Raw genomic sequence first — 40390 nt, forward strand, 5'->3', positions numbered from 1 at the left:
CCGGGCCACCGGCGCGCCCGTTCTGACCCGCGACTCCGCCGCGTACACGCTCGCCTTCCCCGACCTGCCCGGGGTCGAGATCGACGCCCGGCTGAGCGTCGAGGGCCGGGCCACCACCTTCCGGGTCACCGCGGTCCGCGACACCGAGACCTTCCGGGTCGGCACCCTCGACATCCCCGGCCACGACCTGGTCTCCGTCGGCTCCGCCGACCCCGGCGCCGAGACCGCGTTCACCCGGCTCGACCCCGACTCCACCCGCACCGCCGACGTCTTCGCGAAGGTCACCGACGCCACCCCGGCCGAGCCGGGCGCCGTCGGCGCCACGTACGCGATCGTCAACACCGGCCGGCTCGCCGCCGCCGTCGAGTCCAACTCCTCCTACGACAAGCCCTCCGGCCCCTCCGCCCGCGACGGCGCCCGCCTCTGGCACCAGGCCCGCAGGACCGGCACCGAGACCCGCGTCGGCGTCTGGTCCGGTCAGTGGACCTACCGGGGCGCCGGGGCCCCCGCGCCCGAGAGCGGCGACGCCCTGCCCTGGGCGAAGGTCGTCGTCACCCCCGACGCCAACGGCGACGGGCGCACCGACTGGCAGGACGGCGCCGTCGCCTTCCGCACCATCGGCGTCAGGGCCGCGGGCAGCGAGCGGACCCCCGACCGGGTGGTCGCCCACATCCCGTTCAACTTCGCCTCCCAGGCCACCCACCCCTTCCTGCGCACCCTCGACGACGTCAAGCGGATCTCGCTGTCCACCGACGGCCTCGGCCAGTTCGCCCTGCTCAAGGGATACGGCTCCGAGGGCCACGACTCCGCCCACCCCGACTACGGCGGCAACTACAACAAGCGCGCCGGCGGCCTCGCCGACCTCAACACGCTGCTGCGGGAGGGCCGGAAGTGGGGCGCGGGCTTCGGCGTCCACATCAACGCCACCGAGTCGTACCCCGAGGCGAAGAACTTCAGCGAGACCCTCGTCGACAAGACCAAACCCGGCTGGAACTGGCTCAACCAGAGCTACTACATCGACCAGCGCCGGGACGTGAACAGCGGCGACCTCGCCCGCCGCCTCCAGCAGCTGAGGGACGAGACCGACCCCAACCTGTCGGCCCTCTACATAGACGTCTACTACACCCACGGCTGGATCGCCGACAAGACGATGCGGGCCGTACGGGCGCAGGGCTGGAACGTCGCCACCGAGTGGTCCGAGAAGTTCGAGCGGGACTCCCTCTGGTCCCACTGGGCCAACGACCTCGACTACGGCGGCGCCACCAACAAGGGCCTCAACTCCCAGATCATCCGCTTCATCCGCAACGGCGAGAAGGACGTCTGGAACAACCACCCGGTCCTCGGCCAGACCGCCCTCGTCGACTTCGAGGGCTGGACCGGCGAGACCGACTACACCGCCTTCACCGCCAACATCTGGCAGCGCAACCTGCCCGCCAAGTACCTCCAGCACCAGCGGATCACCCGCTGGGACGGCGACGACATCACCTTCACCGGCGGCGTCCGCGGCACCCTGGAGAACGGCCGCCGCACCTTCTACGACCACGGCCGCAAGGTCCTCGACGGCGACGCCTACCTGCTGCCCTGGTCCGGCGGGAGCAAGCTCTACCACTACAACAAGGCCGGCGGGACCACGCGTTGGGCCGTCCCCGGCACCGGCTCGTACACCGTCTACAAGCTCACCGACAACGGGCGCGTGAAGACCGGCACCGTCCGGCCCGTCGACGGACACGTCACCCTGGACGCCGCCGCCGGACAGCCCTACGTGCTCTACCCCGACCGGGCCCCCGAGCAGCGCGCCCCCCGCTGGGGCCAGGGCACCCCCGTCAAGGACCCCGGCTTCAACGACGCCGGGCTGCGCTCCTGGACGAAGACCGGCACCGTCGCCCGGGACACCGACGCCCAGGGCCGCTCCAGCGCCCGGCTCGCCGGCGCCGGCCCCGCCTCCGTCCGCCAGCGGATCGGCGGCCTGACCCCCGGCACCCGCTACACCGCCTCCGCCCTGATCGAGGTCGAGGCCGGGAAGACCCGCCCGACCACCCTCTCCATCGGCGGCCGGTCCGTGACCGTGGAGCGCTCGGTCCTGGAGGACCGGGTCGCCGCCTCCGACTGGAACGGCACCCGCCTCCAGCGCGCCAAGGTCACCTTCACCGCCGGGGCGCGCGACGAGCTGAGGATCGAGGCGGCGCCGGACAGCACGGCCACGGTCCGCGTCGACGACGTCCGGATCGTCGCCAACGCCCCCGCGACCAGGCCCGGAACCCTCGTGTACGAGGACTTCGAGGCCGTCGACCAGGGCTGGGGCCCCTTCCTCAAGGGCGACGCGGGCGGCACCACCGACCCGCGCACCCACATCGCCCAGCTGCACGCCCCGTACACGCAGGCGGGCTGGAACGGAAAGCTCATCGACGACGTGCTCGGCGGCGCCGAGTCGCTCAAGTCGCACGACGAGAACAGCGGCCTGGTCTACCGCACCGCCCCCTGGACCGTCCCGATGCGCGACGGGCACAGCTACCGGGTGGAGTTCGCCTACCAGTCCAGCCACGCCGGCGCCTACGAGTGGGTCACCGGCTACGACCGGACGAGCGGCCCCGGCGCCCCCGTCGAGACCCGCCGCACGCCGATCGGGCAGCAGCGGACGCCCGGGCACTTCGCCGAGACCGTCACCGCGGGCTGCGGCGACACCTGGACCGGCCTGCGCAAGCGCGCCGACGCCCCCGACGGCGCCGACTTCGTGCTCGACGGCTTCACCGTGACCGATCTCGGCCCGGCCGCCGAGCGCCCCGCCTGCGGCACCCTCGGCGTCACCGCGCCCGAGACGCTGGAGCCGGGCCGCCCGAACACCGTCACCGTCGCCTTCGGCAACGACGAGCCCGCCGAGGTCTCCGGCGCCCGGGCCACGCTCACCCTCCCCGAGGGCTGGACCGCCGAGCCCGCCGGGTCCGTCGCGCTCGCCCCGGTCGCCCCGGGCGCGAAGGCCACCGCCACCTGGCAGGTCACCCCGCCGGTGGACGCCCCCTACCGGCCGTACGAGCTCGCGGCGGGCGTCACGTACGAGACCGGCGGCGGGCCCCGGCGGCTGACCGCCGCCACCACCGTCCGCACCCTGCCCCCGCCGCCCACCGCCGACAGCTGGGCCAGCGACCTCGACTGGACCTCGGCGAGCAACGGCTGGGGCCCGGTCGAGCGGGACCTCTCCAACGGCGAGACCGGCACCGGCGACGGCAGCCCGCTGCGCGTCGGGGGAGTGACCTACGCCAAGGGCCTGGGCAGCCACGCCCCGGCCACCGTCCGCTACTACCTGGGCGGCCGGTGCACCTCCCTCACCGCCGAGGTCGGGGTGGACGATGTCCAGACCAGCCGCGGCTCGGTCCGCTTCTCGGTGCTCGCCGACGGGACGGAGAAGGCGGCGTCCCCGGTCCTCAAGGCGGCCGACCCCGCCTGGGCGCTCACCGCCGACGTCACCGGGGCCGCGTACGTCGATCTGGTCGTCGGGGACGGCGGCGACGGCAACGGCAACGACCACGCCGACTGGGGGAGCGCACGGTTCCACTGCGGCGGGTGAACCCGCACGGGCCTGACAGGCCAAGGTAGAAAGCGTTTGCTGTGCTCATTGATTGCGTCGGGCGACGGATGTTACACCGGGCGCCAACCGGTCCCCACCCCTTCCCCCGGGAGGCTCCCGTGTCCGTCCCCGCCGTCCCCTCCGTCCCCTCGGTCTCATCCGTCCCCGCCGTCCCCTCGGCGAGCGGCTGGTCCCGCCGCGCCTTCCTCGGCGCCACCTCCGGCGCCGCGGCCGCCCTCGCCCTCGCGCCGTACGCCCAGGCCGCCGCGGCCGCCCCGGCCGACGGCGCGTTCGAGACCCTGCGGCTCCGCTGGCTCGACCTCCAGCTCGGCTCCGGCTACGACGCCGGGGCCGAGCCCTACGCCTCCCGGCTCGCCGAGACCGGCACCCTCGCCCGCGGCTTCCGCGCCACCATGGCGCCCGCCGCGAACTCCCTGTGGCCCGACGCCCCCTTCGACCCGCCGGCCGGCATCACCCAGGGCTACGGACGCCTGTGGACGATGACCCAGGCGTACGTCCAGGACGGCACCGGCTCCACCGGCGACCCCGCCCTCCTCGCCGACGTCCTGCGCGGCCTCGACCACCTCTCCGAGCGCGTCTACCACTCCGGCACCACCCGCTACGGCAACTGGTGGGAGTGGCAGATAGGCGCCCCGCGCCTGCTCATGGACATCGTCGCCGCCCTCCACCCGCTGCTCGGCGCCGACCGGATCGCCGCCGCCTGCGCCGCCGTCGACCACTTCGTCCCGGACTCCGCCCTCGGCGCGTACACCGGCACCTCCACCGGCGCCAACCGGGTCGACCTGTGCCGCTCGGTCGCCCTGCGCGGCGTGCTCGGCGCCGATCCCGCCAAGCTGGCCCTCGCCCGCGACGCCCTCTCGCCCGTCTTCCCGTACGTGACGAAGGGCGACGGCCTCTACGCCGACGGCTCCTTCGTCCAGCACACCTGGGTCGCCTACTCGGGCACCTACGGCCAGGTCATGCTCGACGGCCTCGGCCGGCTCTTCACCCTGCTCGCCGGCTCCGCCTGGGACGTCACCGACCCCGGCCGGCAGATCGTCCTCGACAGCGTCGAACGGGCCTACGCCCCCCTCATCCACGACGGCCTGATGATGGACAGCGTCAACGGGCGGGCCGTCAGCCGCGGCTACCTGAAGAGCGACGAGCGGCGGATCATGCGCTCCGACCACTTCCACGGCCAGGGCCTCATCGCCGCCATCGCCCTGCTCGCCGGCGGCGCGAGCCCCGCCGAGCGGACCCGGTGGCACGCCCGCGTGAAGGGCTGGATCGAGCGCGACACCGTCTCCCCGGTGCTGGCCGCCCGCCAGTTCGGCGTCGCGGACCTCGCCCGGCTGCACGCGATCGCCGCCGGCCCCGTACCGGCCGCGCCCGAACCCACCGGGCACCGCCTCTTCGCCGCCATGGACCGGGCCGTGCATCGCCGCCCCGGCTGGGCCGCCTGCATCGCCATGGCCTCCGAGCGCATCGCGTACTACGAGTGCGGCAACGGCGAGCACCCGCGCGGCTGGCACACCGGCGCCGGCATGCTCTCCTGGTGGACCCGGGGCCAGGGCGACCAGTACACCGACTGGTTCTGGCCCACCGTCGACCCCTACCGGATGCCCGGCACCACCGTCTCCACCCGGCGCCTCGCCGACCGCGCCGGCGGTGAGTGGGGCGCCGCCCGGCCGGCCGTGAAGTGGGTCGGCGGCGCCACCGACGGGGAGTTCGCCGCCGTGGGCCAGCACCTCAAGGGCCTCGGCTCCACCCTGGAGGCCCGCAAGTCCTGGTTCTGCGCCGCCGACACCGTCATCTGCCTGGGTGCCGGGATCACCGCGCGCGACGGCGTCCCCGTCGAGACCGTCGTCGACAACCGCCTGCTCGGCGAGGCCGGCACCGAGGCCCTCAGCACCGGCGACGGCTGGGCCCACCTCGAAGGCCACGGCGGCTGGGTCTTCCCGGGCGGTACGGGGGAGCTGCGCACCCTGCGCGAGGACCGCACCGGCGCCTGGAGCGACATCAACACCACCAGCTCACCCGAACGCCGCACCCGCCGCTACCAGACCCTCTGGCTGGACCACGGCACCGATCCGGTGGGCGCCTCGTACGCCTACCTCCTGATGCCGGGGGCCTCCCGGCGCACCCTCGCCGCCCGCGCCGCGGACCCCGGCTGGCTGTGGATCCTCGCCAACGACGCCGCCCTCCAGGCGGTCGCCGTGCCCTCCCTCGGGCTGACGGCGGCCTCCTTCTGGCAGGCCGGTACGGTGGACCGGCTCACCGTGTCCGCACCCGCGAGCCTGCTGCTCCGGCGGTGCCGTGCCACGGTGACGCTGCGGGTGAGCGAGCCGGTGCGCTCGGGCCGGCCCTTCGAGCTGGTCTGGGACCGGCCGGTGCGCGCGGTGCTCGCCCACGACGACACGGTCGAGGTGCTCGGCACCGGGGCGGGGCTGCGGCTGCGGATCACCCCCGGTACCGCGGGGGCCACCCACCGTTGCGATGTGCTTGTGTAGAAACCCTACAATCACCTGGGGTGTCTGGCTGTTGACTCGGCCTGGTGGGGCCAAGGTTCTGTCAAGCCCCACCAGGAATCGACACGGGAGACTGTACGGAGTCGACGGCGGGGTTTCCTTGGATGAGTTCGTAGGGTCGGTACATGACCGTTGTGGACCAGATCCCGAGCGAGCCCGCCGACGCCCGTGGCCGTGTGGCCGAGCTGCACGAGCTGCGCGAGCAGGCTCGGCGTGGCCCGAGTGACCGAGCGACCGAGGCCCAGCGCGCCAAGGGCAAGCTGACCGCTCGTGAGCGCATCGAGCTGCTGCTCGACGCCGGTTCCTTCCAGGAGGTCGAGCAACTCCGCCGGCACCGCGCCAGCGGCTTCGGCCTGGAGGCCAAGAAGCCGTACACCGACGGTGTCATCACCGGCTGGGGCACGGTCGACGGCCGCACGGTCTTCGTCTACGCGCACGACTTCCGGATCTTCGGCGGCGCCCTCGGCGAGGCCCACGCCACCAAGATCCACAAGATCATGGACATGGCCATCGCGGCCGGTGCCCCGCTGGTCTCCCTGAACGACGGCGCCGGCGCCCGCATCCAGGAGGGCGTCTCCGCCCTCGCCGGCTACGGCGGCATCTTCCAGCGCAACACCCGCGCCTCGGGCGTCATCCCGCAGATCTCGGTGATGCTCGGCCCGTGCGCCGGCGGCGCGGCCTACAGCCCCGCCCTCACCGACTTCGTCTTCATGGTCCGCGAGACCTCGCAGATGTTCATCACCGGCCCGGACGTCGTCAAGGCGGTCACCGGCGAGGAGATCACCCAGAACGGCCTCGGCGGCGCCGACGTGCACGCCGAGATCTCCGGCGTCGCGCACTTCGCGTACGACGACGAGGAGACCTGCATCGCCGAGGTGCGCTACCTCCTGTCGATGCTCCCGCAGAACAACCGCGAGAACCCGCCGACCGTCGCCTCCGAGGACCCGGCCGACCGCCGCTCGGACGTGCTGCTCGACCTCGTGCCCGCCGACGGCAACCGCCCGTACGACATGCACAAGGTCATCGAGGAGCTCGTCGACGACGGCGACTACCTGGAGGTCCACGAGCGCTGGGCCCGCAACATCATCTGCGCCCTCGCCCGGCTGGACGGCCAGGTCGTCGGCATCGTCGCCAACCAGCCCCAGTCGCTGGCCGGCGTGCTCGACATCGAGGCATCCGAGAAGGCCGCCCGCTTTGTGCAGATGTGCGACGCCTTCAACATCCCGATCATCACTCTTCTGGACGTACCCGGCTTCCTGCCGGGCGTCGATCAGGAGCACGGTGGAATCATCCGCCACGGCGCGAAGCTGCTCTACGCGTACTGCAACGCGACCGTGCCCCGGATCTCGCTGATCCTGCGCAAGGCGTACGGCGGCGCGTACATCGTCATGGACTCCCAGTCCATCGGCGCCGACCTGACGTACGCCTGGCCCACCAACGAAATCGCGGTGATGGGTGCCGAAGGCGCCGCCAACGTGATCTTCCGCAAGCAGATCGCGGAGGCCGCGGACCCCGAGGCCATGCGCGCGCGCATGGTCAAGGAGTACAAGGCCGAGCTCATGCACCCGTACTACGCCGCGGAGCGCGGTCTGGTCGACGACGTCATCGACCCGTCCGAGACCCGCGAGGTACTCGCCAAGTCCCTCGCGATGCTCCGCACCAAGCACGCCGACCTGCCGTCCCGCAAGCACGGCAACCCGCCTCAGTAAGAGGAGCCCACCCAAGTGACCACGCCTGCCACAGCCAACCTTCTCCGCGTCGAGAAGGGTCACGCCGAGCCCGAGGAGCTGGCCGCGATCACCGCGGTCCTGCTCGCCCGCGCCGCCGCCCAGCCCGACGAGCACACGGCGACCGCCCACGGCCGCTCCACGGCCGGCTGGCGCCGCCTGGAGCGCGAGAACGGCTTCCGCGCCCCGCACAGCTGGCGCTGACGACCGCGACCGAAGGGCCCCGCACCGAACCGGTACGGGGCCCTTCGGCGTACCCGGCGGGACTCCGCGTACCCCTCGCCGTGCCCGGACACGGCGAAGGCCCCGTACACCGCGAACGGCGTACGGGGCCTCCGTACCTTCTCGGCCCGTCGGGACGGTTACCGCAGGCGCGCCATGAGGGCGTGCTCGACCAGGGTGATGAGCGCGCTCTTGGCGTCCGCGCGGTGGCGGGCGTCGGTGGTGATGATGGGGGTGTCGGGGCCGATCTGGAGGGCTTCGCGGACTTCTTCGGGGTTGTACGGCTGGTGTCCGTCGAAGCCGTTGAGGGCGATGACGAAGGGGAGGCCGGAGTTCTCGAAGTAGTCGACGGCGGGGAAGCAGTCGGCGAGTCGTCGGGTGTCGACGAGGACGACGGCGCCGATGGCGCCGCGGACGAGGTCGTCCCACATGAACCAGAAGCGGTCCTGGCCGGGCGTACCGAACAGGTACAGGATCAGGTCCTGGTCCAGGGTGATGCGGCCGAAGTCCATGGCGACAGTCGTCGTCGTCTTGTCGCCGGTGTGGGTGAGGTCGTCGATGCCCGCGGAAGCGGACGTCATGACGGCCTCGGTTCGCAGCGGGTTGATCTCCGAGACCGCGCCGACGAACGTGGTCTTGCCCACGCCGAAGCCACCCGCCACCACGATCTTCGCGCTGGTGGTTGAACGGGCCGCGCCGCCGTTAGAGCTTGCGAAGTCCACTGAGCACCCTTTCGAGCAGTGTCACGTCTGGCTGACCGCCGGCGGCCTCGTCGCCGCCCGGCTGGTGGATGGCGACAAGTCCGGCCTCCGCCAGGTCGGCGACGAGAATCCGGGCAACGCCGAGGGGGATGGAGAGAAGGGCCGAGATCTCCGCGACCGACTTGATCTCGAAGCACAGCCGGCAGATCCGCTGGTGCTCGGGCAACTGCCCCTGCAGCCGGGACGGATCGGCCGTCGTACTGACCAGCGCCTCGATGGCGAGCTGGTAGCGCGGCCGGGTCCGGCCGCCGGTCATCGCATACGGACGTACGAGCGGGTTGTGCCCGCCCGAGATGCCCTGACCGCCCGACCGGTGGCCCGGCGCGTGGGACGCGCTCGGGCTGCCGGCGGCGGAGGGCTGAGGCTGAGGCTGCTGCTGGTAGGGCTGAGGTACACCCTGTCTGCTCGGCGTGGAGGGAAAGTTGAACCGGTTCTGCGACGGGTCGCCCAGCGGCGCCCGGTGGGCATCGAAACCGTTGTAGGGGCTATTGCCCGGGGGTGTTCCCACGTCTCCTCCTCCTACTGCCTCGCGGCCCCATGTCCCTTGGAACCGCGCCACCGCACCCTACGGTGCGGTGACGAGAAACGCACTGTCTGTCTGTTAGTTGAGAAGACTTCCCTGAAGCTCCGCCCGGAGGTCGGGAGTCAGGACGCTTCCCGCACGATCGACCAGCAGTGCCATCTCGTAGCCCACCAGACCGATGTCGGCCTCGGGGTGGGCCAGCACGGCCAGCGAGGATCCGTCCGAGACCGACATGATGAAGAGGAAGCCGCGCTCCATCTCCACCACGGTCTGGTTGACCGCGCCGCCCTCGAAGATGCGGGACGCGCCCGCGGTCAGCGAGGTGAGGCCGGAGGCCACGGCCGCCAGCTGGTCGGCACGGTCCCGGGGGAACCCCTCGGACATCGCGAGCAGGAGTCCGTCGGCGGAGACCACCACCGTGTGGGACACCCCGGGGGTGTTGTCCACGAAGTTGGTGATCAACCAGTTCAGATTCTGCGCCGCCTGGCTCATCGGGCTCACACTAACGCTCCTGGTTGTAGGTACTACCCGGGCCGAGGCCCGATCCGTTCGTGTCCGTCCCCGCGTTGCGTCCCTGCTGGACACCGCGGCGCAGGTTGCTCAACCTGCCCCGCACGTCCTCGGGTGCGCGGGAGACCTGGGGGCCGCCCTGCGGGGTGTGCTCCGCCGATCCCTCGACCAGGTTGGCCTTGGGGACCCGCCGCGGAAGACCGGAGGGGGTGACCCCGCCCGCCTTGGGATCGCGGAGCTTCTCGGCCCGGGACCAGCGCTCGTCATTGGCGGAGCGCCAGTCCTCGGTGCCTTCTGTCTGTTCGGCGACCGGCTGCGCGGGCTGGGCCGGCGGCGCGGGCTGCTGAGCGGGCGGCGGGGTCTGCGACGCCTGCGGGGCGACGCTGCCACGGCGCGGCAGACCGGCGTCGGTCAGTGCGTGGCCGGCGTCCGGGGTGGGACTCTGCGTGGGACCCGGACGGTCGAAGCCTACGCGCTCGGGGGCCTGTTCGGGAGCGGCCTGGGCAGATTCCGATTCGGTCCCGAACTCCTGCGCGTAACCGTTCTGGTACGCCGTCTGCTGGGGCCACTCACCCTGCTGGGCCTGGGGTTCGTAGCTGTTCTCGTACGCCGGGTGGCCACTGGCCTGACCGTCGTACGAGGCTTCCGCATACGCCTGGTCCCGGTAGCCGTCGACCGGCTGCGCGTAGCCCTGCTGGGCCTGCTGCCCCTCGTAACCCTGCGGGGCGTAGCCGAAGCCGTTCTGCCCCTGCGGGTACTCGGCGGGGTAGCCGGCGTTCGGGTACTCGGCGTTCGGGTACTCCGTGGCGTACGGCTGCGCGTGCTCCGGCGCCTGCTCCTGCGGCGCGAAGCCCTGCTGCGCGGCGGCGGCGTCGGCCTCGTCCCGGTACAGCGGGTGGTCCCCGCCCTGCACCTGGGCCTCCAGGGTCGCGCGGCGCTCGTCGCGCTGCAGCGAGCGGTTCACCGGGTCGAGCTGCTGCTCCTCGGCCGGCTCCTCGTAGCGGGAGTCGTCGAAGCCGAGCTCGGCTGCGGTCCGCATCGGCTGGAGCTGCGGCTGCTGCGGCGCCTCGAAGGCCGACTGCTGCTGCGGGGGGATCATCTGCGAGACGGTGAAGTCGTCCTGCAGCGGCTGCTCGCCGCCACCGCCGTGCGTGATCGCGTCCGGCAGCATGACCAGCGAGGTCGTGCCGGCCTGCTCGCCCGAGGGGCGGAGCTGGACGCGGATGCCGTGCCGGTCGGCGAGGCGGCCGACCACGAAGAGGCCCATGCGCTGCGAGACGGCGGCGTCCACCGTCGGCGGGTTGGCCAGCTTGTGGTTGATGTCCGCGAAGTCCTCGGCGGTGAGGCCGATGCCCTTGTCGTGGATCTCGACCATCACGCGGCCGTCGGGCAGCCGGGTGGCGGTGACGCGGACCTTGGTCTGCGGGGAGGAGAACGTGGTGGCGTTCTCCAGGAGCTCGGCGAGCAGGTGCACGAGGTCGGTCACGGCCTGGCCGTGGATCTCGGCGTCCGGCACGCCGGCCAGCTCGATGCGCTCGTACTGCTCCACCTCGGAGGAGGCGGCGCGCATGACGTCGACCAGCGGGACCGGCTGGTCCCAGCGGCGGCCGGGCTCCTCGCCGGCGAGGACCAGGAGGTTCTCGCCGTTGCGGCGCATGCGGGTGGCCAGGTGGTCCAGCTTGAAGAGGTTCTCCAGCTGGTCCGGGTCGGCCTCGTTGTTCTCCAGGTCGGTGATGAGGGTCAGCTGGCCCTCGATGAGCGACTGGTTGCGGCGCGACAGGTTGGTGAAGATCGCGTTGACGTTGCCCCGGAGCATGGCCTGCTCGGCGGCGAGCCGGACGGCCTCGCGGTGCACCTGGTCGAAGGCGCGGGCGACCTCGCCGATCTCGTCCTGGGAGTCGATCGGGATGGGCTGCACGCGGGTGTCGACCCGGCCGGGCTCGGTACGGGACAGCTGGTCGACCAGCATCGGCAGGCGCTGCTCGGCGATGCCGAAGGCGGCGGTGCGCAGCTCGCGCATCGAGCGGCTCATCTGGCGGGCCATCATGCCGGCCAGGATGAAGGCGGCGAGCAGGGCGATCACGACGATGCCGCCGTTGACGTACGCGTCGGTCTGGGCGCCGTCGGAGATGTCGGCGGCCTCCGTCACGGCCTTGTCGACGAGCTCCTTCTCGACCTCGGTGTAGCCGTCGAACTTGCCGGTCGAGACGGCCAGCCAGGTCTCGGGCGTGATGCCCTGGGACTTCAGGCCGGCGAGCGCCTCGGGGTCCTTGGCGGAGCCGATCAGCTGGGCGACGCCGGTGTAGACGGAGTCGTCCTTGCCCTTCGGCAGCTCGACGCCGGCGCCGGCCATCTTCTTGGCGCCCTCGGCGGCCTTGCCGGCCATGACCTTCTTCAGCCGCTCGACGTCGGCCTCGGTACCACCGGACTGGAACTCGCCCAGGGCGATCTGCTCCAGATAGTTGTACGAGTTGAACGCAACCGACTGCTGCGCGAAGACGTCGTCCTTCTTGCTGGGACGCACGAGGAGCTGGGTGCCGATCGACCGCTGGAGCGACTCGGCGGCCTTCGCGAGCTGGATCGCGTAGACCGTACGGCCGTAGCTGGTGATGTTGCCGGTGCCCAGACCGAGCTCGTTGGAGAACTCCATCAGGTAGTGCTGGATGCCGGTGTAGCCGAGCTGGGTGTTCACCGGGTCCTGGGAGCGCGTGTAGGCGATCTCGCGCAGCGCCTCCAGCTTGGGCTCGGAGTCCCGGAACAGCTTGAGGCGCCGCTCCAGGCCCTGCCCGCTGGGCAGGTTCGTGACGGCCTCGTCGAACTTCACCTTGGCGGCGTCGGTGGCGGCGTAGATCTGGGAGACCTCGTCGTTCCGGCGGTCCTCGGCGGTCTTGGCCCTGAGCAGGGGAGCGGCGGTGAGGTCACGCTCGTTGAGCAGCGCCTGGCCGTACTCCGAGGCGGCGCGCACGATGAGCGCCGTCTTCTCGGCGTCCTGCGCCTCCTGCCAGGTGTCGATGGACGCCTTCACCTGGAAGCCGCCCATGACCAGACCGACGAGGACGGGTATGAGCAGGATCGCGTTCAGCCTGGTGGGTACCCGCCAGTTGCGCGGGGACAGCTTGCTCGTGCTGCCCTTGCGGCTCGGGGCCGGGGGCGTCACGGGCTCGTCCGCGGGCGACATCGCCGCGCGCGACGGCGGCGTGAAGTTGCCCCGCGTCTGCTGCTCCGCGGAGCTTTCCTTGCTTCGCCTCACTCGACCAACAACCTCTCGGCGTCGGCACCTACGTTGTGCCGGTGTTTCGTTCAGGGCCGTACTACTCGGGAGTTCATGAATTGCAGCACGTGAAGGGGGTCCCTTCCAAACAGTGCGAAGCAGCCGGTTTTTGGGCTTCACGCCAGAGATAAAACGGGCATAAAGAGCGAGCCCCGCCAAATGGCGGGGCTCATGTGAGCGCAGCGGCACCGATCGGATGCGTCGGGTGTCCGAGGCGCCCCAATTCTCTGTCGAAATGTTATGAACCCGGGGGCGGCCGTGTCGAAGGACACAGACCGCCCCCAAAACCTCTACGACAACTTCCGTATATCGACTTCTACTTGAGATGTACTACTTCAGCCGGGCCATCAGGGCGTGCTCGACCAGGGTGATGAGCGCGCTCTTGGCGTCCGCGCGGTGGCGGGCGTCGGTGGTGATGATGGGGGTGTCGGGGCCGATCTGGAGGGCTTCGCGGACTTCTTCGGGGTTGTACGGCTGGTGTCCGTCGAAGCCGTTGAGGGCGATGACGAAGGGGAGGCCGGAGTTCTCGAAGTAGTCGACGGCGGGGAAGCAGTCGGCGAGTCGTCGGGTGTCGACGAGGACGACGGCGCCGATGGCGCCGCGGACGAGGTCGTCCCACATGAACCAGAAGCGGTCCTGGCCGGGCGTACCGAACAGGTACAGGATCAGGTCCTGGTCCAGGGTGATGCGGCCGAAGTCCATCGCCACCGTCGTGGTGGTCTTGCCCCCGGTGTGGGTGAGGTCGTCGATGCCCGCGGAAGCGGACGTCATGACGGCCTCGGTCCGCAGCGGGTTGATCTCCGAGACCGCGCCGACGAACGTGGTCTTGCCCACGCCGAAGCCACCCGCCACCACGATCTTCGCGCTGGTGGTGGAACGGCTCTGCGATGCAGCGCCGCCGTTAGAGCTTGCGAAGTCCACTGAGCACCCTTTCCAGGAGCGTCACGTCCGGCGTGCCGCCGGCCTCTCCGTTGCCCGGCTGGTGGATGGCCACCATGCCCGCTTCCGCCAGGTCGGCGACGAGGATGCGGGCCACACCGAGCGGCATCGACAGCAGCGCCGAGACCTCGGCCACCGACTTCACCTCGCGGCACAGGTGGCAGATCCGCTGGTGCTCGGGGAGCAGGGTGGCCAGGTGCGCCGGGTCGGCCGTGGTGCTGACCAGGGCCTCGATGGCGAGCTGGTAGCGCGGCCGGGTCCGGCCGCCGGTCATCGCGTAAGGGCGGACCAGCGGCTGGTCGCCTTCAGCTCCGTACCCCTCGTCGAGCGAGGCGCCATACGGATCGTGAGAGGCGGGGGGCGGGGTCATGAATCCTCCGGGCGTGACAGCAGAGGGATCTGCCGTCTGATGGGGCCGGTGGGGGGCCGGGTGGGGCGGCCGGACGATGAACGGTCCGGGGGCGGCGCGGAGGGGCGCACCGCCCTGCGGTCGGTCGGGTACGGAGTACGAGGTCGGCGCCCGCTCAGTGGAGCAGGCTGCCCTGGAGTTCGGCACGCAGGTCCGGGGTGAGGACCGTGCCGGCCCGGTCCACGAGGAGCGCCATCTCGTAGCCCACGAGGCCGATGTCGCACTCGGGGTGCGCGAGCACGGCCAGCGAGGAGCCGTCGGAGACGGACATGAGGAAGAGGAAGCCGCGCTCCATCTCCACGACCGTCTGGGCGACGGGACCCCCCTCGAAGATCCGGGACGCCCCCGCGGTCAGCGAGGTCAGTCCGGACGCGACCGCCGCCAGCTGGTCGGCGCGGTCACGGGGGAAGCCTTCGGACATGGCAAGGAGCAGACCGTCGGCGGAGACCACCACCGTGTGGGACACCCCTGGGGTGTTGTCCACGAAGTTGGTGATCAACCAGTTCAGATTCTGCGCCGCCTGGCTCATCGCGCTCAACTAACGCTCCTGCTGGTGGGTCGGACCGACGTGGTGGGAACCCGTGGTCGAGTTGCCGGCCTGTCGGCCCTGCTGGATACCGCGGCGCAGATTCGTGAGCCGGCCGCGGACGTCGTCGGGTGCACGGGAGACCTGGGGGCCGGCCGACTGGGCCTGCTCCTGGGCGGTCCCGGGCACGAGGTTGGCTCGCGGCACCCGCCGCGGCAGCCCGGAGTCGGTGACGCCGCCGGCCGCGGGCTTGCGCACCCGCTCGGCCTGGCGCACCAGTTCGTCGTTGGGCGAGGTGCGCCAGGCGCCGCCGCGCTGCTGCGCCGCGTCCGGACCCTGCTGCTGCGGGGCCGCGGCGACGGGCTGCTGGGGGACGGCCGGGGCCGGGGCCTGCTGCCGGGGCTGCGCGGGCGCCTGGCCCGGTGCCTGACCCTGCGGCTGGCCCGGGACCTGGCCCGGGGCCTGGCCCTGCTCCTGGCGGAACCAGTTGGTCTCCAGCGTGTCGTACAGCGGGGTACGCCCGTCACCGGTGCTCGGCGCCGGCGGCAGGGCCTCCGGCTGGCGCGGCTGCTGGAGCTGCGGCTGCTGGGGCCGGCCCTGCTGCTGGTCCTGCGGCTGCCGGCGCGGGGCCGGGGCCTGCGGGGCCTGCTGTTGGGGCTGACCCTGCTGGGCCTGCTGACCCTGCTGCGGGGCCTGCGCCTGCGGCACGAACGGCTGGTGGCCGTACTGCTGCTGCTGGGGCTGCGGGGCCTGCGGCTGCGGGGCGCCGAAGTCGGGGCGCGGGAACTGGCCCGTGGAGCCGGGGCCCTGCGGGGCACCGAAGTCCGGCCGCGGGAACTGCGCGGTGGACGCCGGGTCCTGGACACCGCCCTGGTAGCCCTGCGGCACCTGGGGCTGCGGGGCCTGCGGCTGCGGGGCGCCGAAGTCGGGGCGCGGGAACTGGCCCGTGGAACCGGGGCCCTGCGGGGCGCCGGGCTGCGCGTAGCGGCCCGGGTCCGGCTCCTCGTGACCGCGCGGCGCGTCGAGCGGCGTCATGTCCTGCTGCGGCCTGCGGACCGGCTGCGCCGGCTCGTTGCCCCAGCTGGTGACCTGCGGGCGCTGCTGCTGCGGGCTGCCGCCCGGCAGCTCGGCGCGCGGGAAGCCGTTCGGACCCGGCTGGGGCTCCTGCGGGGCCTGCTGCTGCGGAGCCTGGCCGGCCGGCTGGCCGCCCCAGACGTCCGTACGGGACGGGATCGCGCTCTGCGCGCCGCCGACGAAACCGCCGGGGGCACCGAGGCCCGGACGCTGCTGCGGCTCGGGCCGCTGCGGCTCCTGGGGGACCTGCGGCAGCTGCGCCGTCTGCGGGCCCTGGGCCTGCGCGGGCAGCGGGCTGCGCTCCTGGAACAGGTTCGGGCCCTGCGGACCGCCCTGGCCCTGCGGACCGTTGGGGCGCTGGGCGCCGTCCCGGCCGGGCAGCGCGGTGCGGGGTCCGGGACCGGCGTTGAGCCGGCCGCCGGGAGCACCCGGGGCACCGCCCGGACGGCCGCCGGGAGCACCGGGGCCACCGGGCGCGCCGGGACCGCCGGTCAGCAGACCACCGGGGGCGGACTGGCCCTGCGGCATGGCGCCCTGGCCGCCGGCGCCGGGCTTCGGCGCGGGCTTCTTGCCGCCGTGGGCGACGTCGACCGGGAGCATGACGAGCGCGGTGGTGCCGCCCGAGTCGGACGGGCGCAGCTGGATGCGGATGCCGTGTCGCAGGGACAGGCGGCCGACCACGAACAGACCCATGCGGCGGGAGACCGAGACGTCCACGGTGGGCGGCGAGGCGAGCCGCTCGTTGATCGCGGCGAGGTCCTCGGGGGAGAGGCCGATGCCGGTGTCGTGGATCTCGACGAGCACCCGGCCGTCGGGCAGGGCGTGACCGGTGACCTTGACCTTGGTCTGCGGGGAGGAGAACGAGGTGGCGTTCTCCAGCAGCTCGGCGAGGAGGTGCACGAGGTCGTTGACGACCCGGCCGGCGACCTCGGTCGCCGGGACCGAGGCCAGCTCGATGCGCTCGTACTGCTCCACCTCGGACGCGGCGGCGCGCAGGACGTCGACCAGCGGGACCGGGCGGGTCCAGCGACGGCCCGGCTCCTCACCGGCGAGGACGAGGAGGTTCTCGCCGTTCCGGCGCATACGGGTCGCGAGGTGGTCCAGCTTGAAGAGCGAGGACAGCTGGTCCGGGTCGGCCTCGCGGGACTCCAGCTCGGAGATGAGCGAGAGCTGACGCTGGATGAGGCCCTGGGAACGGCGCGAGAGGTTGGTGAACATCGCGTTGACGTTGCCCCGGAGGAGGGCCTGCTCGGCGGCGAGGCGGACGGCCTCGCGGTGCACGTCGTCGAAGGCCGCGGCCACCTGGCCGATCTCGTCCCGGGAGTGCACACCGACGGACTCGACGGAGGTGTCGACGTCCTGCGGGTCCGAGTCCGAGAGCTGCTTGACCAGCTCGGGCAGGCGTTCCTGGGCGACCTTGGTCGCGGTGTCCTGGAGCCGGCGCAGCGAGCGGATCATGGACCGGGCCACGACGAAGGCGCCGACGAGGGAGACGCCGAGGACGAGGAGGATCAGCGCACCGTTGATGATGGCGTCGCGCTGCGACTCCTGGCGCAGCTCACGGGCCTTGCTCTCCATCTCGCCCAGCAGCGTGGCCTCGATGGTGTTCATGGCGTTGATCTTCGTGCCGTACTCGTCGGTGAAGTTCAGGTGACCGCGCTTGACGCGGTCGGACATCCCGCGGTCCGACTGGAGCACCCGCTCGGTGTACTTGTCGGCCGCCTCGATGGAGGGGTTGCCGCTGGTCAGCGAGCCGGTCAGCTCGTCCGCGTTGCCGCCGGTCGACTCGTAGATCGACTGGAAGGTCTTGAGCTCGACGCCCTCACTGTTGAGGGCGGCTTCGCCGTAGAGGCGGTCGCCGAGCTGGAGGCTGCCGGACTTGCTGTCGCTGGAGGGCAGCGCGGCGGCGATGATCGCCTGCTGGATGGAGGCGTACTCCTTGGCGGACGAGAACGCGGCGAGCGCGCGGGTCCGCTTGATCATCTCCGGGTTGCTGGTCGCCTGCGCCATGTCCTGGGACAGGCTGAGCAGCGAGCGGATGAGGCGGCTGTAGGCCTCGACCGTCACCGAGTGGGCGATGTTCTTCTCGTACGCGGAGGTGCGGATCGCACCGAGCTGGCTGACCTGCGAGGCGATCTGGCTGACGTTCTGCCGGATGCTGCGCAGCGACTCGTCGTCCTCGGTGGCCGGGATGTCGTTGGTCGCGTCGAGGAACGCCTTGTACGCGCGGTCGGTCGCCTTGCGCGGGTTGGAGATCTGGTAGTCGCTGACCGACTTGCCGTTGGCCAGCGGACCCGCCGACAGGTCGCGCTCGGCCTGCAGGGCCTGCGCGAAGTCGGTGGCCTCCTTGGTCAGCTTGGTGAGCAGCTGCATGTGGTCGAGCTGCTGCATGTCCTCGAGGGACCCGCTGATACGGATGCCGCCGAGGCTGGTCGCCGCGACCACGGGGAGGGTCAGCAGGGCCACCAGACGGGTGGAGATGCGCCAGTTGCGCAGGGCTATTCGCGGCCCGACCTCGTACTCCGTGCCGGCCTTGGGCAGCACGTTCTGCTCGGCGGACGCGTCGGCGGCACCGCGCGCGGCGGCGTCGTTCTCGCCCTGTCCCGGGTTCGGGGCGTGCGGGGCCGAGGAGCCGTGCTGGGCTCCGGCACGCGGCTCCTGCTCCGCCGGAGCTTCCCCTCGGCCCTGCCGGGCCTGGGAAGAGCCCGTGCCATCCCTCTTGAAACGTCCCTGCACTAGCGTCGCAACCTCTGGACCAGGCGTCCCTCCGCGTGAACGGAGAGGACGGTGTCGGCTTCGTGGGGCGCGTGCGCGCCCCAGTGGTGGTCGTCGGTGACCGGCGCAGATCCCCCTTCTCCGCCACTCGGCCGGCGCTGCGTTGCGCCCTCCTGCGCGCCGGCTTGAAAACCCGCGGCGGTGCGGGAATTCCAGCACAGTGCCGGATCTCCAACAAGGGCTGTCGGGCGTGGCGCGAAGGGGATGACCACGTGTGAACGACGTGTCACCCCACGTAGAAGATGATCAGGGAGGAATCGGGCGAATCGCTGCGAAGGGGTGAGGTGCGCGGGGTGTCCCAGTCGCCATGATCAGGAGCGGAATGGATCATTCAATGGCGTAATGTCCGTTTCGGTGACGACGTGTGGCGGTGCGTAATGCACCTTTTGCTCCCGTAGTGGTGAGCAAACTCACACGTAGTTCGTTGGATCGGCCAGGCATTCGCAGGGAATTGCATGTTTAGCCTGACGCTTTACAAAATGGGTGCTCCACCCCGCCACTCCCCAGACAAGGGTCCGACACCGCGATGAACACGACGCCCGTACTCCACACCACGGCCAACCCCCGCCGCGCCACCCTCGCCCACCTCGAGGACGCCGCCCAGCTCGGCCGCGGCGCCCAGCCCGAGTACGCCGTCCAGCTCCCGGGCCAGACGGCCAACCCGCGCCGCACCATCCTCATGACCGCCCCCGAGCCGTACCGCCCGGAGCGCTAGTCCCCGGCCCGCCCGGCGGGAAACCCGCAGGGTGCGGCCCCTCGCCGCGTTAGCCTGGAGCGTCAGACTCCAGCCAGTAGCAAGTGAGGGGCGACAGCACTCGTGCGCATCGCCAGATTCTCCATCGACGGCAACGTCGCCTTCGGCGCGGTCGAGGGCGAAGGGACCGTCGAGTCCGGCGGCCTGGTCCTCGACATCATCAAGGGCATCCCGTACACCGACTTCGAGCTGAGCGGCACCAAGGTCCCGCTCAGCAAGGTGCGGCTGCTGCCGCCCGTGCTCCCCAACAAGGTCGTGGCCATCGGCCGCAACTACGCGGAGCACGCCAAGGAGCTCGGCCACGAGGTCCCCGAGGTTCCGGTGACCTTCTTCAAGCCCACCACCTCGGTCATCGGCCCCGGTGACGCCATCGAGTACCCCTCCTTCTCGGACGAGCTGCACCACGAGGCCGAACTGGCCGTGGTCATCGGTCGCATGTGCCGCGAGGTCCCCCGCGAGCGCGTCAAGGACGTCATCTTCGGCTACACCTGCGCCAATGACGTCACCGCCCGCGACGTCCAGAAGCGCGAGGCCCAGTGGGCCCGCGCCAAGGGCTTCGACACCTCCTGCCCGCTGGGCCCCTGGGTGGAGACCGGCCTGACCCCGGCCGACGCCGGCGACCTGACCGTCCAGGCCACCGTCAACGGCGAACAGCGCCAGCTCGGCCGCACGAGCGACATGATCCGCTCCATCGAGGACCTGGTCGTCCACATCACCGAGGCCATGACGCTGCTCCCGGGCGACGTCATCCTCACCGGCACCCCCGCCGGGGTCGGCCCCCTCAACGTCGGCGACGAGGTCGCCGTCACCATCGAAGGCATCGGCACTCTCACCAACAAGGTGATCAAGCGTGGCTAACGCGATCCGCGTCCGTTTCTGTCCCTCCCCGACCGGCAACCCCCACGTGGGCCTGGTCCGCACCGCCCTCTTCAACTGGGCCTTCGCCCGGCACAACCAGGGCACCTTCGTCTTCCGCATCGAGGACACCGACGCCGCGCGCGACTCCGAGGAGTCGTACCAGCAGCTGCTCGACTCGATGCGCTGGCTCGGCTTCACCTGGGACGAGGGCCCGGAGATCGGCGGCCCGCACGCCCCGTACCGCCAGTCCCAGCGCATGGACGTCTACCGCGACGTCGCCGAGCGCCTGCTCGCCAACGGCAACGCGTACCCCTGCTACTGCACGGCCGAGGAGCTCGACGAGCGCCGCGAGGCCGCCCGCGCGGCCGGCCGCCCCTCCGGCTACGACGGTCACTGCCGCGACCTGACCGCCGAGCGGAAGCAGGCGTACGAGGCCGAGGGCCGCAGCCACATCGTCCGCTTCCGGATGCCCGACGAGGCGACCACGTTCACGGACCTGGTCCGCGGCGAGATCACCGTCCAGGCGGAGAACGTCACCGACTACGGCATCGTGCGCGCCAACGGCGCCCCGCTGTACACGCTGGTCAACCCGGTCGACGACGCCCTGATGGAGATCACCCACGTCCTGCGCGGCGAGGACCTGCTCTCCTCCACCCCCCGCCAGATCGCGCTCTACAAGGCGCTGATCGAGCTGGGCGTCGCCAAGGAGATCCCCGCCTTCGGCCACCTCCCGTACGTCATGGGCGAGGGCAACAAGAAGCTCTCCAAGCGCGACCCGCAGGCCTCCCTCAACCTCTACCGGGAGCGCGGCTTCCTTCCCGAGGGCCTGCTGAACTACCTGTCGCTGCTCGGCTGGTCGTTCTCGGCCGACCAGGACGTCTTCTCGATCGAGGACATGGTCGAGAAGTTCGACATCGCGGACGTCAACGCGAACCCGGCCCGCTTCGACCTGAAGAAGGCCGAGTCGATCAACGCGGACCACATCCGCCTGCTCGACGTGAAGGCCTTCGCCGAGGCCTGCGAGCCCTGGCTGGCGGCCCCGCACGCCAACTGGGCCCCCGAGGACTTCGACCGCGCCGCCTGGGAGGCCATCGCGCCCTACGCCCAGACCCGTGTGACCGTCCTGTCGGACATCACGGCCAACGTCGACTTCCTCTTCCTCAAGGAGCCGGTCCTCGACGAGGCCAGCTGGGCCAAGGCCATGAAGGAGGGCTCCGACGCCCTCCTCGTGACCGCCCGCGAGAAGCTGGAGGCGGCCGACTGGAACGACCCCGAGTCGCTCAAGAACGCCGTCCTGACCGCCGGCGAGGCCCACGGCCTCAAGCTGGGCAAGGCGCAGGCCCCGGTCCGCGTCGCCGTCACCGGCCGCACGATCGGCCTGCCGCTCTTCGAGTCGCTGCAGATCCTGGGCAAGGACAAGACCCTCGCCCGCGTCGACGCCGCCCTCGCCAAGCTGGCCGGCTGACACCCTTCGCACGCCCACGGGGGCGGCGCCCGGAACCCTCCGGCCGCCGCCCCCGCGGCGTCGTCGCACCCGGGGAGCCGAACCCCGCCGTCCGGCGGCCTTCCGGCGGTACGGTCGTCCCATGGGCATCCGCGCGATCCTCTGGGACATCGACGACACCCTCTTCGACTACGCCCGCGCCGACCACGACGGCATGAGCGCGCACCTCGCGGCCGAGGGCCTGGCCGACGGATACGACTCCGTCGGCCAGGCCCTCGGGCGTTGGAAGGAGCTCACCACGCTCCACTGGCGCCGCTTCGAGGCCGGCGGGGTGGACTTCCTCGACCAGCGCCGCGACCGGGTCCGGGACTTCCTCGCGCTGCCGGACCTGGGCTCCGCCGACGCCGACGCCTGGTTCGAGCGGTACCTGGCCCACTACGAGGCCGCCTGGGGGCTGTTCCCGGACGCCCGGCCCGTCCTCGACCTGCTCGCGGGGGAGTACCGGCAGGCGGTCCTGTCGAACTCCAGCATCCACAACCAGGAACGCAAGCTGCGCCTGCTCGGCGTGCGCGACCGCTTCGAGGCCGTGCTGTGCGCCGCGGAGCTCGGCGTCGCCAAGCCGGCCGCCGAGGCCTTCCACGCCGCCTGCACGGCCCTGGGCCTGCCGCCGGACCAGGTCGCGTACGTCGGGGACCAGCCCGACATCGACGCCCGGGGCGCGGCCGAGGCGGGGCTCCGGGGCATCTGGCTGGACCGCGCGGACACCGGCGGAAGACCCGAGCTGACCCGCATCACCGACCTCCACCAGCTGTCCCGTGTCCTGCGTGGGGATACGCGTTTTGGAGCACCGTCCACCTTCGGGTAATGTTCTTCCTGCGCCGAGGGAAACGGGCCGAAAGGCCGGAAAGTCCCGGAAGCGCAAGCCGAGCAAGAACCCTCCTCGGAGGGATCGCGCCCCGGTGGCCTATGGTGTAATTGGCAGCACGACGGTTTCTGGTTCCGTTAGTCTTGGTTCGAGTCCAGGTAGGCCAGCTCGCAGAGCTTCATCTGCACGTACGCGGATCTCATCCGCAAAGCCCCCGTTGTGTAGCGGCCTAGCACGCCGCCCTCTCAAGGCGGTAGCGCCGGTTCGAATCCGGTCGGGGGTACAGATCCTTCCCGCGGGATCACTTGGGTAGCTCCCGGTGAACTCGATGCAGGATCGCTAGGGCCCCCGTTGTGTAGCGGCCTAGCACGCCGCCCTCTCAAGGCGGTAGCGCCGGTTCGAATCCGGTCGGGGGTACGGTGTAACCACCATGGCCTATGGTGTAATTGGCAACACTACGGTTTCTGGTACCGTCATTCTTGGTTCGAGTCCAGGTAGGCCAGCTCGCAGAGCTCATCTGCACCCGCGGATCTGATCCGCAAAGGCCCCCGTTGTGTAGCGGCCTAGCACGCCGCCCTCTCAAGGCGGTAGCGCCGGTTCGAATCCGGTCGGGGGTACAGAACGAAGAAGCCCTTCCCTTCGGGGGAGGGCTTCTTCGTCGTTCCCGGACCACGGACACAACTCCGGCCCACCGCTGCGGCGTTGGAGCGGTGGGCCGGTGACGAACAGGTGAAGAGGGGAGAGGGACGGCGGGAGGGGTCAGCCGTTGCGGCGGAGGGCCTCGGAGAGGCGCGCGGCCGCGTCGATGACCGCCTGGGCGTGCATCCGGCCCGGGTGCCGGGTCAGGCGCTCGATCGGACCCGAGACCGACACGGCGGCCACCACGCGGTTCGAGGGGCCGCGTACGGGCGCGGAGACCGACGCGACGCCGGGCTCCCGCTCGCCGATCGACTGGGCCCAGCCGCGACGCCGCACGCCCGACAGGGCCGTCGCCGTGAAGCGGGCGCCCTGCAGGCCGCGGTGGAGCCGCTCGGGCTCCTCCCAGGCCATCAGGATCTGCGCGGACGAGCCGGCCTTCATGGTCAGCGTCGAGCCGACCGGGACGGTGTCCCGAAGTCCGGACAGCCGCTCGGCCGCCGCCACACAGATGCGCATGTCGCCCTGGCGCCGGTAGAGCTGGGCGCTCTCGCCGGTGACGTCGCGCAGATGCGTGAGCACCGGCCCGGCCGTCGCGAGGAGACGGTCCTCACCGGCCGCGGCGGCGAGCTCCGAGAGCCGCGGGCCGAGGATGAACCGGCCCTGCATGTCGCGGGCCACCATCCGGTGGTGTTCCAAAGCCACGGCGAGTCGGTGTGCCGTGGGTCGTGCGAGTCCCGTCGCCGCGACCAGACCTGCGAGGGTGGCCGGACCGGACTCCAGGGCGCTCAGGACAAGGGCTGCCTTGTCGAGAACGCCTACGCCGCTAGAGTTGTCCATGCAACGATATTCGCGTCTCACTCTGTGAAACGCAAGTTCAATTTTCCGAGGAACTTGTCACTCTGGTGGGGCGGCCGCACAACGGCCCGCGAAACGGGTCTCTAGTGGTGCCGGCGCACGCCGTCGGCCGGAGGGAAAGCGATGGGTAGGACACTCGCGGAGAAGGTCTGGGACGACCATGTCGTCCGGCGCGCCGAAGGCGAGCCCGACCTCCTCTTCATCGATCTGCACCTGCTGCACGAGGTGACCAGCCCGCAGGCGTTCGACGGGCTCCGGCAGAACGGCCGGCAGGTGCGGCGCCTCGACCTCACCATCGCGACCGAGGACCACAACACCCCCACCCTCGACATCGACAAGCCGATCGCCGACCCGGTCTCCCGCGCCCAGCTGGAGACCCTGCGGAAGAACTGCGCCGAGTTCGGCGTCCGGCTGCACCCGCTGGGCGACGTCGAGCAGGGCGTCGTCCACGTCGTGGGACCGCAGCTGGGCCTGACCCAGCCGGGCACCACCGTGGTCTGCGGCGACTCGCACACCTCCACGCACGGCGCCTTCGGCGCGCTGGCCTTCGGCATCGGCACCAGCCAGGTCGAGCACGTGCTGGCCACCCAGACGCTCCCGCTGGCCCGCCCCAAGACCATGGCCATCACGGTCGACGGCGACCTGCCCGAGGACGTCACCGCCAAGGACCTGATCCTGGCGATCATCGCGAAGATCGGCACCGGCGGCGGCCAGGGCTACATCCTGGAGTACCGCGGCTCCGCCATCGAGAAGCTCTCGATGGAAGCCCGGATGACCATCTGCAACATGTCCATCGAGGCTGGCGCCCGCGCGGGCATGATGGCCCCCGACGAGACCACCTTCGCCTACCTCCAGGGGCGTGCCCACGCCCCCGAGGGCGAGGACTGGGACGCCGCGGTCGCGTACTGGAAGACGCTGAGGTCGGACGAGGACGCGGTCTTCGACGCCGAGGTCGTCATCGACGCCGCCGCGCTGGCGCCCTTCGTGACCTGGGGCACCAACCCGGGCCAGGGCGCGCCGCTTTCGGCGAACGTCCCCGACCCCGCTTCGTACGAAGACGCCTCGGAGCGCCTGGCCGCCGAAAAGGCCCTGGAGTACATGGGGTTGACCGCCGGGCAGCCGCTGCGCGACATCAAGGTCGACACCGTCTTCGTAGGCTCCTGCACCAACGGGCGCATCGAGGACCTGCGCAACGCGGCCTCCCTGCTGGAGGGCCGCAAGGTCGCCGACGGCGTCCGCATGCTGGTCGTCCCCGGCTCGGTCCGGGTCGCCCTGCAGGCCGTCGAGGAGGGCCTGGACAAGGTCTTCAAGGAGGCCGGCGCCGAATGGCGGCACGCGGGCTGCTCGATGTGCCTGGGCATGAACCCCGACCAACTGGCTCCCGGTGAGCGCTCCGCGTCCACCTCCAACCGCAACTTCGAGGGCCGGCAGGGCAAGGGCGGGCGCACCCACCTGGTCTCCCCCCAGGTCGCCGCCGCCACCGCCGTCCTGGGCCACCTGGCCTCCCCGGCCGATCTGTCCGACGTCGCCACCACCGCGGGGGTCTGAGGAACCATGGAAGCATTCACCACCCACACCGGCCGAGCCGTCCCGCTGCGCCGCAGCAACGTCGACACCGACCAGATCATCCCGGCGCACTGGCTCAAGAAGGTCACCCGCGACGGCTTCGAGGACGGCCTGTTCGAGGCCTGGCGCAAGGACTCCGAGTTCGTCCTCAACCGCCCCGAGCGGCAGGGCGCCACGGTCCTGGTCGCCGGCCCCGACTTCGGCACCGGCTCCTCCCGTGAGCACGCCGTCTGGGCGCTCCAGAACTACGGCTTCCAGGCCGTCATCTCCGCCCGCTTCGCCGACATCTTCCGCGGCAACTCGCTGAAGAACGGCCTGCTGACCGTCGTCCTGCCGCAGGAGACCGTCGACGCGCTGTGGGCGGCGACCGAGGCCGACCCGACCGTCGAGGTGACCGTCGACCTGGAGGCCCGCAAGGTCCTCGCCCCGGGGATCGAAGCCGACTTCGAGCTCGACGAGAACGCCCGCTGGCGTCTGCTGAACGGCCTGGACGACATCAGCCTCACCCTTCAGAACGAAGCGGACATCGCCGCCTACGAGGCCTCCCGACCGGCCTTCAAGCCCCGTACAATTACGGCCTGAGCAGCGCTTTTCCAGGACTGCGCCCCCCACCGCCCGGTGGGGGGCGCAGTCGCTTGTTGGGACCCCGTCGGGCGACAACTCGCCCTAGATGGCACAATCGGTGCATGGAACGCGACAGCCAACTCGAGCTCTACGAGTCAGTCGCCGCCCGATTGAAGGAAGCGCACACAAGAGTGCGCTCACTGCAAGTCCCGGAGGGCGTAAGGATGGCGCTGTCCCGGAAGCTGCTGGTCATCACGGCCGCGGCGAAGCACGATCTCTCGGACGCGGCAACGCGTCTGGACCGGTTGATGAAGGACCTCGACGAGGGCCGATTCCCTGAAGACGACTGACACCAGGAACTCCGTAACGTGCTTCCGCGTTGCGGCAGTAGGGTGATTAGCCCGTTTCGTGTTTGATTTGCGGTATATACATGCCTAACGTGCGAAATAGCTTGAACACTTTCGTTCCGGCAATGTCTCCGAAGGGGAAGACGTGAACAAGGCGCAGCTCGTAGAAGCGATTGCCGACAAGATGGGCGGCCGCCAGCAGGCCGCCGACGCCGTCGACCACGTGCTCGACGCCATCGTGCGTGCCGTGGTCAGCGGGGACCGGGTCTCGGTCACCGGCTTCGGCTCGTTCGAGAAGGTCGACCGCCCGGCCCGCTACGCCCGCAACCCGCAGACGGGTGAGCGCGTGCGGGTCAAGAAGACCTCCGTTCCGCGCTTCCGTGCGGGCCAGGGCTTCAAGGACCTGGTCAGCGGCTCGAAGAAGCTCCCCAAGGGTGGCGAGGTCTCCGTCAAGAAGGCCCCCAAGGGCAGCCTGACCGGTCCCGCCTCCGCGACCGTGAAGAAGGCCGCGGCCAAGAAGGCCACCACCGCCAAGAAGGCCGCCGCGAAGAAGGCGACCCCGGCGAAGAAGACGACGGCCGCCGCGAAGAAGACCACCGCGGCCGCGAAGAAGACCACCACGGCGGCGGCCAAGAAGGCCACCACCACGGTCGCCAAGAAGACCACCGCGGCCGCGAAGAAGGCGGCCCCGGCGAAGAAGGCGACGGCCACGGCCAAGAAGACCGTCGCCAAGAAGACCGCACCGGCGAAGAAGGCCACCGCGAAGAAGGCGCCCGCCAAGAAGACGACGGCGCGCAAGACCACCGCGAAGAAGGCCGCCGCGAAGAAGTAAGGCGGAAGACGCTCACACGCCGGGCCGGGCTCCCCCAGGGGGAGCCCGGCCCGCGGCGCGTCCGGACGGCGAAACGCCCTGGTCAGAAAGTCTGCAGCGTCACCAGCGTGATCCGCCGGGCGGCACCCTCGCCCGCCGTCTCGATCCGGACCCGCTGCCCCGGGCGGAGCAGCCGCAGCCCGCCCGCCTCGAAGGCCTCGGCCCCGAACTCCACCGGGGTGCCGTCGTCGAGCAGCACACTGCCGCTGCGGGTCTCGGGGTCGTACGTGTACGCGGTCGCCTGCATGGACCGCAGCCTATCCGGCCGCGCCCACCCACCGGGCCGCCGTCCGCGGCCCCACACCCAGGGCCAGCGCCGCCGCCAGATCCTCCCCGGTGTCCACGTCCCTGCGCACGGAATCCACCCCGTCGAGCCGGATTTCCACCGCCCCCGTGGACAAATGCCGCCGCCGCGAAGCTCCTCCGAATGCCGGTTCCAATTCCGTACCGGAGCTCGCCGAGAGGAATGTCGTACCCATTTCGGCGGCATCCGCGAGAAAAGCCCGGGGAAATTGTCCGGCGGCCGCCAGGACCCGGGCCAGCTCCGCTGACCGCAGCGCCGGCAGATCGGCGTTCAGCGCCGCCACCGCCGCACCCGGCCGCACCGCCCGCACCGCGCGGGCGCCGTGCGCGAGCGCCCGGTTGAGCCCACCGCCCGGAACGTCCGGCACGATCCGCGCCCCGAGCGCCGCCAGCGCCGCCCCGGCCTCCCGGTCGTCCGTGACGACCACCACATCCCGTACCGCCGCGCAGGCCAGCACCGCCGCCACGGTGTCCTCGGCGAACGCCAGCGCCAGCCGGGGCCGCAGGGCCCCCGCCGCGGCCGGGGCCAACCTGCTCTTGGCGCGCGCCAGCGGCTTCAGGGGCACGACCAGGGACCAGCCGTCGGCGGTGGTGTGGCCGGCGCTGCCGGCGGCGGAGTTCCTCATCGGACCCCATTCTGTCCCGCCCGCGCGGACCCGCCGAGCCCCGGGGCGTACCGTGTCCTCGACAGACCAGGAGCGGGGAGTGACACTTGACCCCCTGCGAACAAGTCCCGGAGAAAGGTGCACGAGTGCCCCGCCGCAGAATCGGCTTCTGGTACCGCCTGGCGGCGGTCATCGCCAAACCCCCACTGGTGGTGCTGTTCAAGCGGGACTGGCGCGGGACGGAACACATTCCGGCCGACGGCGGATTCATCACCGCGGTCAACCACAACTCGTACCTGGACCCGCTGTCGTACGCGCACTACCAGTACAACACCGGCCGGGTGCCCCGCTTCCTCGCCAAGGCGGGCCTCTTCAAGGGCTTCGTCGGCACCATGCTGACCGGCACCGGACAGATCCCGGTCTACCGCGAGACCACCAACGCCCTGGACGCCTTCCGGGCCGCCGTCGAGGCCATCGAGCGCGGCGAGTGCGTCGCCTTCTACCCCGAGGGCACCCTCACCCGCGACCCCGACATGTGGCCGATGGCCGGCAAGACCGGCGCCGCCCGCGTCGCGCTGCTCACCAAGGCCCCGGTGATCCCGGTCGCCCAGTGGGGCGCCAACCTCGCGATGCCGCCGTACGCCAAGGAGGACAAGCTGCGGCTGTGGCCGCGCAAGACCCTGATCGTGCAGGCCGGTCCGCCGGTCGACCTCACCCGCTTCCACGACCTCGAACCCACCCCCGAGGTGCTGCGCGAGGCCACCGAGGTGATCATGGCGGCCATCACCCGCCTCCTGGAGGAGGTCCGGGGCGAGCAGGCGCCGGCCGAGCCGTACGACCACCGCAAGGCCCGGCTGGAGCAGCGGCGCAGGGCCGCGGGGGAAGGCAAGAAGTGACCAAGGCAGCCGTCTTCGGCAATGGATCGTGGGGCACCGCCTTCGCGATGGTGCTCGCCGACGCGGGGTGCGAGGTGAGCCTGTGGGGCCGCCGGGCCGCCCTCGCCGAGACCATCAACAGCACCGGGGTCAACCCCGACTACCTGCCCGGGGTCGAACTCCCCAAGGGCATCACGGCCACCGCCGATCCGGCCGAGGCCGCCCGCGGCGCCGACTTCACCGTCCTCGTCGTGCCCTCGCAGACGCTCCGCGAGAACCTGGCCGCCTGGAAGCCGCTGCTCGCCCCCGACACCGTCCTCGTCTCCCTGATGAAGGGCGTCGAACTGGGTACCGCCGAGCGGATGAGCGAGGTCATCCAGGAGGTCGCCGAGGTCCCCGCCGAGCGCGTGGCCGTCCTCACCGGGCCCAACCTGGCCAAGGAGATCGCCGCCCGGCAGCCCGCCGCGGCCGTCGTCGCCTGCGTCGACGAGACGGTCGCCCAGCGGTTCCAGGCGGCCTGCATGACCCCGTACTTCCGCCCGTACACCAACACCGACGTGGTGGGCTGCGAGCTCGGCGGAGCGGTCAAGAACGTCATCGGGCTCGCCGTGGGCATCGCCAACGGCATGGGCCTCGGCGACAACTCCAAGGCCACCCTCATCACCCGCGGGCTCGCCGAGACCACCCGCCTCGGCCTCGCCATGGGCGCCGACCCGCTCACCTTCTCCGGCCTCGCGGGCCTCGGCGACCTGGTCGCCACCTGCTCCTCGCCGCTCTCCCGGAACAACACCTTCGGCACCAACCTGGGTCGCGGGATGACGCTGGAGGAGACCATCGCGGCCACCAAGCAGACCGCCGAGGGCGTCAAGTCCTGCGAGTCCGTGCTCGATCTGGCCCGGCGGCACGGCGTCGACATGCCCATCACCGAGACGGTCGTGTCCATCGTCCACGACGGCAAGCCGCCCATCGTCGCGCTCAAGGAGCTGATGTCCCGCAGCGCGAAGGCGGAACGCCGCTAGCGCGGGTCTTGACCCGTACGCGCGCGACGGCAGCGGGGCGCTCAGCAGTTCGGACGTCGCAAGGTACCCTCAACGCGATATGAGCGAGAACACCCAGAGCCCCCGCAAGCCGCGCGTGGCCGTCGTCTTCGGCGGACGCAGCTCGGAGCACGCCATCTCCGTCGTCACCGCAGGCGCCGTCCTGAGCGCCATCGACCGGGACAAGTACGACGTGCTGCCCATCGGCATCACCACCGACGGGCGCTGGGCGCTGACCGCCGACGCCCCGGAGCGGATGGCCATCGCCGACCGCACCCTGCCGAGCGTGACCGACCTCGCCGAGTCCGAGACCGGCGGCGTGGCCCTCTCCGTCGACCCGGCCAGCCGCGAGGTCGTCCTCAACGAGCCCGGCGCGGTGCCGCGGGCGCTCGGCGAGGTCGACGTGGTCTTCCCCATGCTGCACGGCCCGTACGGCGAGGACGGCACCCTCCAGGGCCTGCTGGAGCTCTCCGGCGTCCCGTACGTCGGCGCGGGCGTCCTCGCCTCCGCCGTCGGCCAGGACAAGGAGTACATGAAGCGGGTCTTCGTCTCCTTCGGCCTGCCGGTCGGCCCGTACGAGGTCATCCGGCCGCGCGAGTGGGAGCAGAACCCCGCCGCCGCCCGGAAGAAGATCGTGGAGTTCGCCGCCGACCACGGCTGGCCGCTCTTCGTGAAGCCGGCCCGCGGCGGCTCCTCCATGGGCATCACCAAGGTCGACGACCTCTCCGGCCTCGACGAGGCCGTCGAGGAGGCCCGCCGCCACGACCCGAAGATCATCGTGGAGTCGCTGATCCGGGGCCGCGAGATCGAGTGCGGCGTCCTGGAGTTCGAGGACGGCCCGCGCGCCAGCGTGCCCGCCGAGATCCCGCCGGTCACCGACCACGACTTCTACGACTTCGAGGCCAAGTACATCGACTCGGCCTCCGGCATCGTGCCCGCGCCGATCGGCGACGAGGCCACCGCCGAGATCCAGCGCCTGGCGGTCGCGGCCTACGAGGCCGTCTCCTGCGAGGGCCTGGTGCGCGCCGACTTCTTCCTCACCGAGGACGGCGGCTTCGTCATCAACGAGATCAACACCATGCCCGGGTTCACGCCCATCTCCATGTACCCGCGCATGTGGCAGGAGAGCGGCGTGGCGTACCCGGAGCTCGTCGACCGGCTCATCCAGGCCGCGCTGAACCGCTCCACGGGCCTGCGCTAGGTCCTCGGGGCCGCCCTCGGGCGGCCCCGAGGGGCCTAGAGGCTGGGGGGAACGGCCTTCTTCACCGGGGCGGCGAGATCCACGAGCGGGCCGACGTCATGCGCGTACCGCTCGTCCAGCGTCACCTCGACGTACGCCTTCCGGTACGTCGTGGTGAAGCGGGGTCCGTCGCCCTCGCGCCGCTCGTAGAGCCAGTTCACACCGTCGGCGTCGATTCCCTGTGCCTGTGGATCGTTCATCTTTTCGGGCCGGGGGACCCCGCAGCGCAGTACGATCGCGGCATCCCCCCATGCGGCGGTCAGCTCGGAGTCCGGCTCGGTGCCGGAGCGCTCCAGACCCGCCACGGTGCCGGGCAGCTCCTTGGCGAGCGACCGGCAGACGGCGGCCTCGGCCGCCGCCGGACCGGGAACCGGGACCGACGCCTTCGCGCCCGGAGAGGAACAGCCCGCGACGGCCAGCAGCAGCAGGGCCGCGGCGGCGGAAGCGGGCAGGCCGAAGGGCCGGCGGGAAGACTTCACCGGCCTAGGGTAGACGGGGGCTAGATATGCACGACCGGGCAGGTGAGGGTGCGCGTGATGCCTTCCACTTGCTGGACCTTGGCGACCACCATGCGGCCCAGCGCGTCCACGGTGTCGGCCTCCGCCCGCACGATCACGTCGTACGGACCGGTCACGTCCTCCGCCTGGATCACCCCCGGGATCTTGGCGATGGTCTCGGCGACGGTCGACGCCTTGCCCACCTCGGTCTGAATAAGGATGTACGCCTGTACCACGGAACCTCCAGGGCGGCCACGAGGATCTTGTGGGAGAAAGAGACGCCACGGTACCGCGTCGCCTCGCGCCGCGGGGAGACCTGCGCGCCCCGAGGCGCTCGCAGTGTGGCGCACGCACGTAAGAAGTTGACGGTCTACTTGACGGTATCCGGCACGGTGACGGCCCGCGACCCGCAGCGCGAGGAACGGCGGAGCGGCGCGGCGGCCGGCACGACGACACGAGGTGAGACGCGGTGAAGGGCACAGTCGGAGAACTGGGCGAGTTCGGGCTGATCAAGGAGCTCACCTCCCGGCTCACCGCCACCCCGGCGGTACGGATCGGACCCGGCGACGACGCTGCGGTCGTCTCCGCCCCCGACCGGCGCGTGGTGGCCAGCACGGACATCCTCCTCGAAGGACGTCACTTCCGCCGCGACTGGTCGACGGCCTACGACGTCGGCCGCAAGGCCGCGGCGCAGAACCTGGCGGACATCGCGGCCATGGGCGCGGTCCCGACCGCGCTCCTGCTCGGCCTGGTCGTCCCCGCCGAGCTCCCCGTCACCTGGCCCACCGAGCTCATGGACGGCCTGCGCGACGAGTGCCAGGTGGCCGGCGCGGCCGTGGTCGGCGGCGACGTGGTCCGCGGCGACACGATCACCATCGCCATCACCGCCCTCGGCGACCTGCGCAACCAGGACCCGGTGACCCGCGGCGGCGCCCAGCCCGGCGACGTCGTCGCCTACACCGGCTGGCTGGGCTGGTCCGCCGCCGGCTACGCGGTGCTCTCCCGAGGCTTCCGCTCCCCGCGCGCCTTCGTCGAGGCGCACCGGCGCCCCGAGCCGCCGTACCACGCGGGCCCCGCGGCGGCCGGGCTCGGCGCCACCGCCATGTGCGACGTCAGCGACGGCCTGATCGCCGACCTCGGGCACATCGCCGAGGCCAGCAAGGTCCGCATCGACCTGCGGTCCGGGCTCATCGACATTCCCACCCAGATGAACGACATCGGCCAGGCGGTCGGAGTGGACCCGCTCCAGTGGGTGCTCACCGGGGGGGAGGACCACGCGATCGTGGCCACCTTCCCGCCGGACGTGAAGCTGCCGGCCCGCTGGAAGGTCATCGGCGAGGTCCTCAACCCCTCGGCGCTGCCCCAGGTGACCGTCGACGGGGCGCCCTGGCACAGCGCGGGCGGCTGGGACCACTTCGGAGAGACCGAGTGAGCTCCCGTCCGCCGCTGGTGCTGACCGTCGCCGGATCGGACTCCGGCGGCGGCGCGGGCATCCAGGCCGACCTGAAGACGATGCTCGCGCTCGGCGTGCACGGCATGAGCGTGCTCACCGCCGTCACCGCCCAGAACTCGCGGGGCGTCCTGGGCGCCTGGGAACTGCCCGAGGAGGCCGTACGGGCCCAGTTCCGGGCCGTGGTGGACGACATCGGCGTGCAGGCCGTGAAGACCGGCATGCTCGCCTCCGCCCCACTGGTGGAGACGGTGGCCGAACTGCTCGCCCCGGTCGGCGTCCCCGTGGTCGTCGACCCGGTCGGCGTCTCCAAGCACGGCGACCCGCTGCTCGCCGCCTCCGCGCTGGACTCGGTCCGTACGAAGCTGCTGCCGGTGGCGACCGTCGCCACCCCGAACCTGGACGAAGTGGCGCAGCTCACGGGAATCGTGGTCGAGGACGAGCCGGGGATGCGGCGGGCGGCCGACGCGATCCTGGCCCACGGGCCGCGCTGGGCGCTGATCAAGGGCGGCCACCTGCCCTCGGGCGAGGACGCCGTGGACCTGCTCACGGACGGCTCCGAGGAACACTGGCTGCGCGCGCCGCGGCACGACAACCGGCACACCCACGGCACGGGCTGCACGCTCGCCTCGGCGGTCGCGTCGGGGCTCGCGAAGGGCATGGCGGTGCCGTCGGCGGTGCGGGCGGCCAAGGAGTACGTGACCGGGGCGATCGCCGCCGGTTTCTCCCTGGGCACGGGCATCGGCCCGGTCGACCACGGGTGGCGCTTCCGGCACTGACGGGGCCCGTGGGGCCCAGGGGTCCCACAAGGCCCATAGGTCCCACAGGTCCCATGGGCAGGCCCCGTTCCGTGCGCGGGCAAGGCAAAAGGCCGGTTCACCAAGGTGAACCGGCCTTTCAAGGCAACCGCAGGGGCTGCGCTACGACGGAACGTCGCGGTTAGCGCGAGACCTTGCCGGCCTTGATGCACGAGGTGCAGACGTTGAGCCGCTTCGGCGTCCGACCGACCACGGCACGCACACGCTGGATGTTCGGGTTCCAGCGACGAGACGTACGGCGGTGCGAGTGCGAAATGTTGTTGCCGAAGCCCGGCCCCTTGCCGCAGACGTCGCAGTTGGCAGCCACGGGTCACTCCAAAGACTTCAGATTTACAGTGAAACCGGCGCACCGGAATCAGGTATCTGAAGTGGCTTGCCGGGGGATGGCCCGACGAGTGCCGGGCAACCGAAGCAGCATACAACGACTGCTTCCGTGGAACGAAACTACCACGGTCTCCGCCGCCCCCGCCCCGGGCCCGGGGTGATCACGGGTCTACCCTGCGGTGAACCGACCGCAGCGCACAGGAGGACCACCCGTTGCCGCGAGCCCCGCAGACCCTCGACGCCGAAGCGGTCCGATCCTGGTGCGCGGGCGCGCTGGAGGCGCTCGGCAGGGAGCGCGAGGAGATCGACGCCATCAACGTCTATCCCGTCGCGGACGGCGACACCGGCACCAACCTGTACCTGACCGTGGAGTCCGCGGCACGCTCCGTCGCGGAGCTCCCCGAGAACCCCGGGGCGGGGAAGCAGCCGGATGTGGCCGAGGTCATACGGGCCATGGCGCACGGCGCGCTGATCGGCGCCCGCGGCAACTCCGGGACGATCCTCTCCGAGCTGCTCCGCGGCATGGCCGCCGTGCTCGCCGAGGGGAGCGACGGCGATCACCTCGCCCGCGCCTTCGCCGAGGCCGCCGAGGCCGCCCGGCGGGCCGTGGCCCACCCCGTCGAGGGCACCGTCCTCACCGTCGCCCACGCCGCCGCCGAGGCCTGCGCGGGGGGCGGGGAGCTCGTCACGGTGGCCACGACGGCCTACGAGGGGGCCAGGAACGCCCTGGAGCGGACCCCCGGCCAACTGGACGTCCTGCGCCGCGCGGGCGTCGTGGACGCCGGGGGACGCGGTCTGGTGTCCGTGCTCGGCGCGCTCGTGGAGAGCCTCACCGGGGAGGCGCCGGCCCGGCCCGCGGCCCCCGCGCACCGCCCGGCCCTCGACCCGGGATGCGAGGGCGAGGACGGCCCCGGCTACGAGGTGATCTACCTCCTGGAGGCCGAGGACCCGGCCGTGGAGCGGCTGCGGACCCGCCTCGACGCGCTGGGGGAGTCCCTCGTCGTGGTCGGCGGCGACGGCCTGTGGAACGTGCACGTCCACGTCGACGACGCGGGCGACGCGGGCACCGCCGTCGAGTTCGGGATCGAGGCGGGACGCCCGTACCGGATCCGGATCACGCACTTCGAGGGCGCGCCGGCCCGGCCGCGCGAGCCCGTCCAGCGGGCCGTCGTCGCCGTCCTGCCCGGTGAGGGACTGGCCGGGCTCTGCGCCGAGGCCGGGGCGACCACCCTGCTCGCCCTGCCCGGCGCACCGCCCACCGGGGCGGAGCTCGCCGAGGCGATCCGGCGGGCCCACGCGCGCGAGGTCGTCCTGCTGCCCAACGACACCGAGCTGCGACAGGCCGCCGCGGCCGCCGCCGAGCAGGCCCGCGCCGAGGGCATCCGGGTCGCCCTCATCCCCACCCGCGCCGCGGTCCAGGGCATCGCCGCCCTCGCCGTCCACGAACCGGACCGGCGCTTCGACGAGGACGTCGTCGCCATGAGCGCCGCGGCCGGCGCGACCCGCTACGCCGAACTCGCCGTCGCCGAACGCCAGTCCTTCACGTCCGCCGGCGTCTGCCAGGCCGGCGACGTCCTCGGCCTCATCGAGGGCGACGTCGCCGTCATCGGCCAGGACCTCACCACCACCGCCCGCACCGTCCTCGACCGGATGCTCTCCGCCGGCGGCGAGCTCGTGACGCTCGTCGTCGCCGCCGACACCCCGCCGGACCTGGCCCCCACCCTGGAACGCCACGTGCGGGCCACGTACCTGGCGGTGGACACCGTCACGTACGAGGCCGGGGCGGGGGCCCCGGCGCTGCTCATCGGCGTCGAGTAGCCCCCGCTCCGGTCACCCTCCCGGGGGCGGCGGCGCCGTCCTGGCCAGCAGGGCGGCCGCCTCCGCGCGGTGCTCGGGGGAGTCCGCGGCCAGGACCTTCCGGGCCAGCTCCGCCGCCGCCCCGGGGTCGCCCAGGTCCAGGTGGAGCCAGGCGGTCAGCAGGTCCGCCGAGAGCCGGGCGTCCACGTCGCCCGCGACGGCGTAGCCCGCCGAGGCGCGCTCGGCGAAGGCGAGCACCTCGGACAGGTCGGGCTCCCGCGCGCGGGCGAGGAGCTCGGCGGTCTGCCGACAGGTGTCCGCCAGCTCCCTCGGGTCCCCGCCGCAGGCCTCCTCCGCCGCGGCCATCAGCGCGCGCCCCCGGGCGTCCGGGCCCGCGATCCAGGCCCGCACCCGCAGGGTGCGGACGTACGCCGGGATGTCGCCGAGGGACTGCCACAGCTCGCCGGCCCGCTCGAACGCGGCCGCCGCCTCCTGGTCCAGCTCCGCCCGCCACAGGGCCTGCGCCGCCAGGTTCGCCAGCGTCGCGTGGTCCCGCTGGTCCGGCCACGCCGCCGCCAGCTCGGCCGCCCGCAGCCAGCGCTCGGCCGCCGCCCGGGGCTCCGCCACGCTCATCAGGCAGTCGCCGAGCCACCACAGCGCCTGGACGACCGCCCCGTCCCCGTGCTCCTCGACCGACAGGTCCGGCAGGACCTCCTCCAGGACGGCCGCCGCCTCCTCGTACCGGCCCTCGCGCAGCAGCCGGCCGCCGAGCAGCCGGCGCGCGTACGCCCCGAGGCCGCGGCTCTCACCCGCCTCGTCCGCCCAGTGCGCCGCCTCCAGGGCCTGCTCGGCCGCCTCGCCGGACCGGTCGGCCGCGCCGAGGACCTCCGCGAGCCGCAGCCGCAGCCGGGCCTGCCCGGCGGGCCCCGCGTATCCGGCGCCGTGCGCCAGGGCCGCCCGCGCCGCACGCTCGGCCGTCGCCAGGTCGCCCTCGCGCTGCGCGAGCGCCGCGAGCCGCGCCTCGGGCTCCACCGCGTACCAGGGCAGTCCGGCTTCGAGGAACAGCTCCGCCGCCCGCTCGTACCGCTCGGCCGCCCGCCCGGTGTCGCCGTCCCGCGCCGCCGCGTCGCCCAGCAGCCACTCGGCCTCGGCGATCCGGTCGGCGACGTCCGGGGCCCCGGCGAAGCCCAGGACCTCCTCGGCCGCCTCCGCCGTGCCCAGCACCCGGGCCCGCAGCAGCAGCGCCCCGGACAGTTGGCGGGCCGTCGCCCCGCCGTCCCCGTGGAGTCCGCGCAGCGCGGCGACCGGCTCCGCGAAGGCCGCGGGCTCGCCGAGCGCGTAGGCGCCCCTGGCCCGGGCCGCCCACGCCTCGCCGACGGCGCCGGCCGCCTCGTACCCCTCGGCCGCCGCCCGGAACAGGGCCGCGGTCTCCACGGGGTCCGCCGCGAGGGACATCGCCCGGTGGTCGGTCAGCTCGGCCGAGGCCAGGGCGTCGAGGTCCGTCAGGCCCGCCGCCTCGGCCCGCGCGAGCGCCGCCCAGGCCTCGTCCGCCTCCGGCCGCCGTTCGGCCGTCAGCCGCCGCGCCTCGGCCAGCAGGTCCCGCGGGGCCGCCGGCGCCACCGGGGCCGCGATCGGGGTCGGGTTCGGGGTCGGCGTCTCGGCGGGTACGGACGGGCCGCCGGACCGGACGCCCAGCGGCAGCCGGTCGACCAGCGGCCGGGCCGCCATCCGCTCCCGGGCCAGGCGGCTCACCCGGTCCGAGCCGTTGCGCGCGTCGAACCGGGCGGCCAGCTCCTCGGCCCGCTCCCGCGCATGGCGGCCGAGCTCCGCCGCCGTCCACTCCCGCGCGGGGGCCGGGGCCGGGGTCGTGGGTGTGCCCTTTGCCGTGCCGGTGCCGGTGCCGGTGGCTGGGGCCGTGGCCGTGGTTCCGGTGGGCGGGCCCGGCACCCGCTGCCCGCCCAGTCCGCGCGCCACCAGCCGGTCCATCAGCAGCGCCGTCACGGCCAGGAAGTCCAGTTCGCTGTCCGGGTCGCCGTGGTCCGTGAGGTAGGCCGGGCGCTCCGCGAGCAGCTCCAGGGCCCGCCCCTCGTTGCCGCTCAGCGCGCAGAACTCGATGTGCTGGGCCATCGCGCCCCGCATGCTCTCCATCGGGCGCACCAGCCGGTGCCCGCGCAGATGGTTGGCCCGCGCCTGCTCGACCCGGCCCAGCCGCAGCAGCGGCAGCAGCGAGGAGGCGAGCACCGCGTGCGGCTCGTGGGCGCAGGTGTGCTGGCCGTCCAGGACCGGCGCCCAGGCCGCGAGCGCGGCCTCGTCGTCGCCGAGTTCGGCCTGCCACAGCCCCTGCCCGTGCAGCTCGCAGGCGTGGCAGTCGGCCATCTCGTCCCGCTCGGCCGCCAGCCACGCCGTGTACGCGCGGGCCGCCCGGTCGAGGTCGCCGACGTGCCGGGCGACCCGGAACTCGCCCTGCCGCACCGCCCGTTCGGAGTGCCCGGCGAGCCGGTAGCGGTGCTCCATCTCGCCCAGCCACTTCTCGATCGAGGCGAGCGGGATGTGCGGCTGGTCGAGCATGCCGCTGGAGACCCACTTGAAGACCCAGTGCAGCGTGTACGTCTCCTGGGCGTCGAAGTCGCCCGGGTCGCGGTCCCACATCCGCAGCAGCCGCGAGAAGGGCACGAACATCTTCGCCTTCTCGGAGCTGTAGTTGTAGACCTGCAGCTGGTGGCCGAGCGCCTCGATGACCGCGAGCGGCTCGCCGATCCGCTCGGCGTCCGCGAGCAGCCGCTCCGCGCGGGCGTTGCGCGCCGGCCCCTCGGGCTGGGCGCGGTTGTCCCGCAGGGCCTCGCGCAGGGCCTGGAACTCCGGGCTCGTCATGCCTCGGACCCCTCGTCGGCGCCGTGTGCGGTACTCCGTTCGAGGAGGCCGAGGAAGGTGCGGTTGAGGAGGGCGTTGTCGGCGGGGCGGAGGGGGCGTTGGGCCATGAGGAGGGCTTGTCCGTAGAGGGCTTCGACGGCGGTGGCGGTGAGGTGGGGGTCGTCGAGGGTGGCGATGCGGCGGACGAGCGGGTTGTGGTGGTTGAGGACGAGGCGGGCGCGGGGTGTGCCGCCGCGCAGGGAGCCGAGGATGCCGGCCCACAGGTCGTCGGCCTCGCCCTCCTCCTCCGCCCGCGCCTGCTCGTGCCGGGCCGACCGGTCGTCCAGGTGCAGCGCCGGGACGGTCACCGGATGGAAGGACCGCAGCGACACGTCGCAGCCGAGGGCGTCCAGGGTGGAACGGGCGACCGACAGGAAACCGGTCAGGGCGAGCTCCCGCCCCGGGTCGACCGCGTCGAGATGCGCCGTGACGGTGTCCGCGTCCAGCTCCGCCACCACCGTCCCCGGCCGGACCTCCGGAAGACGCTCCACCAGCTCCGTGTCGTAGGTGTAGCCGCCGTTGACGACACCGATGCCCTGGGCGGCGGCGATCGCGGCGACCTGGCGGAACTCCTCGACGGTACGGGTGAAGTGGACGACCGGATGACGGCGGGCGAACTCGTCCAGGGAGAGACGCCCGTCCGTGGTCTCGAACGGCAGCCACGGCAGCATCGCCGTCAGCACCCCGTCGTCGTGCCGCGCCAGCGACTTCACGCCCAGATGGTGCACGGCCAGGAACTGCCCGAGCCGCTCCGGCGATCCGACCGCCAGCCCGGTGAGCCAGTCGCGGATCGCGTCCCCGAGCGCGTCCCGCACCCCCGCCAGGGCCTCGTCCTCGTACAGCGACTCCCGCGAGGCGGTGGGGCGCAGGGTGTCCGTGTCCAGCACGCAGCGGACGAAGAACGCCCAGTCGGGCAGCAGTCCGTCGGCCTTCTCGGTCAGCAG

The 40390-nt window shown here is 72.3% G+C and carries 33 protein-coding genes, 5 tRNA genes and 1 pseudogene (1 of these 39 running past the window's edge); 23 read left to right on the forward strand and 16 right to left on the reverse strand.

Annotated features, from left to right (window positions below):
- From AB0Q96_RS29305 to AB0Q96_RS29320, 4 genes are all read left to right on the forward strand, one after another.
- Positions 1 to 3562, forward strand: the 3' portion of a protein-coding gene (locus tag AB0Q96_RS29305; RefSeq protein ID WP_365330644.1) for an endo-alpha-N-acetylgalactosaminidase family protein. 302 nt of this gene lie to the left of the window's left edge; only the last 3562 of its 3864 coding nucleotides appear in the window; its start codon lies off the left edge, out of view; its stop codon occupies positions 3560 to 3562.
- A gap of 119 nt (positions 3563 to 3681) precedes the next feature.
- A complete protein-coding gene (locus AB0Q96_RS29310) occupies positions 3682 to 6072 on the forward strand; it encodes a polysaccharide lyase 8 family protein (RefSeq protein ID WP_365330646.1) in 2391 nt (796 codons plus the stop codon).
- Positions 6073 to 6215: 143 nt separating this feature from the next.
- Positions 6216 to 7799, forward strand: a complete 1584-nt coding sequence (locus tag AB0Q96_RS29315; protein WP_365330648.1) for an acyl-CoA carboxylase subunit beta — start codon at positions 6216 to 6218, stop codon at positions 7797 to 7799.
- Positions 7800 to 7814: 15 nt separating this feature from the next.
- The gene (locus AB0Q96_RS29320; RefSeq protein ID WP_365330650.1) at positions 7815 to 8021 is read left to right on the forward strand and encodes an acyl-CoA carboxylase subunit epsilon; all 207 of its coding nucleotides are present in this window, start codon (positions 7815 to 7817) and stop codon (positions 8019 to 8021) included.
- A gap of 158 nt (positions 8022 to 8179) precedes the next feature.
- Here AB0Q96_RS29320 and AB0Q96_RS29325 read toward each other — a convergent pair whose 3' ends face one another.
- From AB0Q96_RS29325 to AB0Q96_RS29360, 8 genes are all read right to left on the reverse strand, one after another.
- Positions 8180 to 8761 carry an ATP/GTP-binding protein gene (locus tag AB0Q96_RS29325; protein ID WP_046905430.1) on the reverse strand — a complete coding sequence of 194 codons (582 nt, stop codon included), beginning with the start codon at positions 8759 to 8761 and terminating at the stop codon, positions 8180 to 8182.
- Positions 8742 to 9308 (reverse strand): DUF742 domain-containing protein, encoded by a 567-nt coding sequence (locus AB0Q96_RS29330; RefSeq protein WP_365330652.1) that lies wholly within the window; start codon positions 9306 to 9308, stop codon positions 8742 to 8744. The genes AB0Q96_RS29325 and AB0Q96_RS29330 overlap by 20 nt, the downstream gene beginning before the upstream one ends.
- Positions 9309 to 9401: 93 nt before the next feature.
- Positions 9402 to 9815 carry a roadblock/LC7 domain-containing protein gene (locus tag AB0Q96_RS29335; RefSeq protein ID WP_053725133.1) on the reverse strand — a complete coding sequence of 138 codons (414 nt, stop codon included), beginning with the start codon at positions 9813 to 9815 and terminating at the stop codon, positions 9402 to 9404.
- A 10-nt stretch (positions 9816 to 9825) separates the two neighbouring features.
- A complete protein-coding gene (locus AB0Q96_RS29340) occupies positions 9826 to 13083 on the reverse strand; it encodes a nitrate- and nitrite sensing domain-containing protein (protein ID WP_365330654.1) in 3258 nt (1085 codons plus the stop codon).
- A gap of 351 nt (positions 13084 to 13434) precedes the next feature.
- Positions 13435 to 14025 carry an ATP/GTP-binding protein gene (locus AB0Q96_RS29345; protein WP_351671648.1) on the reverse strand — a complete coding sequence of 197 codons (591 nt, stop codon included), beginning with the start codon at positions 14023 to 14025 and terminating at the stop codon, positions 13435 to 13437.
- Positions 14006 to 14413, reverse strand: coding sequence for a DUF742 domain-containing protein (locus tag AB0Q96_RS29350; RefSeq protein ID WP_329424536.1), 408 nt, complete (start codon positions 14411 to 14413; stop codon positions 14006 to 14008). The genes AB0Q96_RS29345 and AB0Q96_RS29350 overlap by 20 nt, the downstream gene beginning before the upstream one ends.
- A gap of 154 nt (positions 14414 to 14567) precedes the next feature.
- Positions 14568 to 14981, reverse strand: coding sequence for a roadblock/LC7 domain-containing protein (locus tag AB0Q96_RS29355; RefSeq protein WP_046905435.1), 414 nt, complete (start codon positions 14979 to 14981; stop codon positions 14568 to 14570).
- A gap of 9 nt (positions 14982 to 14990) precedes the next feature.
- The gene (locus AB0Q96_RS29360) at positions 14991 to 18788 is read right to left on the reverse strand and encodes a nitrate- and nitrite sensing domain-containing protein (protein ID WP_365330656.1); all 3798 of its coding nucleotides are present in this window, start codon (positions 18786 to 18788) and stop codon (positions 14991 to 14993) included.
- Positions 18789 to 19353: 565 nt separating this feature from the next.
- Here AB0Q96_RS29360 and AB0Q96_RS29365 point away from each other — a divergent pair.
- The 9 genes from AB0Q96_RS29365 to AB0Q96_RS29405 all read left to right on the forward strand — a co-directional run bounded on the left by AB0Q96_RS29365 (position 19354) and on the right by AB0Q96_RS29405 (position 23365).
- Entirely contained in the window at positions 19354 to 19542 is a 189-nt protein-coding gene (locus tag AB0Q96_RS29365) for a hypothetical protein (RefSeq protein WP_365330658.1), read from the forward strand.
- Between the two features lie 102 nt (positions 19543 to 19644).
- Positions 19645 to 20439 (forward strand): fumarylacetoacetate hydrolase family protein, encoded by a 795-nt coding sequence (locus tag AB0Q96_RS29370; protein ID WP_365330660.1) that lies wholly within the window; start codon positions 19645 to 19647, stop codon positions 20437 to 20439.
- Positions 20432 to 21904: a glutamate--tRNA ligase gene (gene gltX / locus AB0Q96_RS29375; protein WP_365330662.1), complete on the forward strand. Its 1473-nt coding sequence runs from the start codon at positions 20432 to 20434 to the stop codon at positions 21902 to 21904. Before AB0Q96_RS29370 ends, gltX begins: the two co-directional genes overlap by 8 nt.
- Positions 21905 to 22025: 121 nt before the next feature.
- The gene (locus tag AB0Q96_RS29380; protein ID WP_365330664.1) at positions 22026 to 22748 is read left to right on the forward strand and encodes an HAD family hydrolase; all 723 of its coding nucleotides are present in this window, start codon (positions 22026 to 22028) and stop codon (positions 22746 to 22748) included.
- Positions 22749 to 22843: 95 nt separating this feature from the next.
- Positions 22844 to 22915 (forward strand) — tRNA-Gln (locus tag AB0Q96_RS29385).
- Positions 22916 to 22958: 43 nt separating this feature from the next.
- Positions 22959 to 23031, forward strand: a tRNA-Glu gene (locus AB0Q96_RS29390).
- Between the two features lie 61 nt (positions 23032 to 23092).
- A tRNA-Glu gene (locus tag AB0Q96_RS29395) sits at positions 23093 to 23165 on the forward strand.
- Between the two features lie 14 nt (positions 23166 to 23179).
- A tRNA-Gln gene (locus AB0Q96_RS29400) sits at positions 23180 to 23251 on the forward strand.
- A gap of 41 nt (positions 23252 to 23292) precedes the next feature.
- Positions 23293 to 23365 (forward strand) — tRNA-Glu (locus AB0Q96_RS29405).
- Between the two features lie 142 nt (positions 23366 to 23507).
- Here the strand turns inward: AB0Q96_RS29405 and ndgR are convergent.
- A complete protein-coding gene (ndgR, locus tag AB0Q96_RS29410) occupies positions 23508 to 24224 on the reverse strand; it encodes an IclR family transcriptional regulator NdgR (RefSeq protein WP_017235973.1) in 717 nt (238 codons plus the stop codon).
- Positions 24225 to 24365: 141 nt separating this feature from the next.
- On the opposite strand from ndgR, the gene leuC reads away from it, so the two are divergent.
- The 4 genes from leuC (at position 24366) to AB0Q96_RS29430 (ending at position 27551) form a co-directional block, all read left to right on the forward strand.
- Entirely contained in the window at positions 24366 to 25790 is a 1425-nt protein-coding gene (leuC, locus tag AB0Q96_RS29415; RefSeq protein WP_365330666.1) for a 3-isopropylmalate dehydratase large subunit, read from the forward strand.
- 6 nt (positions 25791 to 25796) lie between these two features.
- Entirely contained in the window at positions 25797 to 26390 is a 594-nt protein-coding gene (gene leuD / locus AB0Q96_RS29420; RefSeq protein WP_365330668.1) for a 3-isopropylmalate dehydratase small subunit, read from the forward strand.
- Between the two features lie 104 nt (positions 26391 to 26494).
- Positions 26495 to 26722, forward strand: coding sequence for a hypothetical protein (locus AB0Q96_RS29425; protein WP_365330670.1), 228 nt, complete (start codon positions 26495 to 26497; stop codon positions 26720 to 26722).
- Between the two features lie 142 nt (positions 26723 to 26864).
- The gene (locus tag AB0Q96_RS29430) at positions 26865 to 27551 is read left to right on the forward strand and encodes an HU family DNA-binding protein (protein WP_365330672.1); all 687 of its coding nucleotides are present in this window, start codon (positions 26865 to 26867) and stop codon (positions 27549 to 27551) included.
- A gap of 82 nt (positions 27552 to 27633) precedes the next feature.
- Here AB0Q96_RS29430 and AB0Q96_RS29435 read toward each other — a convergent pair whose 3' ends face one another.
- Positions 27634 to 27837 (reverse strand): hypothetical protein, encoded by a 204-nt coding sequence (locus tag AB0Q96_RS29435; protein ID WP_365330674.1) that lies wholly within the window; start codon positions 27835 to 27837, stop codon positions 27634 to 27636.
- Between the two features lie 10 nt (positions 27838 to 27847).
- On the reverse strand, positions 27848 to 28519 hold the full coding sequence (gene cofC / locus AB0Q96_RS29440; RefSeq protein ID WP_365330675.1) for a 2-phospho-L-lactate guanylyltransferase: 672 nt from the start codon (positions 28517 to 28519) through the stop codon (positions 27848 to 27850).
- Between the two features lie 125 nt (positions 28520 to 28644).
- Here cofC and AB0Q96_RS29445 point away from each other — a divergent pair, with 125 nt between their 5' ends.
- The 3 genes from AB0Q96_RS29445 to AB0Q96_RS29455 all read left to right on the forward strand — a co-directional run bounded on the left by AB0Q96_RS29445 (position 28645) and on the right by AB0Q96_RS29455 (position 31611).
- A complete protein-coding gene (locus AB0Q96_RS29445) occupies positions 28645 to 29394 on the forward strand; it encodes a lysophospholipid acyltransferase family protein (protein WP_365330677.1) in 750 nt (249 codons plus the stop codon).
- Complete coding sequence (locus AB0Q96_RS29450) at positions 29391 to 30392, forward strand: NAD(P)H-dependent glycerol-3-phosphate dehydrogenase (protein ID WP_365330678.1); 1002 nt, start codon at positions 29391 to 29393, stop codon at positions 30390 to 30392. Before AB0Q96_RS29445 ends, AB0Q96_RS29450 begins: the two co-directional genes overlap by 4 nt.
- A gap of 79 nt (positions 30393 to 30471) precedes the next feature.
- Positions 30472 to 31611 carry a D-alanine--D-alanine ligase family protein gene (locus AB0Q96_RS29455; RefSeq protein WP_365330680.1) on the forward strand — a complete coding sequence of 380 codons (1140 nt, stop codon included), beginning with the start codon at positions 30472 to 30474 and terminating at the stop codon, positions 31609 to 31611.
- A gap of 35 nt (positions 31612 to 31646) precedes the next feature.
- Here the strand turns inward: AB0Q96_RS29455 and AB0Q96_RS29460 are convergent, their stop codons facing one another.
- Both AB0Q96_RS29460 and AB0Q96_RS29465 read right to left on the reverse strand, forming a co-directional pair.
- Positions 31647 to 32129: a DUF3515 domain-containing protein gene (locus AB0Q96_RS29460; RefSeq protein ID WP_365330681.1), complete on the reverse strand. Its 483-nt coding sequence runs from the start codon at positions 32127 to 32129 to the stop codon at positions 31647 to 31649.
- Between the two features lie 20 nt (positions 32130 to 32149).
- A complete protein-coding gene (locus tag AB0Q96_RS29465) occupies positions 32150 to 32383 on the reverse strand; it encodes an Lrp/AsnC ligand binding domain-containing protein (protein WP_046905450.1) in 234 nt (77 codons plus the stop codon).
- A 233-nt stretch (positions 32384 to 32616) separates the two neighbouring features.
- Between AB0Q96_RS29465 and AB0Q96_RS29470 the strand changes: the two genes are divergently transcribed.
- Both AB0Q96_RS29470 and thiD read left to right on the forward strand, forming a co-directional pair.
- A complete protein-coding gene (locus AB0Q96_RS29470; protein WP_365330683.1) occupies positions 32617 to 33579 on the forward strand; it encodes a thiamine-phosphate kinase in 963 nt (320 codons plus the stop codon).
- Positions 33576 to 34376 carry a bifunctional hydroxymethylpyrimidine kinase/phosphomethylpyrimidine kinase gene (thiD, locus tag AB0Q96_RS29475; RefSeq protein WP_365330685.1) on the forward strand — a complete coding sequence of 267 codons (801 nt, stop codon included), beginning with the start codon at positions 33576 to 33578 and terminating at the stop codon, positions 34374 to 34376. Before AB0Q96_RS29470 ends, thiD begins: the two co-directional genes overlap by 4 nt.
- A gap of 160 nt (positions 34377 to 34536) precedes the next feature.
- Here thiD and rpmB read toward each other — a convergent pair whose 3' ends face one another.
- Positions 34537 to 34722 (reverse strand): 50S ribosomal protein L28, encoded by a 186-nt coding sequence (gene rpmB / locus AB0Q96_RS29480; protein ID WP_003957616.1) that lies wholly within the window; start codon positions 34720 to 34722, stop codon positions 34537 to 34539.
- Between the two features lie 230 nt (positions 34723 to 34952).
- Here rpmB and AB0Q96_RS29485 point away from each other — a divergent pair, with 230 nt between their 5' ends.
- A complete protein-coding gene (locus AB0Q96_RS29485) occupies positions 34953 to 36557 on the forward strand; it encodes a DAK2 domain-containing protein (protein ID WP_365330686.1) in 1605 nt (534 codons plus the stop codon).
- Positions 36558 to 36569: 12 nt separating this feature from the next.
- Here the strand turns inward: AB0Q96_RS29485 and AB0Q96_RS29490 are convergent, their stop codons facing one another.
- Complete coding sequence (locus AB0Q96_RS29490; RefSeq protein WP_365330688.1) at positions 36570 to 39407, reverse strand: tetratricopeptide repeat protein; 2838 nt, start codon at positions 39405 to 39407, stop codon at positions 36570 to 36572.
- Positions 39404 to 40390, reverse strand: a pseudogene (locus AB0Q96_RS29495) (HSP90 family protein); the annotation flags it as partial. The pseudogene AB0Q96_RS29495 and the gene AB0Q96_RS29490, both read right to left, overlap by 4 nt.

This window comes from Streptomyces sp. NPDC093111, assembly GCF_040683955.1.
In the GTDB taxonomy this organism is placed as follows: Bacteria; Actinomycetota; Actinomycetes; order Streptomycetales; family Streptomycetaceae; genus Streptomyces.

What these genes read in the sequence shown, in the direction of transcription:
- AB0Q96_RS29455 (WP_365330680.1), top strand. Translation starts at nt 30,472, where the DNA reads ATGAGCGAGAACACCCAGAGCCCCCGCAAGCCGCGCGTGGCCGTCGTC.
- AB0Q96_RS29355 (WP_046905435.1), bottom strand. Translation starts at nt 14,981, where the DNA reads ATGAGCCAGGCGGCGCAGAATCTGAACTGGTTGATCACCAACTTCGTG.
- AB0Q96_RS29380 (WP_365330664.1), top strand. Translation starts at nt 22,026, where the DNA reads ATGGGCATCCGCGCGATCCTCTGGGACATCGACGACACCCTCTTCGAC.
- leuC (WP_365330666.1), top strand. Translation starts at nt 24,366, where the DNA reads ATGGGTAGGACACTCGCGGAGAAGGTCTGGGACGACCATGTCGTCCGG.
- cofC (WP_365330675.1), bottom strand. Translation starts at nt 28,519, where the DNA reads ATGAGGAACTCCGCCGCCGGCAGCGCCGGCCACACCACCGCCGACGGC.
- AB0Q96_RS29335 (WP_053725133.1), bottom strand. Translation starts at nt 9,815, where the DNA reads ATGAGCCAGGCGGCGCAGAATCTGAACTGGTTGATCACCAACTTCGTG.
- AB0Q96_RS29365 (WP_365330658.1), top strand. Translation starts at nt 19,354, where the DNA reads ATGAACACGACGCCCGTACTCCACACCACGGCCAACCCCCGCCGCGCC.
- ndgR (WP_017235973.1), bottom strand. Translation starts at nt 24,224, where the DNA reads ATGGACAACTCTAGCGGCGTAGGCGTTCTCGACAAGGCAGCCCTTGTC.
- AB0Q96_RS29315 (WP_365330648.1), top strand. Translation starts at nt 6,216, where the DNA reads ATGACCGTTGTGGACCAGATCCCGAGCGAGCCCGCCGACGCCCGTGGC.
- AB0Q96_RS29350 (WP_329424536.1), bottom strand. Translation starts at nt 14,413, where the DNA reads ATGACCCCGCCCCCCGCCTCTCACGATCCGTATGGCGCCTCGCTCGAC.
- AB0Q96_RS29425 (WP_365330670.1), top strand. Translation starts at nt 26,495, where the DNA reads ATGGAACGCGACAGCCAACTCGAGCTCTACGAGTCAGTCGCCGCCCGA.
- AB0Q96_RS29435 (WP_365330674.1), bottom strand. Translation starts at nt 27,837, where the DNA reads ATGCAGGCGACCGCGTACACGTACGACCCCGAGACCCGCAGCGGCAGT.
- AB0Q96_RS29490 (WP_365330688.1), bottom strand. Translation starts at nt 39,407, where the DNA reads ATGACGAGCCCGGAGTTCCAGGCCCTGCGCGAGGCCCTGCGGGACAAC.
- leuD (WP_365330668.1), top strand. Translation starts at nt 25,797, where the DNA reads ATGGAAGCATTCACCACCCACACCGGCCGAGCCGTCCCGCTGCGCCGC.